We start from the raw sequence: 57,671 nt of genomic DNA, 5'->3' as shown, positions 1-57,671 counted from the left end.
ATTGCGGTACAGCAAGGGGTGAGGATTGTGGCCAATCAGCCGAAGAACCTCACGTTCTCGCTGAGCCTCGGCAACTTTTCGCAGCAGGTGACGGTCGATGCCGGAGGCACGACCTCGATTGCGGCGAAGCTGGCGCCGATGGATGCGCCGCTCGACGAGCGCTCGGCGCGCACCGAGGTGAACACCACCTTCATTCAGAACTACACCGCGCCGACGGCTGACTTCGGCGAACTGGTTGCGCTGGTGCCGGGCACCGAGACCACGAACTCAAACGGCGTGGGCCTTGGCCAGAGCACGACCAACTTCCGCGGCTTTATCGATGGCGACTACGACATCGACTTCGACGGCATCCCGTTCTACGACACCAATACGCCTTCGCATCACTCGTGGGCGTTCTTTCCCTCGCAGTGGATCGGCGGAGTAGACTTCGACCGCAGCCCGGGAACGGCCTCGACCATCGGGCCTACGCCGTTTGGCGGCTCGATCCATCTGCTCTCGAAGCAGATGCCGTCGGAGCGCAACATTCGCGGCGGCTTCTCGTACGGCAGCTTCAACACTGTGCTGTTCGATGGCAGCTTCAACTCCGGCGACTTCGGCGGAGCCAGCAAAAAATCGAACCTCTTTGTCGATGTGCACCACATGTCGTCGGACGGCTACCAGACCTTCAACTATCAGACGCGCAACGCGGGCTCGCTGAAGTATCAGTACCGGTTGTCGGATAAGACGGTGCTGACGGGCTTTAGCGGCGTGATTTGGCTGGATGCCAACTCGCCCAACCTTTCCTCGACGCGCGCTCAGATTCTGGCCTTGGGCGACAACTACCTGCTGCAGAACACGGACACCACGCAGGCGAACTATTACAAGTACAACCACTACCATGTTCCTACGGACTTCGAGTACGTAGGCGTCAACTCGCAGCTGGCACATAGCTGGAGCCTCGACTTCAAGCCCTACACGTACAACTACGACAACTCGCAGTACTACGCGAAGCAGCCCAAGGGCGGCGCTCCGATCAACCCGACCGTCTGCGGCACGCCGGTGAAGAAGATCAGCCCGTGCGCCGTCGACAAGTACAACAGCTATCGCAAGTATGGCGAGACGCTGGCCGTCAGCCAGACCTCGAGCCATGGCATCTTCCGTACCGGCATCTGGTATGAGTGGGCCGCGACCAACCGCCACCAGATTCCTTCGAATCCCTTTACGTTGAAGGACGATGTTCTGCCCAACTTCAGCGAGAAGTTCTGGACCAACTCCTACCAGCCCTATGGCGAGTATGAGTGGTTGGCTACCAAAAAGCTGAGCGTGACGGCCGGCCTCAAGTTCGCGTTCTACACCATGGACCTTACGCAGTATGCCGATAACGGCGGCAAGATCGGCAGCACCAATCCGATTACAGGCGTGCCGTTTACGTCGGTGAGCAACTCGGTGAATTACCACTCGTGGCTGCCGTCGCTCGATGCAAACTATCGCATCAAGCCGAACTGGTCGGTGTATGGGCAGGGTTCGACGGGAAGCGTCGTTCCTCCGAGCAGCGTCTACGACGTAGCGGGAGCGCTGGTGGGAACGCCGCCCAAGCCGCAGACCTCGACGACGTATCAGACGGGTACAGTGCTGAAGCTGCAGCGCGTTACCTTCGATGCGGACTTCTATCACACGCGCTTCCAGAACGGCTATTCATCATCGACCGACAACGATCCCAACTCGGCGCTGTTCGGCGAGTCGATCCAGTACATCTCGCCGAGCTCGATTACGCTGGGCGGTGAGTTCGAGACCAGCGTTGCGCTGGGACATGGGCTTAGCCTCTATCTCAACGGAACCCGCGGCAAGGCTACTTATGTCGGTACGTTGACTGCCTATAGCCCGAGCGGCACCACCAATAATCCGCTGGCGGTGAAGGCCCCCTCGGGACTGTGGGTTGCACAGGCGCCGAGCGACACCGAAGCTGAGGGCGTGACCTACCAGGACAAGGGATGGAACGTCGGCATCTTCAACAAGCGCGTCGGCTCGAAGTGGGAGGACAACGGCGCCTACCATAACCAGCTGCGCGACGATCCGTACAACGTCAGCAATGCGTATATCAACTACACGATTCGGGGCGGATCGCACTTCGATCAGACCAAGATCAGGCTGAGCGTCAACAACCTGATGAACTCGCACAACATTACCAGCGTGACTCCGGGAGGAGCGTTGGTGCCAGCGACGTTTACCTCAGGCGGACTGACCTATACGAACCCGTTTGTGGGAACGACGACATCTTCTCCGGGCTACACCGGGGGAGTGAACCTGGCCGACAACCCCAACCTGCTGCCCGGACGCAGCATCATTCTGTCGGTGACCTTCGGCTTCTCGCCGGGGCGGTAGCTTAGCGTAGTAACTTTCCTCCGAAGCCTCTCCCTCGCAGTTTGTTGCGAGGGAGGGCTTTTCTTTTTTAAGTGGGTGTGGGGCAATGGCGAAAACTGCAAAAGCAAAGGAAAAATACAGGGGTCTCTCCGCTGCGGCGTGCGATAAAGCTGCACGCCTTCGGTCGAGATGACGTGCTTTTGTGTGGGGTGTTTTGGGGGAAGGGAGGTCTCGAGAGGTCCTGCCATTTGTGCGAATTTCGTTGACATGGGGAATTAGCGTCTTGTAAAGTCAGCCACACGGGAAATGTTTATCCATTGAAATAGAGGAATTTATGGTCCTTCGTCGCCCCTCCGTCGTTTTTCTTCGTTCGCTGGCCGCTCTGATGGTTCTGGTGCTCTCGTGTGCCTTTGCTCCCATACTCGAGGCGCAGTTGTCGACCACGGCGACGATTGCCGGAAGCGTGACCGATGCGACCGGCGCCATTGTTGCCAATGCGAGCGTCACGGTGCATAACGATGGGACCAAGACGGACATGGTGATTCAGTCCAATGGCGACGGCAGCTTTATCGCTCCGGGGCTTCCGGTGGGGACGTATACGGTCAGCATCGCCAGCGCCGGCTTTCAGACCTACACGCTGACCGGTATTGTGTTGCATCCGGCGACGACGGCGACGGTCAACGGAACGCTGCAGCTGGGTTCGGCGTCGACGTCGGTGACGGTGTCGGCCAACGCGGTGCAGGTGGAGACGGCGACGATTGAGAATGCGGCATCGGTGGATGCGGCGCAGGTCTCGACTTTGCCGATCAATGGACGGAACTATCAGGGACTGGCGACGCTGATGCCAGGCGTGCAGAACACCTCGGCCGGTGTGGCACTGACGACTGGTGGTCGAGCCACGAACAATGCGCTTTCGGTAAACGGGCTGGCGCAGAGCGGAACGTTTTATGCGCTGGACGGCGTGTGGAACGAGAACACCGGCAATATGAACCAGACCTCGGTGATTCCGAACCCGGATTCGATTGAAGAGGTTCGCGTGCTGCAGAACAACTACAGCGCGCGCTACAGCCTGATGGGCGCCTCGGTGGTGCTGCTGCAGACCAAGAGTGGAACCAGCAGCTTTCATGGCGGCGCGTGGGAGTTCTTCCGCAACGATGCGCTGAACTCGAAGCCGTACTTTGCGACCTCGGTGCTGCCTTACAAACAGAACATCTTCGGCTATAACATCGGCGGCCCGTTGTTCATTCCGCATCTGTACAACACGAACAAGGAGAAGACGTTCTTCTTCTGGAGCCAGCAGGGCGTGATTCTGCACCAGGTTCCGACCAATTTGACGGGTGTGACTCCAACGGCCAATCAGCGTGCCGGAATCTTCAACTCGGAGATCATCGATCCGAACACGGGTGTTGCGGTGCCGAAAAACGGCGCGGGCCAGTATGTGATTCCGTCGGCTGAGATCAATCCGAACTCGACGGCGTTTCTGAATGCGCTGTATCCGCTGCCGAACTACTCGAGCGGCGGGAGCACGAACTACATCAATCCCAAGGGACAGGTGACGGTACAGCGCGACGACGAGATCAAGATCGATCACAACTTCAATGCTCGTTTCCACCTGCTGGGCGAGTACCTCGATGAGTATCAGAAGTATGCGCAGAACTCGCTGAGCGGATCGCAGTCGGGCGAGGTCTTCGACACGAACGGCGAGACGGACTACACGCACAACAAGCTGGCGCAGCTTGCACTGACGCAGATTCTGACGCCGAACATGGTCAATACGACGAGCATTGCCATGAACATCTTCGACCTGGACTTGAACCTTACCGGGACTGCTTTTGTCGATCAGGTGCCGGGCTTCCAGACTTCGCTGCCTTATAACGGCTATCTCTCCAACCGGCTTCCGCTGGTGACGTTCAGCGGCGGTATTGCACCGCAGGGTATCGCAGCGGCACGTCCGTTGACTCATGCGGCCGATCTCGACGATACGGTGGGCGATGACTGGAGCTGGCTGCATGGCCGCAACTTCTTCCAGGCGGGCATCACCATCGTCTTCAATACCAAACGTCAGAATCCGGGCAGCGCGACCAATGGGCAGTTCACCTTTACCGGCGCGGCCACGTCGCCAGGCAAGTCTGGCGTGACGCAGGACGATGCGCTTGCGGACTTTTTGTTCGGCAAGGCGGCGACGTTTACGCAGACCAGCGACCAGCCGCGCGTGGCGGTGCATGGGATGGAGATCTCGCCGTATGTGGAAGACCGCATCAACCTGACGCGGAACCTTACGCTGACGGCGGGCATTCGCCTGTTCCATATGCCGCTGCCCTATGGGCCGCCGCAGTCGGAGACGAACTTCATTCCGTCGGCGTTCAATCCGGCGAATGTCCCGATCGTCAACAATGATGCGACCATCACCGTGACACCGGCGTATAACCCGTTGAACGGGCTTGTGACCAATGGCACCAACGGGCTGCCGAACAGCTTCTCGAATAATCACATCTGGTATGCAGGCCCACTCGCGGGCTTTGCGTGGGATGTGTTTGGCGATGGCAAGACGTCGCTGCGCGGAGGCTACGGCATTACCTATACGCGCATCTTTACCAACCAGGACTGCTCGTTTAACTGCGCGATTAATCCGCCTCGGTTGCAGTCGGCGAATTTACAGAACGCCAGCTTTCCCAATCCGGTAGGCACGGGAACCGCGAAGGCGGCGACCATCAGCGCCATTACCGCTGCTGACCAAAACATTCAGGCGACGCAGGTGCACACCTACAGCCTGAGCCTGCAGCACGAGTTTGCGCGCAACTGGATCGCTTCGGCTACCGGGGCGTCGAGCCAGGCCCGGCATCTGGTTGGCACGTGGAACTACAACGCTGCTCCGCATACGGGGATCTACGACTTCGACCCGAGCATCAATACCGGCAAGGTCACGCCGTATAAGTTCGCGCCCTATCTTGGGTATGCGGCGATTACGACGTATACATCGCGGCAGAACCAGAACTGGAATGCGCTGGAGCTGAGCCTGCGTCATCCGGTAACGGAGAATCTCTTCCTTACGGTTGCCTATACGTGGTCGCATGACCTTACCGATCACGTCAGCGGTACGTTCAGCGCCATCGATCCTTACAATCCTTCGCGCTACTACGGCAACGCCGAGGGGCTGAACTTCCCGCAGTCGCTCTCAGTGACGGCGATCTACAACCTGCCGTTTTTGCGTGAGGCCAAGGGCTTCAAGGGCGGCGTGCTGGGCGGTTGGAAGCTCTCGGACATCACGACATTGCGCAGCGGCACTTCGCTGTCGCCGGGACTCAGCACCTCCACTCAGGGCAACGCAGTGCGGGCCGACCGCGTTCCGGGCACCAGCATTCATGGGCCGAAGACGAAGGCGGAGTGGTTCAACACGGCGGCATTCCGTGCCCCGGCGGCGGGCTTCTACGGCAATGGAGCGACGGGCAGTATTCAGGGGCCGGGTCTGGTGGTCTTCGATATGTCGCTCTATAAGGAGTTCCACATCAGCGAGTCGAACTTCTTCGAGTTCCGCTCGGAGGCGTTCAACATCTTCAACCACACGAACTTCACCACCATTGGCACGAACTTCGGTGCGAGCAATTATGGGCAGGCCACGGCGGCTACCGATCCACGGATTCTGGAGTTTGCGCTGCGGTACCACTTCTAGGGTCTTTGCTGTGTTGTTCTGGTTATGGTCAGGCGCGATGTTCTCGCGCCTGATCGTGTTTTTTGCGGTGTTTACTCGCGCACTTTAATTGCTTTGGAGGTGGCGCCGTTGTGGTAGGTGACGGCCTTTGCTGCTCGCGACAGGTCGCCGCCATCGAGGATGATGCTTTCGTTGGCTGTGCCTTCGAGCTGGAGGAAGGGTGAGGATGGCGTCAGTACGCGGGCGGCTGTTATCAACACCTGGCTGGTGTCGATGAAGCGCAGGACGGACTCTGCCTCGGTGTTTCCCTGCACGCTGAAGCCGTTGACGGCTGCGTCTTCGACGTGGTCGAGGACCAGTGCGGGGCGAAGGTCCGGCGTTGCCACCTGCAGGCGAACGTTGCTGAGCGTGATGCCCTTTGCGTTGCGCGCGTAGAAGCCGTAGGCGGGCATCGGCCCGAGTGCGAAGTACTCGCCTGCGTAAGGCGGCAGATCGCGGCGGGCTGCTTCCTCGGCGGTGCCGCCGCCGCCGAAGGTGAGATGTACGTCGTCGAAGGAGATGTTTTCGAGCGTCGATCCGGCGACACAGTTCAGCGTGATGCAGGAGTGTCCCTCGCCGGGGCGGAATCCGCTGGTGACGGAGGCCTCGGAGAGTTGCGGCGGGTTGGTGGTCACGGTGCCGTGGATGTTGCTGAAGGAGATGTTACGCACGATGGCGGGCAGCTTTTCCCTGGAGAGAGCTCCTTGTTCTCCGCCGCCGGTTTGCGCTGCGGCTCCGGGTTTTGGCTCGCCTGGGCCGACGCTGATGTTGATGGGGCCAGTGACCTCCTGCAGGATGAGGTTCGAGAAGGAGATATTTTCGAGGCGCGTTCCGGGGGCTGCGTGGAGCTTGATGGGGCACCCGTCGACCTCGTACAAGAGGCAGTTGGAGACTGTGATGTTCTCCGCGGTGCCGCCGCCGAAGCGGAAGACCGACCAGCGCGTGCTGAATGAGCTGTTGGTGATGGTGATGAAGCGGCAGCTTCCGAACATGGCGCAGGCGTCGTCCTGCGATTTGATGGTGCAATTGCTGACGGTGACGTATTCGGCGCTGATGAAGTGGAAGCCGTCGTTGTTTCCGTTGACGCGGTTGTGGATGTAGATGCCGTCCATCTGGACGCGCTTGCTCTGGATGACGCGGATGCTGTGATAGGCGCCGTCGAGTAGCGAGATGTTGCGCACGGCGAAGTCGTCGCAGCGGTAGACCAGCACATGATAGGGCCGAAAGTCTCCTCCCAGGCCGCTGGGCGGCGGAGTTCCGTGCACCTTGGAGTGGAAGGCCGTGCCCTGGCCGTCGATGGTTCCGGGGCCTTCGATGGAGACGTGCGCAGCGTTGACTGCGAACAGCAGCGCCCAGTTGCCGTCCTCGAGTGTGGAGTCTCCCTTGAGGGGGATGGCGTCGACTGCGTGGTAGTCCTTGCCGTTGGTGCTGCCGAGCAGCTTGCCTGCGGCGGCGATGTGCAGGGTGACGTGGCTGCGCAACTCGACGGTGCCGATGAGAAAGGTTCCGGCGGGCACAAGCACGGTTCCTCCTCCGTCTTTGTTGCAAGCGTCGATGGCTGCCTGTACGGCGGCGGTGTCGAGCGTGGTGCCATCGCCTTTGGCGCCGAAGCTGCGCACGTTGTAGATGCGTGTTCCGAGATCGTCGCCTGTGTTTTTTACGATGCCGGGCTGGGCTGCTGCTCGCTCGGTCAACAGGCCTGCGCCTGCGATGGCTGCCATTGCCGGAACGGGGACTGCTCCCAGCCATTGGCGGCGGGTCATCTGTTTACTGTTTGTCGGGATACGAACGTCGTCGTTCAAAAGGTAACTCCTTGCAGATGCCAATCAGGTTGACCCGAGTGTATGCGTCGGAAAATTCGCTCGTCAATAAAATATAAAAATAATTTTTTGCATATAGAAAAATAAAAGAGGCTTTTTGTTGAATTCCAACGGAGGCGTTTTTTTAGAGACAAACGTCACAGCGCCGCTTCGATACAATCAGCGAAGTATGATCGCCCATCTCCGAGGCCGCCTTCTCTCCAAGAGTCCGAATGAAGCTGTTGTTGATTGTGCTGGTGTCGGCTACGGGGTCACGATCTCCGTGGCTACGTTTACCAGTCTTCCGGTGGAGGGTGCGGAGACCTCGCTGCACATCTACACGCATGTTCGTGAAGACCAGATTTCGTTGTTCGGTTTTGCGGAGACGCAGGAGAAGCGACTGTTCGAGAAGCTGCTGACGATCAGCGGCATTGGGCCGAAGCTGGCGATTACGGTGTTGAGCGGCATTGCTGCCGACCGGCTGGTGACGGCGATTCGTTCGGGCGATCACGCTTCGCTGACGAAGATTCCGGGTATCGGTAAAAAGACTGCCGAGCGTGTGGTGCTGGAGCTGAAGGACAAGCTCGACGATATGGCTGTGCCGGTCGCTGACGCTTCGGGTGTGCATCATGGGCCTGCCGGAGACGATGTGCTTTCGGCGCTGGTGAACCTTGGCTATCCTCGGCCGATTGCGCAGAAGGCGATTGAGACAGCGATTGGGAAAGATGCTGCTGCGGCGCATGACTTCGAGACGCTGTTTCGGGCGGCGATGGCGGCGATTCGGTAAAAAGATTTCGGCCATGCCTGTATGGAGCGGTACGAATCTTCGAGGGCGATAAAGGAGAGACAGGATTCTGGTAATCCTGTCTAATCATTGTGGTTGTTGAGATGGCAGAATGCGCCGACGATGAGATTGTCTGTGATTATCTGCGGGCTGTTGGTCTTTCCGTTCTTTGCACAGGCGCGGCGCACCGATTCGCAGACAGAGACTGTTACAGCTCAGACGGCGGCGAGTTATAACCTCAACGTTGCTGTCGATGAAGTCATTCTCAACTTTCACGCGGAAGATGTTCACGGTCTTCCTGTCAATGACTTGAAGCTGAGTGAGCTGAGTCTTCTGGATAAAGGTCGGCCACCGAGGAAGATTCTCGCGTTCGAGCTGTTGCGGGACTATCCCATCCGCGCCGCGATTCTGGTGGATACAAGCTACTCGATGCTCGATCATCTTGCCGCTGTTCGGGCGATCTCGAGCAGATATGCTCAATCGTTGCTGCGGCAGCAGACGGACCAGGCCTTTGTCGTTGACTTCGGTACACGGTCGCAGATATTGCAGTCGTGGACCAGTGATCCCGCTGTACTGGCTAAAGCTATCGGCGGGGCCACGGCGAACGAGGTGAGCCTGCTGGGGAGTACGACGGCCCTCTTCGATACGATTTATGCGACGTGCCATTATGAGTTTGGCAAGATTAATCATGCGGCCAGCGCCAACTTCATCATGCTCTTCTCCGATGGCGAGGACGACAGCAGCCGGGTTTCACTGAAGCAGGCGGTTGCGATGTGCCAGAGCGTTAATACGGCCATCTACGCCTTTCATGCGGAGGATGCCGAGGCTGGCTCGGATGGATCGAGGACGTTGACTCAGTTGGCGCTCCAGACTGGTGGCCGGGTCTTCCATGACGATGATTCTCCGGCGGAGAGGTACGACGATCTGCGTACGATTGAGACGGATCTTCGTAATCAGTATCGGCTTATCTACACGCCGCCAGAGGTGAAGCACGATGGCTCGTTTCACCGCATCATGCTGATGATGCCGGATCGGGTGGAGAAGCTTACGGTTCGTTCCGGCTACTATGCGCCGATGCATTGATCGCAGCTCAGGAAAGGCGAAATACAGGGATCTCTCCACTTCGCTGCGCTCCGGTCGAGATGACGTGGCTTTGGGGTGACGTGATGGTAGTTCCACCCATGTCCCAAAGGCGGGACATGGGGCACCCGTCTTCGGTCGGTTGCGTCAGCAGTAACTTACTGCTTATGTCTTGTGTCGATGTGTTCAGCTATCAAAGAGCAGTGGAGCGAGACGGGCTGGCGAGCAGCGTTGCGCAGCTCTCCGTCGAAGAAGTCGCAGGCCAGAATATTATCCTGGCCACTGTGCCGGGCTGAATACACATTGATGTTAAGTAAGACGGGGCCTTCGATCCATGGAAGGTGCTTTTGATTGACCTTTGCGCCGGTGACGTGGACTGTTCCAGCGTGGCCTTGCATTTCGATCTCTTCGCGACCAAGGTCGATCTGGCCGATCTCATCGGCATGTTTTGCCGCAGAAGGAGTGGGAGTGCCAGAGTAACTTGCGGACACGATGATGCCTTCGGAGAGAGCAGCAAGTTTTGCTGCTGCTTTTGCCGAAAGAGAGATGCGGACGTCGAAGGCGAAGCCGTTCTCAGTTGTTTGAGCTGATGAACTGCTTGCGGACAGCATTGCGCCGCAGATAAGGCCGAGAAAGAGCCGACGGAGCCCTGTGGGAGTGGCGCGATGTGCGATGGCTGGAATTGGCACCGAAATTCTCGCTTTGAACAGGTCAGATTTCGAGCGACAAAGAGCAATGCTATCAAAGCTCTTATTGAAGGGAGTGGCCCCGGCGTCTTTTGAGACGGTCGGGGCCATGAGGTTTGCAGACGGCCCGTAAGCCGAATTTTGTTTTAGACGATCATTCCTCTAGGCGGCACATTACTGAGCCGCTCCAGCAACCTACCCGCAGGTTTTGGCTCTGGCATTGAGCTTTCGCTCGCCGCCGGTCTCTTCGCCTGGGCGCATCGGGCCGATACGCTCGCCCGCCTGAAGAGGAGCGGTGCGATCCCTGCCTATTTGGTCTTGCTCCGTGTGGGGTTTACCCTGCCGCGTCCATTACTGGCCGCGCGGTGCGCTCTTACCGCACCTTTTCACCCTTACCTTCCCCGCTTGCGCAGGGCGGGCGGTATGTTCTCTGTTGCACTTGCCGTCCAGCCGCCTTGAAGCGGCCGTCCCGGACGTTATCCGGCACACTGCCCTGCGGAGTTCGGACTTTCCTCCCCCGTCCGACACCTTGCGGCGCGGACGGCAGCGATCATCCAGCCGCCTGCAAGGTTGAGTGTACCGCATTTAAGGGGGATCTCTTTGGGTAGCAACGGCAAAGCGAATACAGGGGTCTCTCCGCTTCGGCGACAAAGCGCCGCCTCCGGTCGAGATGACGTAGTTTGTGGTGATTCAACCCATGTCCAAAAGCGGGACATGGGGCACCCGCCTTTGGGCGGGAGGACGCGCTTTTGTCGTAGGGATGAGTTTAGGCGGCGAACTAACTGCAACTTCTTTTCGTATAAGACATTGCCGGGACCTCTCGCTTTGCTCTCGCGGGGCTGGTAGTCTCAATCGGAACCCCCGGAACGGATATCGATGGAATTTAAAGAGGCCGTCAAAATCGCGTTGCAGTCACTGTGGGCCAATAAGCTCCGGTCGATTCTGACGCTGCTGGGCGTCGTGATCGGCGTGGCAAGCGTCATCGCCGTGGTTACGCTGGTCAATGGCGCGAACACCTATGTCACGACGAAGTTTTCAAGCTATGGGGCCGATGTCTTTACGGTGTCGAAGATGCCGCAGATTATCACCAGTTCCGAGGACTATCAGCGGTTTCAGAAGCGCAAGAACGTTCTTTACTCCGACTTTCTTTATGTAAGAGACAACTGCAAACGCTGCGTCGGCATTGGAGCGCAGCAGTCGACCACAGGCACGATTGTGCGCGGAACGCAGTCGGTGACAGACACGCAGATTCGCGGCTATACGTGGCAGATGCCTTCGCTGCAGAACCTGAACATCGAACAGGGGCGCGGGTTTACCGAAGCGGACGAGGAACGTGCATCTCACGTCGCTATCATCGGAACGGATATTCAGGACCACCTGTTTCCCGGCCAGAATCCGCTGGGGCAGGAGCTGCGCGTCGATGGCACGCCGTATACGATCATCGGCATCAGCGAGAAGCAGGGCAGCACCTTTGGCCAGAGCCAGGACAACTGGGTGGGCGTGCCGCTGACGGCGTACCAGAGGAACTACGGGACGCAGAAGACGGTGACCATTTATGTAAAGGCCGGCTCGGCGGGGCAGGTGCTGGATGATGCTGCCGACGAGGTGCGGGTGCTGATGCGGTCGCAGCGGCACGACGCGCCGGGAGCGCCGGACTCCTTTGAGCTGGATACGAACAATACGCTGGTCGGGTTCTTCAGCACGGTCACGAAGTCATTCGGTGCGGTTGCGGGGGCTATTGCGCTTATTTCGCTGGTGGTGGGCGGCATTGTGATTATGAACATCATGCTGGTAAGTGTCACCGAGCGAACCCGTGAGATTGGGATACGAAAGGCTCTGGGTGCACGACCGAAAGACATTCTGATGCAGTTTTTGATCGAGTCGGGAACGATGGCCTTGGTCGGCGGAGCCTTCGGCGTAATTGGCGGCATTATTGTGGCGCAGGTCATTACGGTCGTTGCCGGATTTCCCTCTACCATCGCATTTTGGAGCGTGCTTGCGGGCTTGTTTATGGCGACGTCGACGGGCATCTTTTTCGGGGTATATCCGGCGCGAAAGGCTGCGCAGTTAGATCCGATAGTGGCTTTACGGGCTGATTAGGAATTGGAAGGCAAGTTTTATGCGGATTGGCGATGTCAAGGAAACGGTAGTGATGGCATTGGACACGCTGCGCACGAATAAACTGCGCAGCGGTCTGACGATTCTTGGAATCGTCATTGGCGTCATGACGGTGATTATCATCTCGTCGGTCGTGAATGGGCTCAACAGCAGGGTTGAAGACCTGGTGAAGTCGCTGGGTTCGAACGTTCTTTTTGTCTTTCGTTTCCCGGTGTTCGGTCAGCGTCCCACAACCGAGATGTTGACCCGCAAGCAGCTAACCTACGACGATGCCATGGCGATGCGTGAGCTGCCGCATGTGGTGGCGGTATCGCCCGCGTTGCAGTACACCGACAATACCGATCCTAGCCGCGCCGGCGTTACAGCCATCAAGGGCGGCGGCAAAACGATGCAGGGCACTATTCTTGAGGGCGATACTCCGGCGCAGAAGGATGTGAGCGAGCTGGACATGCGCGAGGGCCGCTTCTTCAATGAGGGGGATCAGGAGCGTGCGGCCAAGGTGACGGTGCTGGGCAGCGACACCGCGGATGAACTGTTTCCCGACCAGAGCGCGATAGGCAAAGAGGTGCAGGCGGCAGGAATGGTCTTTACCGTCGTCGGTGTGCTGGACAAGCAGAAGCAGGCGTTTGGCGGAGGAAAGAATCCGCAGGACAACCATGCGTATTTTCCGATTACGACGTTCCACTACATGCATCCGGAGCAGTTGGACTACTGGATCACGCTGAAGTACGACGATCCTAAGAACCGCTCGCTGGTGGAAGATGAGCTGACTGAGTTGCTGCGACGACGGCGAAAGGTAGCCAACGCTGCGCCGGATAACTTCGCCATCTTCGGCACTGACTCGCTGACACGATTGTGGAACAACATTACCAGTGGACTTTTTCTGCTGCTGGTTGCCCTGTCAAGCGTGGCGCTGCTGGTGGGTGGTGTCGGCGTCATGAACATCATGCTGGTAAGCGTGACCGAGCGAACGCGAGAGATCGGCATACGTAAGGCGATAGGAGCGACCAAGCAGACGATTCTGACGCAGTTCACGCTGGAGGCGATGACGCTGTGCGCAGTGGGAGGAATTATCGGCCTCTGCATGGGAAGCGCTCTTGCGTTGGGCGTATCCATTTTGTTTCCGGCGGCGCTGTCGGCGGTGTGGATGCTGGTGGCGTTTTTAAGTTCGTGCGGGATCGGGTTGGTGTTCGGAATCTATCCGGCATGGAAGGCTGCGAACTTGAATCCGATTGAGGCGCTGCGGTACGAGTAGGCAACGGACGCGATCTGCGGTTCTGCGCTGAGGTTCGTTAGACTAAATTAATGGCCACAGCGATTGAGGCGATCACTATACTGTTGACGCTTGCCGGGTTGGCGTATCTTCTGCTGGCATTGTGGGGAGCACGGGACTTTGGGCATTACTGGATGCGGCGTCCAAAGACGGAGGGGTTTGCTCCTGATGTCAGCATTCTGAAGCCGGTGAAGGGTGTCGATCCGCGGATGTATGCCGGGCTGGTCAGCCACTGCCGCCAGCAGTACGCGGGCAACTTCGAGATCATCTTCGGTGTCGGCAGCATGGACGATCCGGCTGTCGCCGAGATACGGCGGTTGCAGGCGGAGTTTCCCGACCGCGCCATTCGCCTGGTGGAGTGTCGCGAGCGGCTGGGAACTTCAGGCAAAGTCAGCAATCTGGTGCAGATGCTGCGCGAGGCGCGGTACGAGCATGTGCTGATCAACGACAGCGATATCTATGTCTCGCTGCTGTACCTGACTCGCGTGATGGCGTGCTTTGCGGATGCGTCGGTGGGCATGGTGACAGCTCCGTATATCGGCCGCACGGCCGAGAGCGCGAGCGGACGGACGCTGTGGGCGCGGCTGGAGGCGCTGGGCATCTCGACGGATTTTTTGCCGGGAGTGCTGACGGCACGCAAGCTTGAGCATGGCATTCGGTTTGGTCTGGGCTCGACGCTGGCGATGAGCAAGACGGCGCTGGCAAAGGCGGGTGGCCTTGAGCCGTTGACGGAGTATCTTGCCGACGACTACGAGATGGGCGAACGCATCGCTGCCGCTGGCTATCGTGTGGAGCTTTGTAATGAGGTCGTCGAAACGACGGTTCCGGCGTATAACTTTCGCGGCTTTTGTGACCATCAACTACGTTGGGCGCGGTCGACTCGCGACTCGCGCAAGCTGGGCTACGTTGGTCTGGGGATTACCTACGCTCTGCCGTGGGCGCTGATGACCTGCGTTGCCAGCGGGTTCGCGTTATGGAGTTTCTCGTTGCTGAGTGTAGTGGTGCTGGCGCGGGTTGCAGTGGCGCTCTCGGTCGGCGTCGGCATTCTGCGCGATGAACAGGTGCTGCGTGATCTATGGCTGCTTCCATTGCGGGACTTCTTCGGCCTCTATTTTTGGGCGTGGAGCTTTGCCGATGACACGGTGGTGTGGCGCGGCGAACGGTTTCATCTGCGTAATGGGCGAATTACGCGGGCTTAGTCCTCTGGGTGTGGCGGCGGTGGCACAGTGCTCTGTGCTGCTTTGACGGTCATCAGCTCTGCGCTCCCTCGGTACCAGTCGACTTTGCGAGTGGCGATCATGATTCCGGCGAGCAGAACGAAGAGCAGCATCGAACCGAGCAGCAGCGCATTGTCCTCCGAGATGAGAAGACCATAGATGGCTGCATAAAGAACGGTCAGCATCGAACCGAACCAGGCTCCATAGACTACGCTACGAAGAACGAAACACAGGTAATAAGTAAGAAGTCCAATACAGGCTGCACTGGCGATAAGATAAGCGGCTGCGAATGCAATATGTTCGCTGAGGCTAATGAGCAGAAGGAAGAAGAGGGTAAGTCCGAAGCCGACCAATAGATATTGGACCGGATGAATAGGCAGGCGCTTGACGATCTCAAAGAGGAAGAATCCTCCAAAGGTGAGCAGGACGAAGAGCACGCCATACTTCACCGCCCGGTCGGAGAGCTTGTAGGGATCAATCGGATTGAGAAGTTTTACGCCAATGGAGTCGATGCCCGCAGTATTTTGAGTTGTCATCTGGCTTTGCGTCGCGGCAGCGAGAGACGAGATCTCCCAGACGGCGTGAAATCCCTTGCCGGTCACTTCGCGAGTGCGAGGCAGAAACTTGCCGTCGAAAAGTGGAGTAGGCCATGCAGAGGTCAGCTCGAAGCGGTTGGTTGTAGCTACGGGAGCAAGAGAGAGTTGCTGAGTGCCAGCTACCGTGAGATCGATGGCGAAGTTGAGACTGGACGGAACGCCCCCTGGAGTGCCAGAGAGTAATGCCTGAAGATTGGGCTTCCAACTCCCAGCGCTATCGTTGGCGACGCTCGTGATTTGAAGTTGCTTATCGTTCGCTGACAATGTGGGGCTGCCAACGATGCCTCGAACGTCGCTGAGCCTCAGCGCGAGGTAAGGAACTCCGTATGTAATCTGGCCGGTAAGCCCAGACGCAGGGATTCTGAAGGTGCCGTCGATATGGCTTTCAAGTTCATACACGGTGACTTTGTAGAGGCCATGATGCCGTTCGCTTGGCCGCACAGCACCGTGAATGTTCAGAGAACTCGGAAAGATCAGATAGCTGCTTTCGACCTTGTGCGAGGTGACGCGACGCTCCCCTTTGTCGCCGATGGCTACGTCGTCGACGGTTTGCGTATAAGGTTGCACCAAGATCGGCCCTATCAATTGCTGGGAACCGGCATAGCTGTCGGAGATACTTTTGACGGCATCTTCCCGATAGCTCTCACGGCTGACGAGAATGCCATAGACGGCTGCGAGTGCAATAAGGATGATGCCGGTAAGGACGGAAACGACCAGCATCTTGATGAAAACCATCTTATTCATTGCAGCGTCTGTCCCCTTGTTGGTTCATGATTGTTTGGGTTCCAACAAGATACAGGTATTTTGGCAAAAACAATCACCAAAAAACTAATAAGTGCTGGCTTGATTGCTCACGATCTCTTTGCCTCCGCTTTGGGCGATGAAGTATGCCTTGGTGGGCAGCGATGGTAGCGGATCGTCGAGGCTCTGCCAGAGGAAGACGCGGCGCACGCCTGTCCATTTGAGGCGGATTGAGTTGTTGTCTTCGAAGATTGGCGGAGCATCGGGGAAGAAGGAGCCGTACCAGAGGTTCGAGCTGCGTCCGTTGAGTATGTGGATGTTGTTGCGCTGGAGGTAGAAGCCGAGCGTGCTTCCGCTCTCGTACTCTCCGTTGATGACGATCATGTCGTCGGGCTTGAGCTGCGGTGCGATAGCTTCAGCGAGATTGTAGGACGTAAGGATAGGAGAGAAGATCTGCAGGCCAAGGTGTGCGGCCAGCAGAAAGCCGAAGGCTCCGGCGGCGAGCCATAGGTTGGCGGCGTGAGGCTTGTACTTGAGGCGCAGCAACCAGTTCAGCAACGTTCCGCCGAAGAGCGCGATGGCGGTGATGATAAGTGGTGTGCGGAACGCTCCCATCGCTCGCGTATCGAGATCGAGGAAGTGGCCGAAGGAGAGCGCGTAGTCGCCGGGGTTCTGCCGCAGCATGGTAGCGAGGTCGGTGTTGGGGCTGGGCGGTTGCGAGTGGAGGATGAAGAACCCTGCTGCCAGCGCGGCGATGGAGCCGAGGATGAGAAGGACGACCGAGATGCGCTGTCCCGCGATGGCGAGGCGGTTGGGAACGGAAAAGGACTCTGTTTCGTCGGCTTCTTTGGCTAGCCACGCGGCGATCAGCAGGGTCAGCGCGGGCAGAGTGGGAAGAACGTAGTACTCCTGCCGCGTGGAGAAGCTGAAGAAGAGCATGGGCAGCGCAGCCCAGATTCCGAGCAGAAGGAGCGTGCTTTGCGAGGCGTCGAGTGTCTGACGGCGCAGCGACTTCATCCAGGGAACGCTGGCGATAGCTTTGAAGACGTAGGCGCTCCACGGCATCAGCCAGATGAGCAGCAGGCCCCAGAAGAGTGCGAGGGGAACAGTGTCGTAGTCGCGCGGGACGCGGAGGTTGAGGTAGCGGAGCACCTGCTCGTTGACGAAGTAGAACCAGAGCCAGCCATGGACGTTGCCGTCGGTGGGACCGGGAACTGTCCAGTGGCCGTGGCTGAAGCTAAGGTTTCCGGGATGGCCTTGCGTCGGGTTCGCCAGCGCGATGAGGACATGCCATGGAACTGCGATGGCGAGGAAGAGGATAATGCTTGATAGTGGAAAGAGCTGGCGGATGCGAGTGATGCTTCTGCGAACGCCGCGGGTGAGCAGCAGATGTGCCAGCACGATGAGCATAGGGAAGACGATGCCGATGAGTCCCTTGGTGAGGACATCGAGGGCGCAGCAGGCGGCGAAGCCCCAGCATAAGAGCGGACTCGGATGTTCCTGTTGCTCGGTCAGCCAGTAGCAGAGCATTCCCAGCGTCAGCCAGAGGCAGACGGCGACGTCGGGAATGGTGATGCGGGTGAAGATGAAGATGCCGAAGCTCGAGAGCAGGATGAGCGCTGAATATAAGCCTGCGCGAGCGGAGCCGAAGGCGCGACGGCCGAAGCTCTCCATTGCCAGGGCGAGTGCGAGAACGGTGAGGGCGAGCGGCAGCCGTGCGGATGCGGTGTGGACACCGAAGAGCTTGAAGCTGGCGGCGATGCTCCAATAGAGCAGGGGCGCTTTTTCGAGATAGCGGATACCGTTGGCGTAGAGCGTGACCCAGTCGTGGCGGACGAGCATCTCGCGGGCTACCTCGGAGTGGACAGAATCGGCGTCATCGAGCAGCGGCGGCGTCAGCAGCGTGAAGCTGGCGTAGAAGAAGAGCCAGAGCGCGATGAGAATGACGCGGTTGCGGTGGAGAGCAGATGGGGCTGGCGCGTTGTCGATAGGCTGAGGCACGTATTTAGTGTATTTGTGACGGGTGGAATGGGTTGATTTTGGGGGACACAACGGCAAAAGCGAAATACAGGGGTCTCTCCACTGCGCTTGCACCCCAATGAGCGAAAAGCGCGCTCGCTGGGGACCCCGCGTTCGCTTCGGTCGAGATGACGTACTGTTGTTGCAGGATGAGTGGAGTTGATACGTGCGGACGAGTCGGTTTGACTTGATTTGTCGTAGACTCAGGCTGACTGCATGATGAGTGATCTGGTTCAAGTTGGAAGTGCCGCGCCGCCGCCTACGGAGCTTATCTTCGGCGAGTGGTATCCGGCCCTGCGCGCCGATGAGCTGCGCAAGGGCAAGACGAAGACGGCGATGCTGCTGGGCATTCCCTTGCTGATGGGGCGCAGGAACGACGGCAAAATATTTGCCATGCGCGATCTTTGTCCGCACCGCGGCATTCCGCTTTCGGCGGGGTGGTTCGATGGCGAGACGGTGCAGTGCAAATATCATGGCTGGCGCTTTGAGCCGTGCAGCGGGCAGTGTGCGGAGATTCCTTCGCTGACCGGGCATGATGTTCTGGACGCGACGAAGATTTTTGCCAACTCCTTTCCCTGCGAGGAGCGCGATGGCTATGCGTGGGTCTACATCCCTGAGCCGGGAACGGGGCGGGTGGGCGATGCGCTGCCGCCGGTGCCGGAGACGCCGAAGTTTTCTGAGCGTTATCGCAGCGCGCATCTGGTGGCTGATCTGCCTTGCAATGTCGATCACGGCATCATCGGGTTGATGGACCCGGCGCATGGGCCGTTTGTGCATCAGGCGTGGTGGTGGCGCAGTCGGGCGAGCATTCACGAGAAGACGAAACATTTCGAGCCGATTCCGCAGGGTTTTCGCATGTCGGCGCATGCGCCTTCGGGCAACAGCGCTCCTTACAAATTGCTGGGCGTGTATGGCGAGCCGATTACGACGACGATCGATTTTGTGCTGCCGAACCGTCGCTATGAGACGATCCGCTGCGGCGCGAAGTGGTTTTCGAGTCTGACTACGGTGACTCCGGTGACGGCTTCGACTTGCAGGATTGATGTGTATGCGGCGTGGAATGTTTTTTATCGTGTTCCGTTTGTAACTTCAATTGCTACATTTTTTGGAGCGCGCTTTGTGCGGCAGGACCAGGAGACGATGGTGCAGCAGGCACAGGGGTTGCGGTTCAATCCGGCGCTGATGCTGATTGATGACGCCGACAAGCCTGCGAAGTGGTACTTCGCATTGAAGCAGGCGCGATTGAAGGGGACGGGCGAGCATCCGCTGGCCGGGCCGGTTACATTGCATTGGCGAAGCTGAGGCACAGCAAGATACAGTCGTTGCGGCTTCGCCTTCACTCCGGCCTTCGGCAGAGTGGATGCCGCTTCGCGGCGGTTGTTTGAGACGCGAGGCTGAAGCCTCGCTCTACCTAGCGGCAACTACAACAACAACAGCAAATGCAATGGCCCCATCTTTGTGGGGCCATTGCTGTTGCGAAGAGGGGGTGCGTTTGTTGCTCTTTAGTTCTCCAGGAAGATCATGGCGCTGGCTGCGGGAACGTTTAGTGTGCTGCTCTTTGTGCGTTCGCCGTTGGAGAGGTTGGCCTCGTGGGCGGTGAGCGAGGGGGCGCTGAGGCGATAGAGAGTTCCTTTGCTGCGGCCCGGAAGGGTGATCTCGGTTGATTGGGTGGCGTCTTTGTTGATGACGGCGATGAGTGTGTGTCCGTTGGGAAGCTTGGCGGCGTAGGCGGTGGCGTTGACCGCACCGGGGTCGAAGTCGACGGGGACCATGGTGGCTCCGGCGAAGTGCTGGACGAACTTCAGGCCGAAGTAGACGGGTTCGGCGACGTACTTGCCGTCGATCTCGGCGATGGGGGTGTAGAAGGGGCGCGGGTGCGGGGCCTTGGGGTCGGGCATCAGAAGCTCGCCGGGGAGTGTGCCGCCGAGCGAGTCGGCGACTGCCTTGCCGCTGCCGCCGTGGAGGTTGATGCCCGCATAGCCGAAGGAGGCGAGCGAGAGCGCGTAGTCGGCGGTCCAGAGTGCGGCGCCGAAGACGTCGGAAAAGCCGGGCTTGCCGCCGCGGTAGCAGCTATTGCCTTCAGTCATGCGATATTTTGCGCCGACTTTGATGGCGGCGGCGCGGGTGGTCTCGGCGACCTTGGCGACGCGGGGGTCGGTCTTGAGGAGTTGATCGAGGGTGGCTTTGGGGTTGCTCGGCGGGCCGGTGAAGTAGTAGTGGTGGGTGACGTCGGCGACGTTGGGTCGGTCCTGCGGGGCCAGCGCGGCGATGCGGTCGGCGATGACGGTGGACCAGTGGGGATTGCCGGCGGTGTCAGGCAGGCCGAACTTCGCGCCGGGGACAGCAGCGCGGATGGCATTGGCAGCGGCGAGCCACTCGTCGAAGTAGCGGTCGGCGGTCCAGGTGGCCTTGTCGCGGAAGCGGCGGCCGAAGCCGTCGGGCTCGTTGCCGACCTGGAAGAATTCGAGGCGCGGACCGAGGGTTTTGGCGACGAAGATGGCCTCTTCGGCGGCGCGCTGAGGGGTGCTGGTGCCGAGGTTGATGCCGAAGAGGGTTGTCCAGTCGGTGGCGTCGAGGAAGGCGCGCAGGTTGCGGACGGCTTCGGGGGTGACGGCGTAGCTGAGGGCCATGGGCGATTGTTCACCCGGAGGGGTGCGCAGAATGACGTTGCTGGGTAGTGGCGGCTGCTTTGAGTTGGGCGTGGGCTTCCACCAGCCGACGTCGGAGGTGTTGCCGCCGAGGCGGAGGACGCCGTGGGGCGCAAGCGCGCGGAACTGGGCGATGAGGCCGTGGTTTGAGGGAGCGAAGAAGCTGGGGTCGGAGAGTTGCTGGATCTCGTAACTGAGACCGATGAAGTCTTCGGGCACGGTGGGGCCGGGTTGGTCGGTGTGCAGGGTGAGCTTCGCGGTTGCAGCGGTTTGGGCAAAGGCGCGAAGGTTTGGGGTCAGGGCGGCTGCGGCGGTAAGCGCGACGAAACGGCGACGATCGAGGGAAGACATTGTTCGAGGTTAGAACTTTGTTGGGGACTGTGGCAAGGGGATTGTGGATGGGCGAACGGAAGGGGATCAGTCGTTACGGCTTCGCCTTCACCCCGGCCTTCGGCAGAGTGGAGGCCGCTTCGCGGCAAGTTTTCAGACGCGAGGCTAAAGCCTCGCTGTACCTAGCTGCAAGGGCAAGGCAGCTGACCTGCTGAATTTCTAGCTTGTAGGGTGGATGGAGTAGATGACTCCGTTGACGTCGTCGGTCAGGAGGAAGGAGTCGGGGCCGGTCTGGAAGATACCGCAGGGACGTCCAATGACTTTGCCGTTTACGAGGAAGCCCATCAGGAAGTTTCGCGGGTGGCGCGAGCTGGGGGTGAAGCGGACTACGCGGTAGCCGGTGCCGATGTGGGGTTTGCCTGCTCCGTGCAGGGCTACGAGGAAGGTGTTGTTGAGGGTGTGGTTTGTGTTATCGAAGAAGGCTACGCCGAGCGGGCTGGAGTGTGCGATGAAGGTGGTATAGGCCAGTGGGACTTTGGCGCAGTCGAACTGTGGCGGCGTGGTGCCGATGGGTGGGAAGACGCTCTTGTTAAGGTCGGCGTGAGAGACGACGGGGTCGGGGTGGACGACGCCGTGGTCGAAGTAGCAGGTGGGCCAGCCGTAGTTGCTGTCGGCGGCGACGGGATGAAGGTTGGAGTCCATCTCGAAGAAGGTGTCTTCGGGTACCTGGTCGCCGAGGTGGTCGTCGCCCATGTTGGTGGCGAAGAGAGCGCCGTCGTCGATGGAGGGAACGAAGGTCATATCGACGGCGTTGCGCAGGCCGTGGGCGATGATCTGCTGATCTTTGCCGTCTGGGTCCATCACCGAGAGCGAGGCGCGGATGGGCTCTTTTTCGAGGCAGGCGTTGCAACTGCTGCCGACGGTGACATAGAGGCGGGTGCGTCCGTGCAGGTTGGCGAAGGCGACGGTGCGGGTGAGGTGCCAGCCACCGTATTTGTAGTTGAGGCCATAGTCGGGATAGTGGGCGAGGACTTCGGGTGGGCCGGTGGGGGCGTTGTCTCCGGCCTTGTACTTGTAGCGGAGGAGGCGGTCGGTGAGCGCGGTGTAGAGCCAGATTTGGCCGGAGGGGTCGATGTAGAAGGCGACGTTGTTGGGGTTGCGCAAGCCTTTGAGGTAGGTGGTGCGCGAGGTGAAGGTGTGGGTTGCGGGGCTCCAGCCGTTGAGGATGTAGATGGCCCCGTCGGTGTTGTCCGCCAGCGAGCTCATGTCGGTGGCGAAGATGCGGTGGTCAGGAGACTTGGCCATGAAGCGGACGCGGTGCATGCCCTGGGAGGCGACGTTGATGTCGAAGCTGGCGGGAAGCGAGAGGGTGATGCTCTTGCCGTTGGCAAGGTGGAGGGTGTGCGGCTTCAGAGCGGTCTGGGCGATCTGGGCGTGGGCGGCGACGGTGAGGGACAGAAGGGCCACGGAGAGCGTGCGAAGTCTCAGCATGGGTAGATGGTACCGGATGAGAAAGGGTGCCAGCGCGTTTAGAAGGCGCTGACACCGGCCTCGACGACGAGCTGATCGACGCAGATGTTCATGGCCTCGCCGAGCTGCTTGAAGCTCTCCTTCCAGTCCTCTGTCCAGTAGGTCTTGTCGCTGCGGCGGAGCAGGTCGTTCCAGATGTTTTGCGCCTGCCAGAAGTTGACGTCGAAGGGCATATTGCGCAACGAGCTGGCGATGGCGACGGCGCTGTGAATGGCGCCTGCGGCAGAGACGTCGCCTGCGGCTTCGGCTTCGAGGCGAATCATGGCGCGCTTCATGCGTTGGCCGGCGGTATAGCCGAGCAGATGGGTATCGAGCTCGATCTGGTCGGTCTCGGCGCGATTGAGCAGGCGTTCGATCTCGACGGGGTCGTAGGCATCAGCCTCGATGGCGCGACGCAGGCTGGCGTTGACGGCGAAGCTGGAGGCAAGTGCCAGCGCGGGCGGCGCGGCGATGCCGGATTCGATGAGGAAGTGCAGCAGCGAGGCGTGGTCCTCGTAGATCTTGCGGAGGGAGTCCTCCATCTCCGAGAGGGTGCGGTTGAGGATGGTGTTGAGGATGCGGTGCTGCTCGTCGGCGAAGAGAGAGGTGAGCGAGTAGGACATGTTGCCGAAGAAGTGGTCGATGAGGCGGATGACCTCGGGAAGATTGGCGCGGCGCATGGCGTTGCCGATCTCGGCGGAGAAGTGGGTGAAGGCTTCGAGCTGCTCCGGCTCCTCGGGAACGTAGGGCTTGATGGCGGCGGAGAGGTTCTGATCGCCGAGATGGAGCACGGCGAAGCAGATGTTCTCGTTCTCTTCGGTGACGCGGGAGCGGACGCGGGCGCGGCCCAGGGCGACGCGGCCTCGACCGGAGTTGAAGATCTCGTGGCTGTCGCGATGGACGTCGAAGCAGAAGAGCGCGCCGTCTTCGGGATAGGAGCGGAAGATAGAGCTGATGGCGTAGTGGGCGCCGACCTCTTCGAGGCCGATGCGCATGTTGGTGACGTAGCGGCGGTAGACCTCGGCGCCGTTTTGCATCTCGGGGATGTTGCTCTTGGCTCGTTCGAGGATGCTGAGGAACTCGGCTTCGAGTGCTGCGCCCCGCTCGCCGAAGAGCTTGGCGGCGAGCTGGAGGACGCGGCCTGCGTAGGCGATGATCTGCACGGTCTCGATGCCGGAGACCTCGTCGAAGAACCAGCCGCAACTGGTGTACATGAGCTGGGTGTGGCGTTGCAGCTCCAATAGCTCAAGCGCGTCGATGCGTTCGGCCTCGCTGAGCTCGTGGGCTTGATGGGCTTCGAAGAAGTTGGCGGTGGAGGTGCGGGAGCGGTTGTTGATGAGATGGATGTAGGCGTCGCGGGCCGCCCAGAGATCGTTGAGCAGAGGCCGGGCAAACTCTTCGGAGAGGGGAGCGGTAGTATCGCGCAGGTAGTCGAGTGCTTCGCGCAGAGGAGCGCGCCACTCCTGGTTCCAGCCGGGTTTGCCGCCGTTGCATCCGCAGTTGGAGCGCCATCGCTCGACGCCGTGCTGACAGCTCCAGGAGGTGTCTTCGACGACTTCGGCCTCCCACTGTGGCGGAAACTTTTCGAGGAACTCGCCGTAGTTGGTCAGGCACGCCTGCCTTTCGTCCTCAATCCAGTGCATGGCATAGGAGAGCGCCATCTCGCCGTGCTTGTGGTGATGGCCGTAGCTTTCGCCGTCGGTGGCGACGTGCGAGAGCTGGGCGGTGTCGGGTACGCCTGCGGCGGGGGGACGGAACTCTTCGACCAGTCGCCGCCCGAAGGCCTCGCCGCTGTTGAGCAGACCTTCAAAGGCGATGGCGCGGGAGTTGGGGCCGTCGTAGAAGAAGACGGCGATGCTGCGGCCATCATTAAGAGGGATGGTGTAGGGATGGCGCGGATCGACCGTGGCGTCGGGTGTTCCCAGCCAGCCATCGTTATTGGCTGCATCGCCCTTGCGGCGGACACGGGCGCACTGGTGCGGCGCGAGGATGGTGAACTTGATGCCCTCTTGCGCCATCAGGTCGAGCACGCTGCGATTGACGGCGGTCTCGGCCAGCCACATGCCCTCGGGCTTGCGGCCGAAGCGCAGTTCGAAGTCGGCGATGCCCCAGCGAATCTGTGTGAGCGCGTCGAGCCGGTTGGCCAGCGGCATAATGATGTGGTTGTAGACCTGCGCGATAGCCGAGCCGTGGCCGCCGTAGCGCGATGCGCTAGCTTTATCGGCGTCGAGGATCATGCGATAGGTACGGGGCGCGCTGTCTTCGAGCCAGCTCAGCAGGGTGGGGCCGAAGTTGAAGCTCATCCGCGCATAGTTGTTCATGATGCGGATGATCTCGTCCTTTTTATTGGTGATGCGGGAGGCGCCGTTGGGCGCGTAACACTCGGAGGTAATGCGGTCGTTCCAGTCGTGATACGGAGCGGCGGAGTCCTGCACCTCGATGCTCTCAAGCCAGGGGTTCTCGCGTGGCGGCTGGTAGAAGTGCCCGTGAACACAGACGAAACGCTTGTCCCCATCGGTAGCCGGAGGCTGCTGCGAGACGCTCTTGGGGGAGGTTTTGGTCTTTGCCATAAATGCTTTGATGTCAACAAGGGTGCACGGTAACGTGGAAATCGCGAAATGCCCCGGACGTTACATGCAGGTTAATAATTTGCGTACGTAATCATTTGATGCTGAAAGAGCTTATGCGGATGGTGGGAGCTTACCCGCGGCAAGATCGCAGGCACGCCACATATACCAGCTCGCTACCGAGGACCATGGCTTCCATTTCTCTGCACGGCGGCGCATGACATCGGCTTTGGGAAGATCGGCGGGCGTGACCTTATCGGCGGGTTTGAGCTTGCCGAAGGTGAGGGCAAAGCCTTTGCGCACACCGTAGTCGTCGACAGGCAGAACGTCGGGGCGGCCAAGGCGGAAGATGAGCAGCATCTCGACCGTCCAGCGACCGATGCCGCGGACTTGAGTGAGATGTTCGATGATGGCTTCGTCGGACATGCGGCGGATGCGGACGAGAGTAGGCACGGTGCCGTCGACTGTCTTGGCTGCGAGATCGCGCAGGGCAAGGCTCTTGTTGTGCGAGAGTCCAGCTGCGCGAAGCTGCTCGTTGGGGCAATCAAGAAGTTGTTGGGCGCTGGGGTGATTCAGGCCGCTGATAGGCGCGAAGCTTTCGAGCAGGCGACGATGGATGGTCGCGGCGGCTTTGCCGTGCAGTTGCTGATAGACGATGCTCTCGACCAGCGCCTCAAAGGGCGATTGCGCGCTGGCGACGCGCAGGGTGAAGGGGCCGGCGCGCTCGATCAGGCGGCCGAGTTTGGGGTCGGCAGCGGCAAGTTCTTTCAAGGCAAGAGCAGAGTCATAGCGTGGAGGACGCGGACTATTAAGGGGACGCGGCATGAGTTGACGTTATCGCAGGTGGCGGCAGGATGTCTCTTGTTGTCTTGGAAATGCTCACGAATGTTTGTGTGGGGCTCGCGCTTCGGCTGAGAGGGTTTCATCCAGATTGCTTTGAAATTCGGACTTGTTTGGTTCGTATTTCGAAGGACAACATTGCTGCATCACGGAAGATGTTGTGGTTCGATTCGTGAATGCAATCGTGATGCACGAGATGTTGTGCATATGTAGGGCAGCAACGAGCATGTCGTATTTCGATAATCGGATTCACCTGTAAAAAAAATAGCGGGTGACGGCCCGAGTGGTTTCTAAGTGTGTTTTCGCGCTGCTATACTCGTGGCGCTAAAAAAAAGAGATTTTGTTGGGGCTCAATCCGTCGCGGACGTCCCAGCCGCCGACTCAGCAGAACTATCGGCAAAAGTTGTCAGCAGTGAAAAGGAACCGAAGATAACTTCTCGACCTTAAGTTAGGTAAAGGAAGCAGGAACGTACTCATGGCGCAAGTTTTTGACCGCAGTTCGAACGCGCTGGCTCGTTTGAGCCTGGTGTTGACGGGCATTATTGTCATCGCGCTCGGCGTCACGTTGAACGAGTTGCAACGCTCGCCGTGGGTGACGCGGCAGGGCCAGCGGCCGGACCAGCCGATTCCGTTCAGCCATAAGCACCACGTCGAGGGCCTCGGGCTGCAGTGCCAGTACTGCCATACGTCGGTGGAGAAGTCGAGCTACGCCGGAATTCCGCCGACCAAGACCTGCATTAACTGCCACTCGCAGATCTGGACCGATGCCGAGCTTCTGGAGCCTGTACGGCAGAGCTGGGCGACGGGAGCTTCGATTCAGTGGATCCGCGTGCATGATCTTCCTGACTACGTTTATTTCAACCATGAAGTTCACGTGAACAAGGGCATCGGCTGCGCCAGTTGTCACGGCCGCGTCGATGAGATGCCTTTGATGTATCAGCAGAACACGTTGCAGATGGAGTGGTGTCTGAACTGCCATCGCAACCCGGCCAGCAACCTGCGGCCGACCAGCGAGATTTACAACATGGCATGGGCGGGTCCGTCGAAGGACAAGCCGGTATGGTGCACCAGCACGGTGAAGGACGGCCCGACGTCGCAGGACGTAAGCTGCACGACGACCGATCCGAGCGGCAACGGCAATCCTGAGCTGGCGATGATGCAGCTGGAACCGACGCATCCGGCTGGGCTGTCAAGCCCGCAGACCGGGCCGAATATGCAGCCGCACATCGTCGATGGCGGCGAGGGCAAGACGGTGGGCAGTCCGCTGCCGCTGCAACTGGCGATGCCGGCGAGCTATCAGAAGTTCACCAGCCAGATGGAGCTGGGTAAATATCTGACCGCTCAATACCATATCCGCGAGCCGGAACAACTCTCGAGCTGCGAGACGTGCCACCGATGAAGACGACCCGCAACAAAACGACTGGTATCAAAACGGCAGGGATTGGAACAGAGCAGACGATGGCTGAGACAAAAGCACCTGTAGAAGCACAACCTGTAGTAGTCACCCAGATTGCGCCGGCAAAGCTGACGCTGGCGGAGGTTCGCGCCAAGCTGGACGGCAAGACCGGGCGGCGTTTCTGGAAGAACCTCGACGAACTGGCCGAGACTCCGGCGTTCCATGAGTTGATGGCGGAGGAGTTTCCTCGCCAGTCCGGCTCGACCGAGTGGGTCGATGCCGTCAGCCGCCGCGGGTTTCTCAAGGTCATGGGCGCGTCGCTGGCGCTGGCCGGAATGGCCGGTTGCACCAAGCAGCCTGATGAGCCGATCTTTCCCTATGTGAAGCAGCCCGAGGACCTGATCCTAGGCAAGCCGATGTACTTTGCCTCGGCGCACCCCTTCCCGACGGGCGCGATTCCGGTGCTGATCAAGTCCGATGCCTTCCGTCCTATCAAGGTCGATGGCAACCCGGAGCATCCGGTCTCGAAGGGCAAGTCGGACGCGTTTACGCAGGGCACGTTGCTCGATCTTTATGATCCGGACCGCTCGCAGCATGTTCTTAGCCGCGGTCAGAACTCCTCGTTCGGCAGCTTCCAGCAGGCGTTCGCCTCTGCGATCAAGAAGACCAATGGCGGCCAAGGTGTCTACTTTCTGAGCGAGACGATTACCTCGCCGACGCTGGCCGAGCAGTGGAAGCAGGTGCAGACGGCGTATCCGCAGGCAAAGCTGGTGCAGTGGGAGCCGGTGAACTCCGACTCATCGCGCGCGGCGTCGAAGGCGGCCTTCGGCAGCTACACCGATGCGCAGTACAAGCTTGAGAACGCAGACGTCATCCTGTCGCTCGATGCGGACTTCCTCGGCGGCATCGCATTTCCGGGCTTCCTGCCGATGGCGGCGGCCTACGCCGAGCGGCATCGCTACGAGGCGGGCAAGCAAATAAACCGCATGTACGTCGTCGAGACCATGCCGACGGTGACCGGGTTCAAGGCAGAGCACAGGCTGGCGCTCAAGCCCAGTGACGTCGTCGCGTTTGCGCAGGGTCTGGTGAAGGGCGCGGCTCCGCAGGGGCTCGACGCCGACCAGCAAAAGTTCTTCACCGCGTTACTCGATGATCTGCGCAAGAACAACGGCAAGGTTGTGGTCATTCCGGGCGAGCAAGCTCCGGCGGCGGTCCATGCGGCGGCCTATGCGTTGAACGCTTCGCTGGGCGCGGTGGGCAAGACGGTGGTCTATACCGAGACCGTCAATCCGATTCCTTCCGAGCAGGTGGCAGACCTCAAGGCTCTGGTCGCGGACATGAACGCGGGCAAGGTGCAGTGGCTGGTGATGCTGGGCGTCAACCCGGTCTACGCCGCGCCTGCCGATCTGAACTTCCTCGACGCCTTCAACAAAGTGCCGAACACGGTGCATCTCGGCAACCATGTGGATGAGACCGGAGCGATTTCGCTGTGGCACATCAACAAGGCGCACTATCTGGAGAGCTGGTCGGATGCGCGTGCCTATAACGGCACCATCTCGATCATTCAGCCGATGATTGCGCCGCTGTATGGCGGTAAGTCGGCGCATGATGTCTTCCAGTCGCTGCTGGCCAATCCTCAGCTTTCGGCCTACGACGTGGTTCTGGCCAATGCGAAGACCTACATCAAGGGCGACTTCGCGACGAGCTGGCGCAAGGCGCTGCACGATGGCTGGGTTGCAGATACGGCCTTTACGCCGAAGACGGGCGCTCCGGCGGGCAATGCGATGCCGTTCATCGCTCCGGCTGCGGCGAGCAGCGGTTACGAGATTGCGTTCCGGCCCGATCCTTCGCTCTATGACGGGCGCTATGCCAACGTCGGCTGGTTGCAGGAGCTTCCCAAACAGGTGACGAACCTGAGCTGGGACAATGCGGCGCTGATGAGTATGGGCACAATGGCCAATCTCAACGTCGAAGAGACCGACCTGATCGAGATTGAGCTGGACGGCCGCAAGGTGACGGCTCCGGTGCTGATGGCTCCGGGCCATCCCGATGGCGCGATCACGGTGCATCTTGGTTTTGGACGCCAAGCTGAGGCTGGTCGCGTGGGTGCGGGCGTCGGCTTTGATGCTTATAAGCTGCGTACGGCGGACGCTCCTTACTACCAGGGCGGCGGAACGGCGAAGAAGTCGGGCAGTGGCTACGATCTCTGCGTCACCAAGGTCCATAACATCGAGCATCGCGGCAGTTTCGCGCAGCACGACCTCGACAAGAAGCTCTTCGACACCAGCGGAACCTACTCGCTGGCCGGGCATGAGGCGATGGAGCGTTCGATCATTCGCTACGCCACGGTCGCCGAGGTGGAGAAGAACCCGAACTTTGCCCATGACGAGATGGGCAAGGACTCAAGCGGAACGCTGATCGGCAAGGTAGGCTACGCGCCTCAGGGCGACAAGCCGGGCCGCGACGAGACCTTCTTCCCGGATAACTGGCACTACGACAAGAAAGATCCCGCAACGCTGAAGGTGCAGAATGCCTGGGGCATGGCGGTCGACCTGAATAGCTGCATCGGCTGCAATGCCTGCATCGTAAGCTGCTACGCGGAAAATAACATTGCGGTGGTAGGTCGAGAGCAGGTCAAGATTGGCCGCAACATGCAATGGCTTCGCATCGATACGTACTTCGAGGGCGACCTGCACGCGCCCAAGGCGCACTTCCAGCCGATGGCCTGCCAGCACTGCGAAAATGCCGGTTGCGAACAGGTCTGCCCGGTGGGGGCGACGGTGCATACGCCCGAGGGCCTGAACACGATGGTCTACAACCGTTGCGTCGGCACCCGCTACTGCTCGAACAACTGCGCGTACAAGGTGCGCCGCTTCAACTTCCTGCTTTATTCGGACTACGACACCGAGAGCCTGAAGTTCATGCGCAATCCTGACGTCACCGTGCGTTCGCGCGGCGTCATGGAGAAGTGCAGCTACTGCATTCAGCGTATCGAAGCGGCCAAGATTCAGGCCGACATCGAGAACCGCCAGATCGCCGACGGCGACATCATCACGGCCTGCCAGCAGGCATGCCCGACCGATGCCATCGTCTTCGGCAATATCAACGACAAGACCAGCAAAGTAGCCAAGCGCAAGGCGGAAGAGCGCGATTACCAGGTGCTCGCAGACCTGAACTACCGTCCACGCACAACCTACACGGCTGGCGTCATTAACCCGAATCCGGAGCTTGCATAAGATGGCAACCAAAGGACCAATCTACGATCCGGCAGGGGACCCGGTCGTTGACCCGATGATCGACCCGCGTACCGGCGAGTACGCGGTCATCGCGCCGGGCCACAACTTCAAATCGGTCACGCAGAAGATCGCGGATATCGTGTTGACCTCGAACACGCCGCTGGGCTGGTTCTTCGGCCTGATGGTCGCGGGCGGTGTGGCGACCGGCGTTGTGATCGGCTGCACCTGGCTCTTCCTGAAGGGCGTCGGCATCTGGGGCGTCACCATTCCGGGTGCCTGGGGCTTCGCCATCATCAACTTCGTCTGGTGGATTGGTATCGGTCACGCCGGTACGCTGATCTCGGCGATTCTGCTGCTGTTCAAACAGACGTGGCGCAACTCGATCAACCGCTTCGCCGAAGCGATGACGATCTTCGCGGTCTGCTGCGCCGGTCTCTTCCCGCTGATCCACGTGGGTCGTCCGTGGCTGGCGTACTGGCTGTTCCCGTATCCCAACACGATGAACGTCTGGCCGCAGTTCCGCTCGCCGCTGGCGTGGGACGTCTTCGCGGTTTCGACCTACGCAACGATCTCCATCGTGTTCTGGTACGTCGGCATGATTCCCGACTTCGGGACGCTGCGCGATCGCGCGACTATGCCGCTTGCGAAATACTTCTATGGCATGTTGTCGCTGGGCTGGCGCGGTTCGACTCGCCACTGGATTCGTTACGAGTCGGCTTCACTGCTGCTGGCGGGCCTCTCGACACCGCTGGTGCTCTCGGTACACACGGTCATCAGCTTCGACTTCGCGGTCGCGGCCCTGGCCGGATGGCATACGACGATCTTCCCGCCCTACTTCGTCGCGGGCGCTATCTACTCCGGTTTCGCTATGGTCATCACGCTGGCGGTTCCGATCCGCAAGTTCTACCACCTTGAAGATCTGGTGACGCTGCGCCACCTCGATAACATGGCCAAGGTCATGCTCGGCACCGGCGGTATTGTGGCCTACGGCTATGGCATGGAGGTCTTCATGTCGTGGTACTCGGCCAGCCACTGGGAGTTCTTCATGATGTGGAACCGCATGTTCGGGCCGATGGGCTGGGCATACTGGATCCTCATCCTGACCAACATCGCCATTCCGCTGACGACGCTGTGGTCGCGCAAGCTGCGGGTGAACGTGACCTACCTGTTCATCCTGTCGTTTGTGGTGAACATCGGTATGTGGTTCGAGCGCTTCGTCATCGTTGTGACCAGCCTCTATCGCGAATATCTGCCGTCGAGCTGGGGAACTTACGTCGCGACGCGTTGGGACTACATCATCTTCATCGGAACGTGGGGAATGTTCACCTTCCTCTTCCTTGGATTTGTTCGCTTCCTACCGATGATTCCGATGTCCGAGATCCGGATGATGCTTCCGCAGACCAAGGTGCGGCGCGGCGGGGCCGATGCTGAGACCGTAGTGGAGGAGACACTCTAATGCCGCCCAGAGAAGGAATTTACGGTTTGCTCGCAGAGTTCAATACACCGAGCGAATTGGTGCATGCGACAGAACAGGCGCGCAAGGCAGGCTATCGCCGGATGGAGTGCTACACGCCCTATCCCGTCGAAGAAGCCGCGGTGGCGCTGCACTTCCACAAGACCCGCGTCCCTCTGGTCTGCCTGCTCGGCGGCCTGATGGGTGTGACGACGGCGTTCCTGATGGAGACCTGGATCGCGGTCTGGGCTTATCCACTCAATATCGCGGGACGCCCGCTGTTCTCGTGGCCAGCCTTCATCATTCCCGCGTACGAGTGGACGATTCTGTTCTCGGGCCTGTCGGCCGCGTTCGGCATGATCATGCTCAACGGGATGCCGCAGCTCTACCATCCTGTCTTCAATGCGCCCAATTTCCGCAACGGCGCGACGACGGACAAGTTCTTTCTATGCCTTGAGGCGATGGACCCGAAGTTCTCAGTTACTGAGACACGGGCCTTCCTCGAACAGTTCCCTGCGGTCTCCGTGGTGGAGGTGGACCATTAATACGAGAATCACAATTCCAGGGATTAATACCCGAATCACAAGCTTCCGAATCACGGCTCCCCGGCTGGCGCTCGCCGCTGCGTCCACGCTGCTGCTGTTTGCCGGCATCGGCTGCCGTCAGGACATGCACGACGAGCCGAAGTTCTTCCCTCAGCGGGGTACGGACTTTTACGCTGACGGTCGCTCGGTGCGTCCGCAGGTGGCCAACACCGTGGCTCGCAACCAGCTTCATGCTGACACTTACTTCTATACCGGCTTCGTGAACGGCAAGGAGGGCGACGGCCTTCCGTTCCCAGTCACGATGAAGGTGCTCGAGCGCGGACAGGAGCGCTACAACATCTACTGCACGCCATGCCACTCGCGCGTCGGCAATGGCAGGGGCATGATTGTCGACCGTGGCTATGCACACGCGGGCGACTATCACACAGCGCGTCTTGAGACTGCGCCGCTGGGACACTTCTTCAACGTTATTACCAATGGCTATGGAGCCATGCCGGACTACTCCGCGCAGATTGCTCCGGTCGACCGCTGGGCGATTGTGGCTTACATCAAGGCGTTGCAGTTGAGCCAGAAGGCGACCCAGGCCGATGTTCCCGCGGGAGCGCAGGTACAGCCGCTCTCGAGCATTGCAGAGAGCCAGGGCCTGCCCGCGAACTTTGCCCAGCAGTGGACGCTGCCGCCGACGGCGGTCAATGGCACGCCGGACGACCAGCCCTACGTTCTACCCACGACACCGCCCAATGCAGCATCCGGAGCGGGGGCGCCAGCGGCCTCCCGTCCCGCAACAGTAAAGACTCCGGCCGCCGCGCCTGCCGGAAAAACAGCAGCACAGCAGTAACCTCGGAAGCTTCCGAACGAAGGCTTGAAACGCATGTCATCTGGACACGAACATACCGGACACGAACATCACGGAGAAGCCGGCGGACACCACGGCCCGCGTCCGATTCCTGCATCGTTTGCCACGCCGGAGATTGTCACCGCGTGGCGGACCCGGCTGCTGATTGTCGCTGTGGTCGCTACGCTGGTCTCCGTGCTCTTCGCCTTCACGCATGAAGGCCGCAACCATCTGCTGCGCGCGTACCTGATGGGCTTCATGACCTGCTTCGGCTTTGCCGGCGGCGGTCTTGTGGTGCTGATGCTGCAGCATGTGACCGGCGGTAAGTGGGGGCTTCTGCTGCGCCGTCCGCTTGAAGCCATGAGCCGCACCATGTGGCTGGTTGCGCTGATGTTCGTTCCCATCGCCATCTTCATGAAGCACCTGTACCAGTGGGCGGCCTATCCCAACCCGGCTGCCGTGGCCACTGCGCTGCAGAATCACTGGGTCACGCTTGAACAGGCGATGACGATCAACGACAAGCACGCCATGCTGAACCCGGTCAGTGTGATTGTCCAGACCATCATCATCTTCGGCGTCCTGCTGACGCTGGTTTACTTCATCAATAAGTGGTCGCTGCAATGCGACGCAGACCCGATGCGCGGGACGCAGGCGAGCTTCGATCGCTGGCGGACCAAGTTCGAGAACCTCTGCGGCATCGGCATCTTCATCTATGTCGTCCTGCTCACGGTCGGTTCGATTGACTGGATCAAATCGCTCGACGTCACCTGGTACTCCTCGATCTACGGATTGCAGTTCCTCGTCGGTCAGGGCTATGCGGTGTTGGCGCTGGGTGTGCTGACGGTCATTCTGCTATCGAAGTTCGAGCCGCTGAAGACGCTGCTTCGCATGACCGAGCAGCACGACCTGGGCAAGCTGATGCTTGCTTTCGTGATGCTGAACATCTATCTGTGCTTTGCTGAGTTCCTCATCATCTGGTCCGGCAACATCCCCGACGAGATTCCCTGGTACCTGCATCGTATTTACGGCGGATGGTGGACGATCTGCTCGCTCGACTTTATCGCCCACTGGCTGATCCCCTTCTGCCTGCTGCTGTCGCGCGACCTGAAGCGGAACAAGCGCAAGATGGTGTGGCTGGCTTGCTGGATGATCTTCGCTCGTTGCATCGACATGTTCTGGCTGATCGAGCCGAACTTCGCCGACGCCGCTGGCAACCTGCACATCCACAACAATATTGGAATTTTGGCTTACATTACGGTGCCGGTCGCGGTGCTCGCAGTCTGGGGAGCGTATTACCTGACGGAGTTGAAGGCCCGCCCCATCATGAACCTGAACGATCCGCACCTGGAAGAGATGCTGGAGCCCGAACATGCCCACTAACGATCACGAACTGCACCAACCGGGAGAGCCGGACATCAAGGGACGCACCACTGAATCGCCCGGCTACGAGACGACCGACGTCAACGTCAATGGCGTTGTTGTCTTCCTTGCTGGACTCGGCGGATTCCTTATCGTCTTCTTCGTCTTCTGCTTTGTTATGGGTCGGGTCATCAACGGCGCTATTCAGAAGGCCGACGGGCCGACCACCAAGTGGAACCAGACGTCAGAGTTCGCCGGCGCTGCGCTCAACGGTGGCAAGCGGCAGGATTTGGTCAACGACCCAGAGCTGGAGCAGAAGCAGTTGCAGCAGTTGACGGCAACCTTCCCCACGCCGCGGCTCGATATCGACGATGGTGAGCAGTCCACCGCCGACCTCCACGCTCGCGAAGATCTGCTGTTGAACTACTACAGCACCTCTCCCGGCGAAGGCAGCAACATCCGCATCCCGATTACGCGGGCCATGGAGCTGATCGCCCAGCGCGGCCTTCCGGTCAATACATCGACCGCGGCGACAGAGCCATTGATGGCAGGCGATGAAAAGCCCGAGATTCTGGCGCCGCTGACCACCGGATTTGCCCGCACCGGCTATGAGCTTGACACCATTGAAGCTCGTGCCGAAAAGATGGCTTACAGCAAGGCTGAGAGCGAAACACACCCGGAGCAAGCGCACTAACCACAGCAGGAACAGGCATAGCATAGAGACAGAAGGATCGAAGACGAGATGATGAACAGGCGGACAATACGGGGCGGTTGGCAGGCAGCGGTTCTTGGCTGCATCCTGCTCGTATGTGCGCCGTTGTTCGCTCAGGTCTCCAGTTACGGCGACAAGCAGGAGGGGCAGAACGTCGGCGACGAGTTGCCGCAGGTGCTGCAAAAGGTCGGCATCGCCCAGCATCTCAATCAGCCGTTGCCGCTGGACGCGCAGTTTGTCGACGATACGGGCAAGACGGTCCGGCTGGGCGACTACTTCAGCAAAAAGCCTGCGGTTTTGTCGCTCGTCTATTACAACTGCCCGATGCTCTGCTCGGAAGAGCTGGACGGCTTGACCAGCGCGCTGATGATGGTGCATCTAACACCGGGTAAAGACTTCAACATCGTCGTGATCAGTATCGACCCGAGCGAGACTCCGCAGATCGCCGCGAAGAAGAAGGCACTCTACGTTAAGCGCTATGGCCGCCCTGAGACTGCTGCAGGATGGCACTTCCTGACCGGCGAGCGTCCTGCGATCGACGCTGTGAGCAAGGCGGTCGGCTTCGGTTATGTCCGCGTGCCCGGGCCTGACGGCAAGCTCACGCAGTTTGCCCATGCAAGCTCGATCCAGATTGTTACGACCAACGGCAAGCTCGCACAGTATTATCTCGGCGTCGAATATTCGCCCAAGGACATCCTCCTCGGGCTGATTGAGGCCTCTGGAAACAAGATTGGCTCGCCTGTCGCAAACATCCTGACCTACTGCTACCACTATGACCCGGAGCGGAATAAGCACTCGCTGATTGTCGCCCGCGTGGTGCAGTTGGGCGGTATGGTTACCGTGGCATGGCTGGGTGGCTTCATGTTTTTGATGTTTCGCAGAGATCTACGGCTTTCGCGCGACCACGACCTGACTAAGAAAGAGAATGGATAAAGGGTAACGATGCATATCAGTCCAGTCCTGTGGCAATTTTTGGTGAAATGGCTCAACGCTTCCGCGCTCTTTCCGCGCGAGGCGTCGACGATCGCCCCCTACGCCGACGCGCTCTACTTCTTCCTGCTGTTGATCACGGTCGTCGGCCTTACGGTCGTCGGCACGCTGGTCTTCGGCTTTGCCATTCGCTATCGCAAGGAAAAGCACCCGGTTGCGACCCAGGTGGAAGGTTCCACGTTGCTTGAAGCGACGTGGACGATCATTCCGCTGGCGCTGTTCTTGATCTGCTTTGTCTGGGGCGCGCTGCTTTACTTCCGTATCTACAATCCGCCGACTAACGCGATGAACATCTACGTCGTCGGCAAGCAGTGGATGTGGAAGGCCGAGCACCAGGGCGGCCAGCATGAGATCAATGCGCTGCATGTGCCCATCGGGCGGCCTGTCCAGTTGACGATGATTTCGCAGGACGTCTTCCATAGCTTCTCCGTCCCTGACTTTCGCATCAAGCGCGAGGTTATCCCCGGCCGCTACTCGACAGTATGGTTCCAGGCGACCACGCCGGGAACGTATCACCTCTTCTGCACGCAGTATTGCGGCACGAACCACTCGCAGATGATCGGTGAGGTCACGGCGATGACACCCGACGACTTCCAGAAGTGGCTACAGGCCTCGACCAGCGGTATGTCGCTGGCGCAGAACGGCGAGCGCCTCTTTGCCAGCATGGGTTGCAACGCCTGCCACAACGGTACTGCCTCAGCGCGCGGCCCAAATCTCTCCGGTGTCTACGGGTCGAAGCTGCAGTTGACCAATGGCTCCGAGGTTCTGGTCAACGACGCGTACCTGCGTGACGCCATCCTCAATCCGTCCGAGCACATTACTGCTGGATACTCGCCGATCATGCCGACGTATCAGGGCCAAGTCAGCGAGGACGGCTTGATCGATCTCGTCGAGTACATCAAGGGATTACAGAGCAATTACAGAATTCAGCAGACCCTGGTCACATCGCAAGCCGACCAGACGGCGCCGACAACGCCAACGGGGGTGAAACCATGAGTGCAACTAGTTCGACAATTGTTAACCTACCCGATCAGAAGACGGCAACCCTGCCCAAGCGGAGCTACCTCAATAATGAGGACGGTCTGCTGAGCTGGCTGCTCACCGGCGACCACAAGCGCATCGCGATTCTGTATCTGATCTCGATCACGTTCTTCTTCTTCATCGGCGGCGCCTTTGCCGGCCTCATCCGGTTGGAACTGCTGACACCCCAGCCCGACCTTGTCGCTTCGGACACGTACAACAAGTTCTTCTCGATGCACGGCATTATCATGGTCTTCCTCTTCCTGGTGCCTTCGGTGCCGGCGACGCTGGGGAACTTCCTGATGCCGATCATGATCGGGGCCAAGGACCTCGCGTTTCCCAAGGTCAACCTGCTGAGCTGGTATCTCTACTGGGTTGGCGGTCTCTTCACTCTCGCGGCCCTCGTGCTTGGCGGCGTCGATACCGGCTGGACCTTCACCACACCGCTCTCGACTCACTATCTCAACACTCACGTTGTGACTGCGGCGGTCGGAATCTTCATTATCGGGTTCTCGTCGATCTTCACCGGCCTTAACTTTATCGTCACCATCCATCGCATGCGCGCACCGGGCATGACGTGGTTCCGTCTGCCGCTCTTTGTCTGGTCGAACTACGCTGCTTCGATCTTGATGGTGCTGGGCACGCCGGTCCTGGCAATCACCTTGGTTCTGGTTGCGCTCGAGCGCACCATCGGCATCGGCGTCTTCGATCCCACCAAAGGCGGCGACCCGCTGCTGTTCCAGCATCTCTTCTGGTTCTACTCGCACCCTGCCGTGTACATCATGATTCTTCCTGGCATGGGCGTCATCTCCGAGGTCATCAGTACCTTTAGCCGTAAGCGTGTCTTTGGATACACGGCGGTCGCATTCTCTTCGGTGGCCATCGCGCTGTTCGGCTTCTTCGTCTGGGCACACCACATGTTCATCATGGGCGTGTCCAACTACTCGGCACTGGTCTTCTCGCTGCTGACCATGCTGGTGGCTGTGCCCTCCGCCATCAAGATCTTCAACTGGGCGTTCACGCTGCAAAAGGGCTCGATCACCTTCGAGACGCCGATGCTCTACGCCTTCGGCTTCATGGGGCTGTTCACCATCGGCGGCATGACCGGCGTCTTCCTCGGCGCGCTCGGCATGGATATTCACCTGACTGAGACGTACTTCATCGTGGCGCACTTCCACTTTGTCATGGTCGGCGGAATGCTCATGGCCTTCCTCTCCGGCGTCCACTTCTGGTGGCCGAAGATGACGGGCCGCATGTATCCAGAGTCGCTCTCGAAGCTTGCTGCAGTGACGACCTTCATCGGCTTCAACCTCACCTTCCTTCCGCAGTTCATCCTTGGCTATCTCGGAATGCCGCGCCGCTACCACGCGTATCCGCCTGAGTTCCAGGTGCTCAACGTGCTGTCGACCGCGGGCGCTACGGTGCTGGGCGTAGGCTATATGCTTCCGCTGCTGTACCTGGGCTGGTCGCTGAAGTACGGCGCTATCGCCGGCAACAATCCATGGCAGGCAACTGGCCTTGAATGGCAGATTCAATCGCCGCCGCTGACTGAAAACTTTATCGAAGTTCCTATCGTCGATCATGAGGCCTATGACTACGAGTGGCTCGCCCACAAGACGGAACAAGAGGTGACGACCGTTGGATAATGTGATCGTAGCTACGCATCCCCACACGCATGAGACGGCCCAGCCGGAGGGGCACGCGCACGTCGCCCTGCCCCAGCACCGCCATCACTTCGAGACGCAGGAGCAGCAGCGCGAGGCCGGTACCTTCGGCATGTGGCTCTTCCTGCTGACCGAAATCATGTTCTTCGGCGGCCTGTTCTTTTCGTACCTGCTCTATCGCAACTGGTACTACGATGCCTTCGTCGTAGCGTCGAACCAGCTCAGCGTGCCGCTCGGGGGAACCAATACCGCGGTGCTGATCACCTCCGGTTTCTTCATGGCGCTTGCCGTGTGGGCCGCCGAGGTCAAGAAGAAAGGGCTGCTGGTTCTCACCCTCATTCTCACAATGCTCTTCGGGTGCATCTTCATCGGCATCAAGTACGACGAGTATCACGAGAAGTGGGAGAAGCACCACATTCCCGGTGACCACTTCGACGTCTCCGAGTTCGTCAATCCTCACGCTTACGGACTCAAAGAAGAGCCGCTTCCGCCGGATCAGGCACAGCACACCCAAATCTTCTTCTCGCTTTATTTCGCTATGACCGGTTTGCACGCGCTGCATATGCTTATCGGTCTTGGCATTCTGGTCTGGCTCACTGTACGAGCGCAACGAGGTGACTTTACGGCGGGGTATGTCGCGCCGATAGAAAACTTCGCGTTATATTGGCACTTCGTCGATATTGTGTGGCTGTTTTTATTCCCGCTGCTCTACCTCATTAATCGACATCCCGTCTAATCGCGCCGCGCAGCCATCCATAACCTGACTGGCAGGAGATAAGAATGACCGACGAGCACTATCACGATCCATCGAACGTAGTTAACCCTGAGCATGCCGAACATCACATCGTTACGCCTGTGACGTACTCGATCGTGTTTGTCACGCTGCTGATCTTCACCGGTCTCACCGTTGTGGCGGCCTATGTCGACATGGGTATCCTCAATCCGGTGGTAGCGCTGGCCATCGCCAGCATCAAGGCGGTCATCGTCATCCTGTTCTTCATGCACGTCAAGTATCAATCGAAGCTCATCAAGATGACAGTTGCAGCCGGATTCTTCACCTTCGCGGCGCTGATCACCATGACGCTCAGCGACTACATCAGCCGTGCTTGGGGCCTCTGGTAAGCGGCTCTGTTTTGACAGAATGCGGCCTGCGGGCCGCATTTTTTGTTGCCATCAAATCATCTGGAATTGCTCGAATTGTTTGGAGAGACAGCGGTTAAACTTTTTCCATGGCCTCCCGTCCCGCTGCGTCTGCCGACCAGCTTCAAGCTCTCTCTAGCAATCCTCGCGTCACCGTAAGGCGTGCGGGTGCGGCAGATCCTGACGGCAAGTGCGTCGTTTACTGGATGCAGCGTGCGCAGCGCGGCACTGACAATCACGCGGTCGATATCGCTGTACAAGTCGCAAATTTGCTGGGCCTGCCACTGGTGGTCTATTTTGCGGCTATCTCTAACTTTCCTCATGCCAACCTGCGCCACTACGCTTTTCTCAATCAAGGCCTGCCAGATATCGAAGAAGACCTGGCTGCGCGCAACATCGCTTTCGTCATGCGCCGTGCGCCGCACGAATCGCACGAGCAGTTTCTGGCCGATGTCCGCGCATCGCTCTTGATCGGTGACGAAAACCCGATGCGCGAGCCGGAGCGCTGGCGCAGATATCTGGCCTCGCGTCTCAAGATCCCCTTCTGGACGGTCGATGCCGATGTCATCGTCCCTTCGAAGCTCATTGAACGAGCGCAGTATGGTGCCTATACGATTCGCCCGCGCCTCAACCGTTTGCTGCCTGACTTCCTCGAACCTTACGCGAACACGCATGCGCGGCATCCTTGGAAGCGTCCCCGCAGCTTTTGCGCGGATCCGGTTAATGAGGACATCACTCGCGGATGGAAGACCTTCGATCGCACCGTTCTGCCTGTCGAGGCGTGGCAAGGTGGAACGCATGCCGCGCTCAAGCGTCTCAGGCTCTTCACCACGCGCATGCTCGAGAGCTACGAGACCGAGCGCAATCATCCCGAGACCGATGGCACCTCGTGCCTCTCGCCCTATCTCCATTTTGGTCACATTGGCTCGCTGACCATCGCACTTGCGGTCAACGCTGAGGTAAAAAAACACCCGCACTTGAAGCAGGCCCGCGACAGCTTCTTCAACGAGCTGATCACCTGGCGCGAGCTGGCCATCAACTTCGTTCGTTATACGCCGAACTACGACTCGCCCGACTGCGCCGAGCCGTGGGCGAAGACGACCATCGCCGAGCACGCCCGTGATGAGCGCGAGTATCTCTATACGCTTGCGCAGCTTGAAGGTGCGGAGACCCACGACGATCTCTGGAACGCCGCGCAACTCCAGATGCTGCATCACGGATGGATGCACAACCATATGCGCATGTACTGGGCGAAGAAGATTCTGGAGTGGAGCCCAAGCATTGCCACCGCGATGAAACGTGCCATTCATCTCAATGACAAATACTTCCTCGATGGCCGCGACCCCAACGGCTATGCCGGAGTCGCCTGGGTCATCCTTGGCAAGTTCGACCGTGCCTGGAACGAACGACCCATCTTCGGCAAGATCCGTTACATGTCGGGTGCATCGACCGGTAGAAAGTTCAACTCAAAAGAATACATTCGGCAGAACTACAACTATCAGGAGATTGCCCCCGAGCTTCGGCTGCGATAGATTGCCTGCATCGTCACATTGCAGACAGGGAACCGCGCCGAGCCGTACATGAGATCTCTCTTATCCCGTTGCGGAACAATTAGAGATTCTTCATCTTCTCAAGCGTTGACTTGCGTCTCATCCGCCTGCAGCATCGAAGATAGCCACCTGCACCTCCCCGAAGCAACGCTATGGGCCTGAGCGCAAATCCTCATTCCGCCTGGCGGAGCAGCACTCTCTCTGCTCGCACTCGCTGGCTGCTGTTGTTTGCCGCAGTTATGTTCTTCGGCACAGGTGCAGACGCGCAGCTCATGCTGTCACCGGCAAAGTCCAATGGCGGTACGGTCGTCGCGCCTGCGCTGCGCGCCCATAACTTCCTCAACGGACGCACACTCGCGCAGCGTGTCGCCGCAGGCCGCGCGATGGCTTCTGCTCGAAGACAGCAGGCCGCAATGCTCGCGGCACAGCAGGCGTCCGCGCAGATATCAGCGCACATCTCTCCGCAACTCTCGGGCTTGAACGCTGTGTGGCAGCCGCTCGGGCCCAATCAGGTTGCAAGTATCGCATACGGCAACGTCACCGGGCGCGTCACAGCCATCGCTATCGACCCGGACGATCCATCGGGCAATACGGTCTACCTGGGCACTACAGGCGGCGGTGTCTGGAAGTCGACCAACGCCGCAGGCCCTGCCGCCGCTGTTACCTTCGCTCCGTTGACCGATACTCTTCCCGTCTTCAGCGCCAACGCCGGAAGCTCGGTGATCCCATCGCTCAGCATTGGCGCAGTCAGTGTTCAGCAGGGCATCGTACTCGCTGGAACCGGCGACCCCAACGATGCGACCGATTCCTTTTACGGCAGCGGCCTGCTTCGCTCGAATGACGGCGGCTCTACCTGGACGCTGATTCAGGACTCGCAGGACCAGGCTGCGGGACGCCATTCCTTCATCGGGCTCGGTTTTGCGGGCTTTGCCTGGAGCACGGCTTCTCCCGGCACGGTGGTCGCGGCCGTATCGCAGGCGGCCGAAGGCACGCTGGTCAACGCTGCGGACACGACCAACAGCGTCATGGGCCTTTACTACTCCACCGACGCTGGGATGACGTGGCAGATGTCGACTCTGATGGACGGCAGCCAGATCGTGCAGCGACCTTTGTCTAACTCCGGGCAGGGAGGCAACGCCGCAACGTCTGTGGTGTGGAACCCTATCCGCCAGCGCTTCTACGCCGCGATTCGCTATCACGGCTACTACGAGTCTGCGGACGGAGCTACGTGGACGCGGCTGGCACAACAACCCGGCAGTGGCCTGACGACTACGGCCTGCCCAACTAATACCGACAGCACCGGCAACCCATCGTGCCCGATCTTTCGCGGGGTGCTCGCGGTGCAGCCCGGTACGGGCGATACCTTTGCCCTGACTGTCGACGCCAACAATCTCGATCAGGGGTTGTGGCAGGACGTCTGCGGCCTCTCCGGCACAAGCTGCACCAGCAACACCATCGCCTTCGGGACACGGCTGTCCTCCACGCCGCTCGAGACTGTCACCGGCAGCACGGCGATTCCGCAGGCCGACTATAATCTCTCTCTGGCGGCAGTGTCCTCAGGCTCCGACACGCTGCTCTACGTCGGGACTATCGACCTCTACCGCTGTTCGCTCGCCGCAGGCTGCAACTTGCGCAACACGACCAACGCGCTCAACGGATGTGCGGCACCCGCCATGGTCGCGCCCGCGCAACACGCCATTGCGCCGCTTGCCGGATCGTCGCTGCTCTACCTGGGCAACGACGGTGGCCTGTGGCGCTCGCCCGACGGCGTCAACCAGCAGGCCACTCCGTGTTCCCCCGACGACGCAACGCACTTTCAGAATCTTAACGGCGGCCTCGGCTCGCTGGCCGAGGTCACCAGCTTCGCCGAGCATCCTACCGATCCGAACACGTTGCTCGTCGGGCTGGGAGCAAACGGCAGTGCGGGCACATCGTTGGTTGTTGCACCCTGGCCGCAGCTGGCTACCGGCGAAGGGGGCACTGTCGCCATCGACCAGGCCGATCCGCAGCTCTGGTATGTCTCGAACGGTGCGGGCGTCAGCATTCACGAGTGTGGGGCCGGGGCGGCTTGCACCGTTGCGGACTTTGCCGGAGTGCCCACCATCGGAGCAGAGCAGACCTCATCTGACTCCTCGCTGATCAACGCGCCATGGCTGCTCGACCCCGCACTCCACGCTAACCTTATCGTCGGCACCTGCCGTGTCTGGCGCGGTCCGGCGGCCAGCGGATCAGCGTGGTCTACGGCCAACGCCATCAGCTCACTGCTGAGTGGGCCGCAAGGCTCCTCCTGCGGCAGTGCCAATCCGGTGCTTCGCTCGCTGGCTGCCGCAGCCTCGGCTGACAGCGCGACGGCAGCACAGAATGCAGGCTCGCCGGTGCTCTACGCGGGCATGGCAGGCAAACTCGACGGCGGCGGCACTGTCGGCGGGCACCTCTTCTCTACCGTTACTGCCGACACCGATAGCAGCACCAGCGTGTGGAGCGATCTCACACACTCGCCTGTCATCAATGACACGGCCTCGTTCAACTCCGGCGGCTTCGACATCTCCTCGCTCGCCGCTGATCCCCACGATCCCACGGGCAATACGCTCTACGCCACGGTGATGGGCTTTGCGGGCAACGGAGTCGACGCGGCGCACCTCTATCGCACTGTGGACGCAGGGGCCCACTGGGCAAACATCAGCAACAATCTCCCCAACGCTCCAGCCAACAGCGTGCTGGTCGATCCCAACGACGCGAACACCGTGTATGTTGCCCTTGATACCGGGGTCTACGTCACCACGCAGGCTGCAAGCTGTGCCAATGTCAGCAGCAACTGTTGGAGCATCTACGGCACCAGCCTGCCCAATGCTCCTGTCATTCAGCTTGCCGCTGCTGCGGGCCTGCCTACGGGAGACGGCCGTATCGGCGAGCTCCGGGCCGCCACCTACGGCCGCGGCCTATGGCAGATTCCTCTGCTCACCGCGCTCAATCCCGCGCAGCCTTCCATTACGCTCGATCCCGCCAGTCTTACTTATAGTGCTCAGGCAGTGGCCACGGCCAGCGCCGCGCAAACCGTAACGGTTACAAATTCGGGTAGCGCTCCGCTCACGATCAGCAGCATCCTTGTCACCGGCGACTTCGCGGAGACCGACAACTGCACTGCCGCACCAATCGCCGTCGGTCTTACCTGCACTGTGCAGGTTCGCTTTCTTCCGAGCGCGACGGGCGACCGCACTGGTCTGCTCACCGTCTATGGCAATGTCTCCGGCGGACAGGCCACAGCGACGCTCAGCGGCACGGCCACCGCTGCCGCGACCGTTGTCCTCGATCCCATCTCGCTGGTCTTCGGCGCTACCAACATCAACGCTACCAGTCCTGCCCAGAACATCACCGTCTCCAACAAGGGCGGCACCATCATGACGCTGCAAACGCCTACGGTCAGCGGCAGCGGCTTCAGCATCTCGTCCAACACCTGTGGTGCCACGCTCAAATCCGACACCGGCTGTACCGTAGCCATCACCTTTACGCCCACATCCTCGGGCGTCAGCACCGGTACCTTTGCCATTACCGACGATGCTGGTACGCAGGTTGCGTCGCTGGCTGGCACGGGCACGACTGCTGCCACCGATACTCTTTCGACCACAGCGCTCGCCTTTGCAGCACAGGAGCTTACGACCGCCAGCACACCGCAGCAGATCACGCTGACCAACAACGGCGATGTGGCCCTCACGCTGATCTCCGCCCAGACGACAAGCACTGACTTCACTGTCACCAACGCCTGTGGAGCCTCCCTGAACGCGCACTCCACCTGTGCCATCGATGTGGTCTTCCAGCCGCAGAGCCTCGGCCACATCGCGGCGCAGCTCGCCATCGCTGACCAGTACCGCACCCAGACCGTTGCCGTCAGCGGCACCGGCATCGCACCGCCCGGCGTCTCGCTCTCGCCGCTCTACAATCTCGACTTCGCTGCCACCGGCGTCGGCCAGAGTTCTACTCCGCAGACAGTTACGCTTACCAACAACGGCGGTGTTCCGCTGAGCCTGACCAGCACCGTGCTTACCGGAGACTTCAGCATTCTGCCCGGCAGCGATACCTGCGGTGTCACGCTTGCACCGGCCAACGCCTGTACGCTGCAAGTCCTCTTCGCACCCACGGTCGGCGGTACGCGCACCGGCACGCTTACCATCACTGACAGCGCACCCAACTCGCCGCAGGTGCTGCATCTTGGCGGTACCGGTGTTGATTTCGCCCTCAACCCTGATGGCAACACCACGGTTACGGTCTCCAGCGGAGAGAACGCCGTCTTCCCGCTGCTCTTTACCTCTGCGACTTCGCTTCCTGCGACCTTTATCTGTAGCGGAGCGCCGCTCAATGCAGTCTGCAACGTCACGCCGTCGAGCGTCACAGGCGGCGCAACTACTACCGTATCGGTCACTGTCCTTACCGGCACTACGACCGCATCGCTTTTAGCTCCGACGCGCTTTGGATCACCCTCAATGGTGTGGCTGGCTGCACTTCTGCCGCTCGGCCTTCTTAGCCTGCGCAGAAGCCGCCTTCGTCTGCTTCTGCTCTGCTGTCTGCTGCTGCCTATCGGTTGCGGAGCCGGGCGGCAACTTCCCTCATCGGGCTCAACTGGAACCCCTCCTGGACAGAGCTTGGTTACACCGGCCGGAACCTATCCCATCGTCGTTACCGCCAGCAGTGCTGGTCTCAGCCGAACGATTACGTTGACGCTCATCGTTAAGTAGAGCGGTTCCAGAAAAATGTTTCATCAGTGCTCGAAAATAATTTATCTTCATTGCTCGGAAACTTCTGTACGATTCAAAGCGTAGACACGACAGATCACTTCAGAGGCCGATAACAATATGCTTCGCACGAATCTCTCCAGCGCATTGATCGCCGCATCGCTCGTCTTCTCCTCTGTTAGCCTGTTGGCGCAGGCTTCTCCGGCCAACCAGATGCATCACGAGATGCCGAAGCCCACCAACCTGAAGGTGCTGCCGAAAAATATCTCAGGCGATGATCTGATGGCGACCATGCATGGGTTCACCGGCAGTCTTGGCGTTCACTGCACCTTCTGCCACGAAGAGGACAGCAAGACTCATCACCCCAACTTCGCCTCTGACGCCAAGCCCGAGAAGGCGACCGCACGCATCATGATGCGCATGACCCAGAACATCAACGGCAGATATCTGGCTTCGCTTCCTGACCACGGCGACATGCACAAGGTCACCTGTGGCACCTGCCATCGCGGTAACTCTACTCCGAAGGATTTCGTTGCTCCACCTGAGAAGCACGGACCTCCTCCACCGCCGCCCGCAAAGTAGCCGCGGCGGAACTACTCTTCTTCTTTCGACTGAAGCTGCTCCAGGTTCGCTGGGAGCAGCTTCAGTGCAAATTTTTTATCGCAAGCCTAAACTGCCTGCCCCGCGCTTACTCCCGAAGCCCACGCCCACTGGAAGTTGTATCCTCCCAGCCAGCCGGTTACGTCGACTACCTCGCCGATGAAGTAAAGCCCTGGCACTTTTCTGCTCTCCATCGTTTTGGCGTCCAGCTCGGCTGTATCCACGCCGCCCGCCGTTACCTCGGCCTTGGCATAGCCCTCAGTTCCCGCTGGCGATACATGCCACTCGTGAACCTCGCGCTCCAGTGTTGCCAGGGAAGCGTTGGTCCAGTCCTTAGGCTCGTGAAGCACTACCCATCGCTCCGCCAGTCGTCCCGGCAGTACCGCACGGAGAGCATTCACCGCTGCTGAGGCGTCCCTGCGAGCATTTTTCGCCAGCATTGGAGCGAAGACAGCAACATTGGGCGCCAAATCGATCTCGATCTTCTCTCCGGCGCGCCAGTAGGACGACACTTGCAGGATCGCCGGTCCGCTCAGGCCGCGATGCGTCACCAGCATCTTCTCCCTGAAGCTGCCACGCCTGCGCTTCGTTCCTGCCACGGCTACGACCTCGGCCGACAGCCCGGTCAGATCGCACCACGCGGAGGCATCCTCTCCGCTCATCACTAGAGGAACCAGCGCCGGACGGCACTCTGCTACTCGCAGCCCAAACTGCTCCGCCAGACTGTATCCGAATCCTGTGGCTCCCATCTTCGGGATGGACAGGCCGCCCGTAGCGACCACGACCGACTTCGCCCGAAATGTTCCCGCCGAAGTCTCCACCACGAACTTTGCATCATGCTTTACCGAGAGCACCTTTGTTCCCGTCACCACGCGAACCCCCGCCGCCATGCACTCGCGCTCCAACATGGTCACCACGTCCATCGCCGACCGGTCGCAGAACAACTGCCCCAGCGTCTTCTCGTGATAGCGAATCCCATGTTTTTCGACCAGAGCGATGATGTCCGCAGGCGTAAACCGCGCCAGCGCCGATTTGGCAAAGTGAGGGTTCTCCGAGAGAAAGTTCTCTGCTCGGCAATGGATGTTGGTGAAGTTGCACCGCCCGCCGCCCGAGATCAGGATCTTCTTTCCCACGCGCTCGGCGTGGTCCAGCAGCACGACGTGCCGTCCGCGCCATCCGGCCTCCACGGCGCACATCAGCCCCGCCGCTCCGCCACCCAGCACTACTACATCGATCTCTTGCGCCTGAACACCCATGGTTAATCCAGTTTCGCATTCACCGTGTCGTAGTGCGACCATAGAAGAATGCCGAAGCTTCCCGCAGAACCCCGTGCCGTCAAAATCGCAGCACCGCAGCAACACGGCCCGGCAGCTACGATCACCCGCCGCGCGGCAGACCGTCTCCGTGCAGGCCATCTCTGGGTCTATCGCTCCGACATTGAATCGCTCATCCCGCCACTGGGAGCCACAGACATCGCTGGTGGCGCGCTGGTCACTGTTACGGATAGCCGTGGCATTCCGCTGGGCACAGCCCTCTACAGCTCTGCTTCGCAGATCGCCTTGCGCGTGGTCTCATCCGAGACGGCGTTGACTCGAGAGGCATATCTTGTGCAGCTAGGCGAGCGAGTCAATGCGGCGCTTACTCTTCGCGAGCAACTTGCCCCGGATTCTGCGCAGAACAACGCCAGCCGTCTTATCTTTTCCGAGGCCGACGACCTCCCCGGCATCATCGCCGACCGTTACAACGATATCGTTATCCTCCAGTTATTGACGCAGGGCACAGCGCAAGACGACGTTCGCCACATTCTTACCGAGACGCTGCGCGAGCGTCTCCACCCTGCCACCATCATCGAGCGCCCTGACCCGAAGATTCGTGAACTGGAGCAATTGGCCGCACCTTCGTCGGCTCCGCTTTATACCAACGACCAATCTGATCCAACGCTGACGACCGTCTTCACCATCAACGGCCTGAAATTGAACTATGACGCGGCCTCCGGCCAGAAGACGGGAGCCTTCCTCGACCAGCGCCTCAACTATGCCGCTGCCGCTCGCTATGCTAAAGGCCACGCGCTCGATGTCTGCACCTATCAAGGGGGATTTGCGCTGCACATGGCGCAACACTGCGATCAGGTCACCGGTATCGACGCCAGCCGCGCAGCGCTTGAAGTGGCAGATCGCAACCTCGAACTCAACCCACAGCTCAAAGCTGAGGTCGAATGGATTGAGGCCGATGCCTTCGAGTTTCTGCGCGAGTATGAAGCTGCCGGGGAGAAGTTCGACACCATCGTCCTTGACCCGCCAGCCTTCGCGAAGTCGAAACGAGCTGCCGAAGGCGCTCTTCGCGGCTATAAAGAGCTGAACCTGCGCGCCATGAAGATGCTCAAGCCCGGTGGAACGCTGATCACCTGTTCCTGCTCGCACCACGTCTCGCCCGAGGAGTTCACCGCTGTCGTGGCGTCGGCTGTTTCGGACGCAGGTCGCCGCGTCCAGTTGCTGGAGGCTCGGGGTGCCGCGCCCGACCATCCCGCGATCCTGACTCTGCCGGAGACGACCTATCTGAAGTGCCTGACCTGCCGGGTCAACTGAGTGGGGGACTGAGTTTCCTCATTTTCCACAATCCACAGCCGGGATGTGGAAATGCGGCCCTTGCGATAGACCAGCAAGGGCCTTGGGGCTAAAAACCTACAGGATGTAGCGCGAGAGATCCTGGTCCTTCACAATCGAGGCCACCTGCTGGCGCACATACTCCGGATCGACCACGATGACCTTTTCCATGCCGCTGGCGGTCTGCCGCTCGATCACGGGCAGAGGAGGAGCAGTTGCCTTTTCGCCTTTTTCTTTGAGCGGCGCTGAAGCTCCGATTTCGGCGACAACGCCTTCTTCGGTTACCTCGGTGCGGGGACTCTTGAACAGGTCAGGCGCCTGGAAGCTGATCTCGTCCAGCACGCGCTCCAAAATCGTATGCAGGCGCCGGGCGCCGATGTTTTCCGTCGTCTCGTTCACACGGAATGAGAACTGAGCCATCTCGGCGATGGCCTCTCTGGTGAACTCGAGCTTTAGACCCTCGGTTTCGAGCAGTGCCGTAGCCTGCTTCACGAGCGAGGACTTCGGTTCGGTCAGGATGCGCACGAAGTCGTCTACCGTCAGCGACTGCAACTCCACGCGGATGGGAAAACGTCCTTGCAACTCGGGGATGAGGTCGCTGGGCTTGGAGACGTGGAAGGCTCCGGCTGCAATAAACAGGATGTGGTCGGTTGAAACCATGCCGTACTTGGTGTTGACGGTCGTTCCTTCGACGATGGGAAGGATGTCGCGCTGCACGCCCTCGCGGGAGACATCGGGCCCATGCCCACCTTCGCGTCCGGCGATTTTGTCGATCTCATCGAGAAAGACCATGCCGGAATCTTCAACCCGCTCTACTGCGAGCCGAGTCACCTGGTCCATATCGACGAGGCGGTTCTCCTCCTCCTGCACCAGGTACTCGAAGGCATCGGAGACCTTCATCTTTCGTTTCTTCGTCCGATTTCCAAACAACCCCGGCAGCATGTCCTTGAGGTTGATGTCCATCTCTTCCGTGCCCTGGTTGGTGAATACCTCGAAGCTGGGCTGGTTGCGGTCGCGGACATCGAGCTCCACCATGCGCTCGTCGAGCTTGCCCTCGCGGAACTGCTGGCGCAGCTTCTCTCGCGTCCGCTGCTCACGCTCGCCCGGCTTCTCGTCGTCATCGCTTGCCGGAGTCGCCGCGGGCAACTGAATCACATTGCTCCCGGCCTCGTGCGTGGCTGCCGCAGCGGTTGCAGCTACAGGTGTCGGCGGCAGCAGCAGATCGAGCAGACGGTCTTCGGCGGCAAGCTCCGCCTTGTCTTCCACCTCGTCCATCTTCTCTTCGCGCACCATGTCGATGGCGATCTCCACCAGATCGCGCACAATCGACTCGACATCGCGGCCCACGTAGCCGACCTCGGTAAACTTGCTGGCTTCGACTTTCAGGAACGGTGAGTTTGTCAGCTTGGCGAGGCGACGTGCAATCTCGGTCTTGCCTACGCCGGTCGGCCCGATCATGATGATGTTCTTGGGCATGATCTCGTCGGCAAGCTCGGGCGAGAGCTTCTGCCGCCGCATGCGGTTGCGCAGCGCAATGGCTACAGCCCGCTTGGCTGCATGTTGTCCGACGACATACTTATCCAACTCAGCAACGATCTCTCGCGGCGTCATCTCATCGAGCGCAAGCGCTTGATCTTCCGCAGTACCCGGTAAAAAAATTGCCATAAACGTCCTTATTCCGCCTTCAACTCTTCAATCGTCATCTGGTCATTTGTGTAGATACAGATCTGACCGGCAATCTTTAGACTCTTCACGGCAATCTCTCGCGCAGAAAGGTCCGTATTTTCCATCAGCGCCCGCGCGCTGGCCAGGGCGTAGCTTCCGCCGCTGCCGATGGTGGCGATGCCCTCATCAGGATCAATTACGTCACCAGTACCGCTCAGCAGAAAGGTATGCTTGGGGTCGGCCACGATCAGCAGGGCTTCAAGTTGGCGCAGCATCTTGTCGGTGCGCCAGTCTTTGGCCAGCTCGACCGCAGCGCGGCCAAGATTGCCTGCGTACTGCTCCAGCTTGGTCTCGAAGCGGGCAAACAGCGAGAAGGCGTCCGCCGTCGATCCGGCGAATCCGGCCAGCACCTTGTCCTGATAGAGTCGGCGAATCTTCTTCGCCGTGCCCTTCATTACCGTAGCGCCGAGCGAAACCTGCCCATCGGCAGCCATGACAACCGAGTCGCCGCGGCGCACGCAGATCACGGTGGTCGAGCGAATACGCCGTCCGTCGCCCAGATCGAGCGGGTGGGCGAGCGGAGCAGAGGCAGCTTTCAGGCGGGTTTTCTGGCGAATTGGGGACGAGGAAAGAGGCTTCATGGGCACTCCTCAGTATATCGCCCGCTCGCAGATTACCTGCAGCTTGCATTGCCTGCATCCGGAAATGCGAGAAAGGTAATGCTCGCCGGTGCGAATTCGACCCTTCCAGCCTTGGTTGGCCTGCCGGTCATCGAGGGCAGGGGGTCGTCGGCTCCCAGCTTTAGCTCGCTGCCGTTCAGGTCTACGTTCGTTCCCATCAGATCTTTTGCCGTCAGCGTATATCTCTCGGACCTTACAGGTGTTTCGATCTCGTGCGCAGAGGCGCGGTCCGCGTTGATGGCCAGCAGCGCGACCCCACCGGGATGCCCCCGCAGGCAGTGGGCGTAGAGATGCAGGTCGGTTGCGGGCGACGCTCCCGCATCGAGCACTGTCGTCCCCATCATTTTGCGCCACAGCAGAGCCGACCAGTAGTTTGGCCGGGGAGCCAGAGTGTTTTCATCGAGCAGGCCATAGTCGCTGGCTGACAGCGTATTGTGCATCACCACCTGCACGCCACGCTTAGCCAGTCGCCCAAGCTGATCGAGGTAGCGGAAGCTGTCGATAAAATCCGCGGCCCACGGATCGCCCCCACAGGCCGTCTCTCCCGTCTCGGTCAGCCACATCGGCTTGCCTGGGGTGAAGCGATCTCGCAGCGCGGCATAGAAGGTTTCTTCGCGATCCGTCCGCGATAGCCAATCTTCAGACAAAGCCTCTTCGGGCGTTCGTGGGGCGATCATGCCAGGTCGAGCACAACGCAGGGAGACGCTGCCGTAGAAGTGATAGGAGAAGGCGTCCAGGCCCGGACCTTCTTCTTTCAGCATGTCCTCGCTTCTGAGCAGGTGCATGCCCGGCATACTTCCAAGCGCCCCACCTTCACCCACCGATCCCGGGCCGAGAATCAGCATATCGGGAGCGGCCGCTTTGATGAAGGGCACAAAGGCGCGGAAGTCGCGTCCATATGCTGCTGCGTCATAGCCCTTCGGAGCGCCGCCGATCTCGGCAAAGGTGGGCTCGTTGAACATCTCGGCGGCTGCAATATTTCCGCCGATGCTCTTGGTGTAGGCCAGAACCTTCTTCGCCTCCACCGGCGTCCATATGCCGTTCGCATCGCGGACTCCCGCGCTGACGGCAAACGAGGTGACGAGTTCTGCATCGACCGCCTTGGAGAAATCGACGACCCCTCGCCATTGCTGCCTCGTCAGTACACTCTTAAAGCCCGCAGGCGGAGCCGCCGGTGCTGGGGCATCGGAGTCCTGAAAGTAGGTGGAGTTTGCCCAGGTTCCGCTTACCCGCACGTAAGCAGGCCCCAAGGCCGCGGCCAGTTTGCGCAGGCGAGGGTTCGAAAGATCGATCGGGGCGCGGTAGCGATACAACGATGGGTCCATCCCGGCCGGGACCGACATCTTTGCCTTCTCCGGTTCAGGCGCGGCCGTTGCTCCCGGCTTCTTGTATGGAGCCCAAAAGCGTCCTCCAGTGATCTCTACCATCTCGATGTTGAACGATTGGTAGCGCTCGCTGACTGTGCCGATGCGCGGCATCGTCGCAGGCGCAATGGAAGGCGCTGCCGCAACTGCCGGAATCGTCAAAGAGATCGTGCCTGCAAGTACGATCAGCGTTGAGAACGCAGTTGCACCAAAAGATTTCTTCGTTATCATTCGTGGCACATCCTTCCATTTTCCAATTTAAGTTTGGAGTTCGGCGGAATTCTATACCGTTCGGGCAATCGCTGGATAGGAAAGATGAAATCTCTTAACCGCCGAAGGCAATCTGTCCCAGAAGTACCGCATTCAATGTAAGGATGATGCCGACTGACACCCATCCTGCGATCTTCGTTCGGCGTGCGCTGACGAACGTATCCATTACCGAATGGCGGTTGGTCAGAATCAGCAGCGGAATCAGTGCAAAGGGCAGGGTGAAGCTGAGGATCACCTGCGAGAAGATCAGGATCTTCAGTGGGTCGAGCCCCACTGCTATGACAATCAACGCGGGAATAACCGTAATCAGCCGCCGCAGGAAGATGGAGAACTTGATATCGAGAAAACCTTCGATGATCACTTGTCCGGCCATCACACCGACGGTCGAAGACGAGAGCCCCGAGCAGAACAGCGCCACGGCAAAGATCACCGCTGAGACCGGCCCCAGCAGCGGGCCAAGTGTTTCGTGCGCCTGTTCGATGGTCGTCACCGGGTTGGGCAGATGCGAAAACGCGACTGCCGCCATCAGGATCATGGCGGAATTGATCAGCCACGCTCCGTTCATGGCGAAGAGCACATCGATCAGCTCAAAGCGCAGGTACTTGCGCCGCCTCGAAGATCCCACCACCATCGGCTGCTTCTTCAGTTCCTGCACGCGTGGCTGCACCAGCGCCGAGTGCAGATAGATCACATGCGGCATCACGGTCGCGCCAAGCATTCCCACGGCGACGTACAGGCTGGCGTGGAGTTGCTTCGGGTCGAGCGTCGGCAGCAGCGTCCGATAGGCGGCGAGTTTCCAGTCCGGATGCACCAGAAAGACCTCGAAGCCGTAGCACAGTCCAATCACGCCGACGAAGGCCATGATGCCCCACTCCAGCCACTGGTATCCCGCCAGATCGAGCGCAAGGATCAGAAACACCGCGACCGCCGAGACGAGTGCGGCAGCGAACATCGTCTCCGTGCGCGTCCATCCATGCGCCAGCATCGCTGGGCCCACCAGAAGGTAAAGCCCCAGCGCTGCACCCAGAAACTCGGCCAGGTCCGTGGCAATGGCAGAGACCTCCGCCGCCACCCAAAGAAAGATCGTCATGGGCCGTGAAAAATGCTTGCGGCAGTTCTGCGGCAACGTCAGCCCGGTCACAATACCCAGCTTGGCTGAAAGGTACTGGATCAGAATGGCCATCGCGTTCGACCAGAGCAGTACCCAAAGCAGCCGATAGCCGAAGCGGCTGCCGCCCTCGATGTTGGTCGCAAAGTTTCCCGGATCGATATATGCAACCGAAGCCACAAACGCCGGACCAAAGTACGCCCACAACTCGTTATGCCGAAATCCGAATCGAGACTTCTTTGGAGCCGGCGTTGGCATCGAGGTTGTTGCCGACGCCATCGGCGCAGCCGTCTCCGTCGAGGCGAACTCCACCTCTGTCCCGGCTTCGGCGTACGACGATGAACGATGGTCTTCCATGTCAGTCCCAAACAATGCCAAAGAGAAGCGCCTCAATTTAGGCTTCCCTAATAATTAGGTATACCTAAATTACTGAAATGCGTCAAACTGAATCTGGAGTCAATTTGCATGTCAGCCCGCCGCCAGGCAAACCGCAATAGCGAATCTGTCGATAACTACCTCAAGGCCATCCTCGCGCTGGGTGGTCCCGAGCATCGCCGTGTCACCAGCACCGCGCTTGCCGACCATCTTGGCGTCGCTCCGGCCTCGATCACCAACATGCTACAAAAGCTGGCTGCCGCTCAGACACCTCTGGTCGAGTACGAACGGCATCGTGGGGTGCAGCTCTCCGAGGCAGGGAAGCGGCGCGCGCTCGAGGTGCTGCGTCACCATCGCCTGATCGAGACCTTTCTCTACGAGATTCTCGACTATCCCATCGACGAGATTCACGAGGAGGCCGAGCGGCTGGAGCACTTCATCTCCGAACGCTTTGAAGAGCGTATCGCCGCCAAGCTGGGCCACCCCCGCATCGACCCCCATGGCCATTCCATCCCGACCATGGAAGGCGAGATGACTCCGGAGAATTCGATTCTTCTGACCGAGGTCGAGCAGGATGGGGTCTTTATCATCGACAGCGTCTCGGACCGCGATGCCCACGCCCTGCGTCAGTTTAAAGCCAATGGCATCAAGCCCGGAGCTCATCTGCGGGTCAGGAAGCGGTCCTCGGTGGAGGGATACACTGTCAGCATCGGACGGTCTTCGACGGCCTTCGATCTTTCCCGGGAAGTTGCCGGGGGCATCCGCCTGCTGCCCTGCGCAAAATAAAGCTGCGGCGCGCTGTTCGGTCGCCGGTTTGACTCTGTGAACTGCCTTGCCTAGGCTCAAAGTGAGAGAACGGAGATACATCTGCAAATGAAAGTTCTGGTAATCGGCGGCGGTGGCCGCGAGCACGCCCTCGTCTGGTCGCTTCTTAAATCGCCGCAGGTCAACGAGGTAGTCTGCGCCCCGGGCAACGGCGGCATCGCCCAGATTGCCCGCTGCCTTCCGGTAGACGTTAACAGCCTGGCCTCGATGGTGCAGGTGGTCGAAGCCGAGCGTCCCGATCTTACGGTGATCGGCCCCGAGGTTCCGCTGTCCCTCGGCATCGTCGACGAGCTGAATCGCCGCAGCTTCCGCGTCTTCGGCCCGACGCAGGCCGCTGCAAGGCTCGAATCGAGCAAGGCATTTGCCAAGGAGTTCATGCAGCGCCACGGTATCCCCACCGCGGCCTACGCCGTCTGCACCACACTCGACGAGGTGCGCGAGCAGCTCAATCACTTTACGCTGCCGGTCGTGGTCAAGGCCGATGGCCTGGCTGCCGGCAAAGGTGTCGTCATCTGCGAGACTCGTCTACAGGCTGAGTCTGCTGCTGCCGAGATGTTCAGCGGAGCGTTGCTCGGCACGCATGAGACCGAGATTGTACTCGAAGAATTTCTTACCGGCGAAGAGCTCTCGTTCTTTGCGCTCTGCGACGGCAAACATGCCGCTGCAATCGCCTCTGCGCAGGACCACAAGCGCGTCGGAGAAGGTGACACCGGCCCCAACACCGGCGGCATGGGAGCCTACTCCACCGACGGCCTTACGACGGCTGCCATGCGCGAATGGCTCACGGCAAACGTTGCGCAAAAGGTCGTCGACGGCATGGCCGCCGAGGGCAATCCATTCAAGGGCATTCTCTTCTGCGGCATAATGATGACGCCGCGCGGCCCGATGGTGTTGGAGTTCAACACCCGCTTCGGCGATCCCGAAACCCAAGCCATTCTTCTGCGCATGCAGTCCGACATCGTCGATCTCTGCAACGCGTCGATCGATGGTACGGCCAACGCGCTCGACATCAAAATGCACCCCGGAGCCAGTGTCTGCGTCATCGCAGCCAGTGGAGGCTATCCCGGCAAGTACGCCTCGGGCAAGGTGATTGAGGGTGTTGCCGATCAGGCGGACAAAGACGTCGTCGTCTTCCACTCCGGCACTGCCATCAAGGATGGCCAGCTCGTCACTGCAGGCGGCCGCGTTCTGGCCATCACGTCAATGGCACCTGACCTGCGAACCGCACTCGATCTCGCTTACGCGCGGCTGGCAAAGATCTCATTTGAGGGGATGCAGTTCCGCCGCGACATCGGCCATAGAGCTCTGGGATAAAAAAT

Annotated in this window: 39 protein-coding genes and 1 other RNA gene (1 of these 40 running past the window's edge); 26 read left to right on the top strand and 14 right to left on the bottom strand. The window is 59.8% G+C overall.

Going from position 1 to position 57,671, the window contains the following annotated elements:
• Both IEW09_RS02220 and IEW09_RS02215 read left to right on the top strand, forming a co-directional pair.
• Positions 1 to 2,361, top strand: the 3' portion of a protein-coding gene (locus tag IEW09_RS02220) for a TonB-dependent receptor (protein ID WP_188552510.1). 297 nt of this gene lie to the left of the window's left edge; 2,361 of the gene's 2,658 nt are visible here — the last part of the coding sequence; its start codon lies beyond the left edge, outside the window; its stop codon occupies positions 2,359 to 2,361.
• Between the two features lie 313 nt (positions 2,362 to 2,674).
• Entirely contained in the window at positions 2,675 to 6,010 is a 3,336-nt protein-coding gene (locus IEW09_RS02215; RefSeq protein ID WP_188552509.1) for a TonB-dependent receptor, read from the top strand.
• 71 nt (positions 6,011 to 6,081) lie between these two features.
• Here the strand turns inward: IEW09_RS02215 and IEW09_RS02210 are convergent, their stop codons facing one another.
• A complete protein-coding gene (locus tag IEW09_RS02210; protein WP_229739027.1) occupies positions 6,082 to 7,830 on the bottom strand; it encodes a glycoside hydrolase family 28 protein in 1,749 nt (582 codons plus the stop codon).
• A 187-nt stretch (positions 7,831 to 8,017) separates the two neighbouring features.
• Between IEW09_RS02210 and ruvA the strand changes: the two genes are divergently transcribed.
• Together ruvA and IEW09_RS02200 are read left to right on the top strand one after the other, a co-directional pair.
• Entirely contained in the window at positions 8,018 to 8,614 is a 597-nt protein-coding gene (gene ruvA, locus IEW09_RS02205; protein ID WP_188552508.1) for a Holliday junction branch migration protein RuvA, read from the top strand.
• Between the two features lie 120 nt (positions 8,615 to 8,734).
• On the top strand, positions 8,735 to 9,694 hold the full coding sequence (locus IEW09_RS02200; protein ID WP_188552507.1) for a VWA domain-containing protein: 960 nt from the start codon (positions 8,735 to 8,737) through the stop codon (positions 9,692 to 9,694).
• A gap of 155 nt (positions 9,695 to 9,849) precedes the next feature.
• On the opposite strand, the gene IEW09_RS02195 is transcribed toward IEW09_RS02200, so the two are convergent.
• Positions 9,850 to 10,380: a hypothetical protein gene (locus tag IEW09_RS02195; RefSeq protein ID WP_188552506.1), complete on the bottom strand. Its 531-nt coding sequence runs from the start codon at positions 10,378 to 10,380 to the stop codon at positions 9,850 to 9,852.
• Between the two features lie 111 nt (positions 10,381 to 10,491).
• Positions 10,492 to 10,943: RNase P RNA component class A (gene rnpB / locus IEW09_RS02190), an RNA gene on the bottom strand.
• A 310-nt stretch (positions 10,944 to 11,253) separates the two neighbouring features.
• On the opposite strand from rnpB, the gene IEW09_RS02185 reads away from it, so the two are divergent.
• Genes IEW09_RS02185 through hpnI form a run of 3 tightly spaced genes read left to right on the top strand, consistent with a single transcriptional unit; the run spans position 11,254 to position 14,967 of the window.
• Complete coding sequence (locus IEW09_RS02185) at positions 11,254 to 12,477, top strand: ABC transporter permease (RefSeq protein WP_188552505.1); 1,224 nt, start codon at positions 11,254 to 11,256, stop codon at positions 12,475 to 12,477.
• 19 nt (positions 12,478 to 12,496) lie between these two features.
• Entirely contained in the window at positions 12,497 to 13,750 is a 1,254-nt protein-coding gene (locus IEW09_RS02180) for an ABC transporter permease (RefSeq protein WP_188552504.1), read from the top strand.
• A gap of 50 nt (positions 13,751 to 13,800) precedes the next feature.
• The gene (hpnI, locus tag IEW09_RS02175; RefSeq protein ID WP_188552503.1) at positions 13,801 to 14,967 is read left to right on the top strand and encodes a bacteriohopanetetrol glucosamine biosynthesis glycosyltransferase HpnI; all 1,167 of its coding nucleotides are present in this window, start codon (positions 13,801 to 13,803) and stop codon (positions 14,965 to 14,967) included.
• Here the strand turns inward: hpnI and creD are convergent.
• Positions 14,964 to 16,325, bottom strand: a complete 1,362-nt coding sequence (creD, locus tag IEW09_RS02170) for a cell envelope integrity protein CreD (RefSeq protein ID WP_188552502.1) — start codon at positions 16,323 to 16,325, stop codon at positions 14,964 to 14,966. The two genes, hpnI and creD, sit on opposite strands and share 4 nt — an antisense overlap.
• An 84-nt stretch (positions 16,326 to 16,409) precedes the next feature.
• Positions 16,410 to 18,323 (bottom strand): ArnT family glycosyltransferase, encoded by a 1,914-nt coding sequence (locus IEW09_RS02165; RefSeq protein ID WP_229739026.1) that lies wholly within the window; start codon positions 18,321 to 18,323, stop codon positions 16,410 to 16,412.
• A gap of 234 nt (positions 18,324 to 18,557) precedes the next feature.
• Here IEW09_RS02165 and IEW09_RS02160 point away from each other — a divergent pair, with 234 nt between their 5' ends.
• The gene (locus IEW09_RS02160) at positions 18,558 to 19,643 is read left to right on the top strand and encodes a Rieske 2Fe-2S domain-containing protein (protein WP_373282784.1); all 1,086 of its coding nucleotides are present in this window, start codon (positions 18,558 to 18,560) and stop codon (positions 19,641 to 19,643) included.
• Positions 19,644 to 19,843: 200 nt separating this feature from the next.
• On the opposite strand, the gene IEW09_RS02155 is transcribed toward IEW09_RS02160, so the two are convergent.
• The 4 genes from IEW09_RS02155 to IEW09_RS02140 form a co-directional block, all read right to left on the bottom strand.
• Positions 19,844 to 21,340 carry a hypothetical protein gene (locus tag IEW09_RS02155; protein WP_188552501.1) on the bottom strand — a complete coding sequence of 499 codons (1,497 nt, stop codon included), beginning with the start codon at positions 21,338 to 21,340 and terminating at the stop codon, positions 19,844 to 19,846.
• A gap of 198 nt (positions 21,341 to 21,538) precedes the next feature.
• The gene (locus tag IEW09_RS02150; RefSeq protein ID WP_229739025.1) at positions 21,539 to 22,810 is read right to left on the bottom strand and encodes a PQQ-dependent sugar dehydrogenase; all 1,272 of its coding nucleotides are present in this window, start codon (positions 22,808 to 22,810) and stop codon (positions 21,539 to 21,541) included.
• Positions 22,811 to 22,848: 38 nt separating this feature from the next.
• On the bottom strand, positions 22,849 to 25,398 hold the full coding sequence (locus IEW09_RS02145; RefSeq protein WP_188552500.1) for a DUF3536 domain-containing protein: 2,550 nt from the start codon (positions 25,396 to 25,398) through the stop codon (positions 22,849 to 22,851).
• Between the two features lie 111 nt (positions 25,399 to 25,509).
• On the bottom strand, positions 25,510 to 26,220 hold the full coding sequence (locus IEW09_RS02140) for a DNA-3-methyladenine glycosylase family protein (RefSeq protein WP_188552499.1): 711 nt from the start codon (positions 26,218 to 26,220) through the stop codon (positions 25,510 to 25,512).
• Positions 26,221 to 26,710: 490 nt separating this feature from the next.
• On the opposite strand from IEW09_RS02140, the gene IEW09_RS02135 reads away from it, so the two are divergent.
• The 15 genes from IEW09_RS02135 to IEW09_RS02065 all read left to right on the top strand — a co-directional run bounded on the left by IEW09_RS02135 (position 26,711) and on the right by IEW09_RS02065 (position 47,444).
• On the top strand, positions 26,711 to 27,634 hold the full coding sequence (locus tag IEW09_RS02135; protein WP_188552498.1) for a cytochrome c3 family protein: 924 nt from the start codon (positions 26,711 to 26,713) through the stop codon (positions 27,632 to 27,634).
• Between the two features lie 59 nt (positions 27,635 to 27,693).
• Positions 27,694 to 30,867 (top strand): TAT-variant-translocated molybdopterin oxidoreductase, encoded by a 3,174-nt coding sequence (locus IEW09_RS02130; RefSeq protein ID WP_229739024.1) that lies wholly within the window; start codon positions 27,694 to 27,696, stop codon positions 30,865 to 30,867.
• A 1-nt stretch (position 30,868) separates the two neighbouring features.
• Positions 30,869 to 32,323, top strand: coding sequence for an NrfD/PsrC family molybdoenzyme membrane anchor subunit (gene nrfD / locus IEW09_RS02125; RefSeq protein WP_188552496.1), 1,455 nt, complete (start codon positions 30,869 to 30,871; stop codon positions 32,321 to 32,323).
• Entirely contained in the window at positions 32,323 to 32,865 is a 543-nt protein-coding gene (locus tag IEW09_RS02120; protein WP_188552495.1) for a DUF3341 domain-containing protein, read from the top strand. The genes nrfD and IEW09_RS02120 overlap by 1 nt, the downstream gene beginning before the upstream one ends.
• Before the next feature lie 124 nt (positions 32,866 to 32,989).
• Positions 32,990 to 33,703, top strand: a complete 714-nt coding sequence (locus IEW09_RS02115) for a c-type cytochrome (RefSeq protein ID WP_188552494.1) — start codon at positions 32,990 to 32,992, stop codon at positions 33,701 to 33,703.
• A 33-nt stretch (positions 33,704 to 33,736) separates the two neighbouring features.
• On the top strand, positions 33,737 to 35,080 hold the full coding sequence (locus IEW09_RS02110) for a hypothetical protein (RefSeq protein WP_188552493.1): 1,344 nt from the start codon (positions 33,737 to 33,739) through the stop codon (positions 35,078 to 35,080).
• The gene (locus IEW09_RS02105; protein ID WP_188552492.1) at positions 35,070 to 35,753 is read left to right on the top strand and encodes a hypothetical protein; all 684 of its coding nucleotides are present in this window, start codon (positions 35,070 to 35,072) and stop codon (positions 35,751 to 35,753) included. The genes IEW09_RS02110 and IEW09_RS02105 overlap by 11 nt, the downstream gene beginning before the upstream one ends.
• A 48-nt stretch (positions 35,754 to 35,801) precedes the next feature.
• Positions 35,802 to 36,704, top strand: coding sequence for an SCO family protein (locus IEW09_RS02100; protein ID WP_229739023.1), 903 nt, complete (start codon positions 35,802 to 35,804; stop codon positions 36,702 to 36,704).
• Positions 36,705 to 36,713: 9 nt separating this feature from the next.
• Positions 36,714 to 37,757 carry a cytochrome c oxidase subunit II gene (gene coxB, locus IEW09_RS02095; RefSeq protein WP_188552491.1) on the top strand — a complete coding sequence of 348 codons (1,044 nt, stop codon included), beginning with the start codon at positions 36,714 to 36,716 and terminating at the stop codon, positions 37,755 to 37,757.
• Positions 37,754 to 39,427, top strand: coding sequence for a cytochrome c oxidase subunit I (locus tag IEW09_RS02090; RefSeq protein ID WP_188552490.1), 1,674 nt, complete (start codon positions 37,754 to 37,756; stop codon positions 39,425 to 39,427). The genes coxB and IEW09_RS02090 overlap by 4 nt, the downstream gene beginning before the upstream one ends.
• Before the next feature lies 1 nt (position 39,428).
• Entirely contained in the window at positions 39,429 to 40,181 is a 753-nt protein-coding gene (locus tag IEW09_RS02085) for a cytochrome c oxidase subunit 3 family protein (protein WP_229739114.1), read from the top strand.
• 44 nt (positions 40,182 to 40,225) lie between these two features.
• Positions 40,226 to 40,567, top strand: coding sequence for a cytochrome C oxidase subunit IV family protein (locus tag IEW09_RS02080; protein ID WP_188552489.1), 342 nt, complete (start codon positions 40,226 to 40,228; stop codon positions 40,565 to 40,567).
• Between the two features lie 107 nt (positions 40,568 to 40,674).
• Positions 40,675 to 42,117 (top strand): deoxyribodipyrimidine photo-lyase, encoded by a 1,443-nt coding sequence (locus IEW09_RS02075; RefSeq protein WP_188552488.1) that lies wholly within the window; start codon positions 40,675 to 40,677, stop codon positions 42,115 to 42,117.
• A 170-nt stretch (positions 42,118 to 42,287) separates the two neighbouring features.
• Positions 42,288 to 46,865 (top strand): choice-of-anchor D domain-containing protein, encoded by a 4,578-nt coding sequence (locus IEW09_RS02070; RefSeq protein WP_229739022.1) that lies wholly within the window; start codon positions 42,288 to 42,290, stop codon positions 46,863 to 46,865.
• Between the two features lie 117 nt (positions 46,866 to 46,982).
• Positions 46,983 to 47,444 carry a c-type cytochrome gene (locus IEW09_RS02065; RefSeq protein WP_188552487.1) on the top strand — a complete coding sequence of 154 codons (462 nt, stop codon included), beginning with the start codon at positions 46,983 to 46,985 and terminating at the stop codon, positions 47,442 to 47,444.
• 86 nt (positions 47,445 to 47,530) lie between these two features.
• Here the strand turns inward: IEW09_RS02065 and IEW09_RS02060 are convergent, their stop codons facing one another.
• Positions 47,531 to 48,718 (bottom strand): BaiN/RdsA family NAD(P)/FAD-dependent oxidoreductase, encoded by a 1,188-nt coding sequence (locus IEW09_RS02060; RefSeq protein WP_188552486.1) that lies wholly within the window; start codon positions 48,716 to 48,718, stop codon positions 47,531 to 47,533.
• 48 nt (positions 48,719 to 48,766) lie between these two features.
• Here IEW09_RS02060 and IEW09_RS02055 point away from each other — a divergent pair, with 48 nt between their 5' ends.
• Positions 48,767 to 50,047, top strand: coding sequence for a class I SAM-dependent rRNA methyltransferase (locus IEW09_RS02055; RefSeq protein WP_188552485.1), 1,281 nt, complete (start codon positions 48,767 to 48,769; stop codon positions 50,045 to 50,047).
• 96 nt (positions 50,048 to 50,143) lie between these two features.
• Here the strand turns inward: IEW09_RS02055 and hslU are convergent, their stop codons facing one another.
• From hslU to IEW09_RS02035, 4 genes are all read right to left on the bottom strand, one after another.
• On the bottom strand, positions 50,144 to 51,730 hold the full coding sequence (hslU, locus tag IEW09_RS02050) for an ATP-dependent protease ATPase subunit HslU (RefSeq protein WP_188552484.1): 1,587 nt from the start codon (positions 51,728 to 51,730) through the stop codon (positions 50,144 to 50,146).
• An 8-nt stretch (positions 51,731 to 51,738) separates the two neighbouring features.
• A complete protein-coding gene (gene hslV / locus IEW09_RS02045) occupies positions 51,739 to 52,371 on the bottom strand; it encodes an ATP-dependent protease subunit HslV (protein WP_308420521.1) in 633 nt (210 codons plus the stop codon).
• Positions 52,372 to 52,403: 32 nt separating this feature from the next.
• Positions 52,404 to 54,005: a glycosyl hydrolase family 79 N-terminal domain-containing protein gene (locus IEW09_RS02040; RefSeq protein ID WP_188552483.1), complete on the bottom strand. Its 1,602-nt coding sequence runs from the start codon at positions 54,003 to 54,005 to the stop codon at positions 52,404 to 52,406.
• A 94-nt stretch (positions 54,006 to 54,099) separates the two neighbouring features.
• Positions 54,100 to 55,530 (bottom strand): Nramp family divalent metal transporter, encoded by a 1,431-nt coding sequence (locus tag IEW09_RS02035; protein WP_229739021.1) that lies wholly within the window; start codon positions 55,528 to 55,530, stop codon positions 54,100 to 54,102.
• Between the two features lie 87 nt (positions 55,531 to 55,617).
• On the opposite strand from IEW09_RS02035, the gene IEW09_RS02030 reads away from it, so the two are divergent.
• Together IEW09_RS02030 and purD are read left to right on the top strand one after the other, a co-directional pair.
• Positions 55,618 to 56,313 carry a metal-dependent transcriptional regulator gene (locus IEW09_RS02030; protein WP_188552482.1) on the top strand — a complete coding sequence of 232 codons (696 nt, stop codon included), beginning with the start codon at positions 55,618 to 55,620 and terminating at the stop codon, positions 56,311 to 56,313.
• 87 nt (positions 56,314 to 56,400) lie between these two features.
• Positions 56,401 to 57,666: a phosphoribosylamine--glycine ligase gene (gene purD / locus IEW09_RS02025; RefSeq protein WP_188552481.1), complete on the top strand. Its 1,266-nt coding sequence runs from the start codon at positions 56,401 to 56,403 to the stop codon at positions 57,664 to 57,666.
• Positions 57,667 to 57,671 lie beyond the last annotated feature (5 nt).

The organism is Edaphobacter dinghuensis (assembly GCF_014640335.1).
GTDB classification, from domain to species: Bacteria; Acidobacteriota; Terriglobia; order Terriglobales; family Acidobacteriaceae; genus Edaphobacter; species Edaphobacter dinghuensis.
This window is presented reverse-complemented; position numbering and strand designations above follow the sequence as displayed.

Excerpts from the sequence above, each read along its gene's own strand:
- IEW09_RS02200 (WP_188552507.1), top strand. The coding sequence starts at position 8,735 with ATGAGATTGTCTGTGATTATCTGCGGGCTGTTGGTCTTTCCGTTCTTT.
- IEW09_RS02090 (WP_188552490.1), top strand. The coding sequence starts at position 37,754 with ATGAGTGCAACTAGTTCGACAATTGTTAACCTACCCGATCAGAAGACG.
- IEW09_RS02145 (WP_188552500.1), bottom strand. The coding sequence starts at position 25,398 with ATGGCAAAGACCAAAACCTCCCCCAAGAGCGTCTCGCAGCAGCCTCCG.
- IEW09_RS02065 (WP_188552487.1), top strand. The coding sequence starts at position 46,983 with ATGCTTCGCACGAATCTCTCCAGCGCATTGATCGCCGCATCGCTCGTC.
- purD (WP_188552481.1), top strand. The coding sequence starts at position 56,401 with ATGAAAGTTCTGGTAATCGGCGGCGGTGGCCGCGAGCACGCCCTCGTC.
- coxB (WP_188552491.1), top strand. The coding sequence starts at position 36,714 with ATGCATATCAGTCCAGTCCTGTGGCAATTTTTGGTGAAATGGCTCAAC.
- IEW09_RS02110 (WP_188552493.1), top strand. The coding sequence starts at position 33,737 with ATGTCATCTGGACACGAACATACCGGACACGAACATCACGGAGAAGCC.
- IEW09_RS02060 (WP_188552486.1), bottom strand. The coding sequence starts at position 48,718 with ATGGGTGTTCAGGCGCAAGAGATCGATGTAGTAGTGCTGGGTGGCGGA.
- IEW09_RS02040 (WP_188552483.1), bottom strand. The coding sequence starts at position 54,005 with ATGATAACGAAGAAATCTTTTGGTGCAACTGCGTTCTCAACGCTGATC.
- ruvA (WP_188552508.1), top strand. The coding sequence starts at position 8,018 with ATGATCGCCCATCTCCGAGGCCGCCTTCTCTCCAAGAGTCCGAATGAA.
- IEW09_RS02130 (WP_229739024.1), top strand. The coding sequence starts at position 27,694 with ATGGCTGAGACAAAAGCACCTGTAGAAGCACAACCTGTAGTAGTCACC.
- IEW09_RS02080 (WP_188552489.1), top strand. The coding sequence starts at position 40,226 with ATGACCGACGAGCACTATCACGATCCATCGAACGTAGTTAACCCTGAG.
- IEW09_RS02115 (WP_188552494.1), top strand. The coding sequence starts at position 32,990 with ATGCACGACGAGCCGAAGTTCTTCCCTCAGCGGGGTACGGACTTTTAC.
- IEW09_RS02070 (WP_229739022.1), top strand. The coding sequence starts at position 42,288 with ATGGGCCTGAGCGCAAATCCTCATTCCGCCTGGCGGAGCAGCACTCTC.
- IEW09_RS02185 (WP_188552505.1), top strand. The coding sequence starts at position 11,254 with ATGGAATTTAAAGAGGCCGTCAAAATCGCGTTGCAGTCACTGTGGGCC.
- hslV (WP_308420521.1), bottom strand. The coding sequence starts at position 52,371 with ATGAAGCCTCTTTCCTCGTCCCCAATTCGCCAGAAAACCCGCCTGAAA.
- IEW09_RS02120 (WP_188552495.1), top strand. The coding sequence starts at position 32,323 with ATGCCGCCCAGAGAAGGAATTTACGGTTTGCTCGCAGAGTTCAATACA.
- IEW09_RS02160 (WP_373282784.1), top strand. The coding sequence starts at position 18,558 with ATGATGAGTGATCTGGTTCAAGTTGGAAGTGCCGCGCCGCCGCCTACG.
- IEW09_RS02135 (WP_188552498.1), top strand. The coding sequence starts at position 26,711 with ATGGCGCAAGTTTTTGACCGCAGTTCGAACGCGCTGGCTCGTTTGAGC.
- nrfD (WP_188552496.1), top strand. The coding sequence starts at position 30,869 with ATGGCAACCAAAGGACCAATCTACGATCCGGCAGGGGACCCGGTCGTT.
- creD (WP_188552502.1), bottom strand. The coding sequence starts at position 16,325 with ATGAATAAGATGGTTTTCATCAAGATGCTGGTCGTTTCCGTCCTTACC.
- IEW09_RS02105 (WP_188552492.1), top strand. The coding sequence starts at position 35,070 with ATGCCCACTAACGATCACGAACTGCACCAACCGGGAGAGCCGGACATC.
- IEW09_RS02100 (WP_229739023.1), top strand. The coding sequence starts at position 35,802 with ATGATGAACAGGCGGACAATACGGGGCGGTTGGCAGGCAGCGGTTCTT.
- IEW09_RS02030 (WP_188552482.1), top strand. The coding sequence starts at position 55,618 with ATGTCAGCCCGCCGCCAGGCAAACCGCAATAGCGAATCTGTCGATAAC.
- hpnI (WP_188552503.1), top strand. The coding sequence starts at position 13,801 with ATGGCCACAGCGATTGAGGCGATCACTATACTGTTGACGCTTGCCGGG.
- IEW09_RS02140 (WP_188552499.1), bottom strand. The coding sequence starts at position 26,220 with ATGCCGCGTCCCCTTAATAGTCCGCGTCCTCCACGCTATGACTCTGCT.
- IEW09_RS02180 (WP_188552504.1), top strand. The coding sequence starts at position 12,497 with ATGCGGATTGGCGATGTCAAGGAAACGGTAGTGATGGCATTGGACACG.
- IEW09_RS02215 (WP_188552509.1), top strand. The coding sequence starts at position 2,675 with ATGGTCCTTCGTCGCCCCTCCGTCGTTTTTCTTCGTTCGCTGGCCGCT.
- IEW09_RS02150 (WP_229739025.1), bottom strand. The coding sequence starts at position 22,810 with ATGCTGAGACTTCGCACGCTCTCCGTGGCCCTTCTGTCCCTCACCGTC.
- IEW09_RS02075 (WP_188552488.1), top strand. The coding sequence starts at position 40,675 with ATGGCCTCCCGTCCCGCTGCGTCTGCCGACCAGCTTCAAGCTCTCTCT.
- IEW09_RS02155 (WP_188552501.1), bottom strand. The coding sequence starts at position 21,340 with ATGTCTTCCCTCGATCGTCGCCGTTTCGTCGCGCTTACCGCCGCAGCC.
- hslU (WP_188552484.1), bottom strand. The coding sequence starts at position 51,730 with ATGGCAATTTTTTTACCGGGTACTGCGGAAGATCAAGCGCTTGCGCTC.
- IEW09_RS02055 (WP_188552485.1), top strand. The coding sequence starts at position 48,767 with ATGCCGAAGCTTCCCGCAGAACCCCGTGCCGTCAAAATCGCAGCACCG.